Origin of the sequence: Stenotrophomonas sp. Bg11-02 (assembly GCF_002836635.1) — a bacterium.
GTDB classification, from domain to species: Bacteria; Pseudomonadota; Gammaproteobacteria; order Xanthomonadales; family Xanthomonadaceae; genus Stenotrophomonas; species Stenotrophomonas lacuserhaii.
In genome coordinates, this window is sequence record NZ_PJAY01000064.1 from 1 (window position 1) to 56234 (window position 56234).

General features: G+C 67.0%; 51 protein-coding genes (1 of these 51 running past the window's edge). 25 read left to right on the forward strand and 26 right to left on the reverse strand.

Annotation, left to right across the window (positions count from 1 at the left end; translation table 11 throughout):
- Positions 1 to 173 precede the first annotated feature (173 nt).
- Together CXG43_RS13815 and CXG43_RS13820 are read right to left on the reverse strand one after the other, a co-directional pair.
- A complete protein-coding gene (locus CXG43_RS13815) occupies positions 174 to 1949 on the reverse strand; it encodes an EAL domain-containing protein (RefSeq protein ID WP_101100442.1) in 1776 nt (591 codons plus the stop codon).
- Complete coding sequence (locus CXG43_RS13820; RefSeq protein WP_101100443.1) at positions 1949 to 4030, reverse strand: PAS domain S-box protein; 2082 nt, start codon at positions 4028 to 4030, stop codon at positions 1949 to 1951. The genes CXG43_RS13815 and CXG43_RS13820 overlap by 1 nt, the downstream gene beginning before the upstream one ends.
- Before the next feature lie 187 nt (positions 4031 to 4217).
- On the opposite strand from CXG43_RS13820, the gene CXG43_RS13825 reads away from it, so the two are divergent.
- Positions 4218 to 6989 (forward strand): EAL domain-containing protein, encoded by a 2772-nt coding sequence (locus CXG43_RS13825; RefSeq protein ID WP_101100444.1) that lies wholly within the window; start codon positions 4218 to 4220, stop codon positions 6987 to 6989.
- Positions 6990 to 7085: 96 nt separating this feature from the next.
- Here the strand turns inward: CXG43_RS13825 and CXG43_RS13830 are convergent, their stop codons facing one another.
- The 6 genes from CXG43_RS13830 to CXG43_RS13855 all read right to left on the reverse strand — a co-directional run bounded on the left by CXG43_RS13830 (position 7086) and on the right by CXG43_RS13855 (position 11518).
- Entirely contained in the window at positions 7086 to 7388 is a 303-nt protein-coding gene (locus tag CXG43_RS13830; protein WP_157825191.1) for a hypothetical protein, read from the reverse strand.
- Positions 7389 to 7397: 9 nt separating this feature from the next.
- Positions 7398 to 8588, reverse strand: coding sequence for a methyl-accepting chemotaxis protein (locus tag CXG43_RS13835; RefSeq protein ID WP_101100446.1), 1191 nt, complete (start codon positions 8586 to 8588; stop codon positions 7398 to 7400).
- A 246-nt stretch (positions 8589 to 8834) separates the two neighbouring features.
- Complete coding sequence (hflD, locus tag CXG43_RS13840) at positions 8835 to 9449, reverse strand: high frequency lysogenization protein HflD (RefSeq protein WP_101100447.1); 615 nt, start codon at positions 9447 to 9449, stop codon at positions 8835 to 8837.
- The gene (mnmA, locus tag CXG43_RS13845) at positions 9446 to 10585 is read right to left on the reverse strand and encodes a tRNA 2-thiouridine(34) synthase MnmA (protein ID WP_101100448.1); all 1140 of its coding nucleotides are present in this window, start codon (positions 10583 to 10585) and stop codon (positions 9446 to 9448) included. Before mnmA ends, hflD begins: the two co-directional genes overlap by 4 nt.
- A complete protein-coding gene (locus tag CXG43_RS13850; protein WP_101100449.1) occupies positions 10582 to 11043 on the reverse strand; it encodes an NUDIX hydrolase in 462 nt (153 codons plus the stop codon). The genes mnmA and CXG43_RS13850 overlap by 4 nt, the downstream gene beginning before the upstream one ends.
- A gap of 1 nt (position 11044) precedes the next feature.
- Positions 11045 to 11518: a hypothetical protein gene (locus CXG43_RS13855; protein ID WP_101100450.1), complete on the reverse strand. Its 474-nt coding sequence runs from the start codon at positions 11516 to 11518 to the stop codon at positions 11045 to 11047.
- A gap of 95 nt (positions 11519 to 11613) precedes the next feature.
- Here CXG43_RS13855 and clpS point away from each other — a divergent pair, with 95 nt between their 5' ends.
- Both clpS and clpA read left to right on the forward strand, forming a co-directional pair.
- Positions 11614 to 11940: an ATP-dependent Clp protease adapter ClpS gene (clpS, locus tag CXG43_RS13860; RefSeq protein WP_101100451.1), complete on the forward strand. Its 327-nt coding sequence runs from the start codon at positions 11614 to 11616 to the stop codon at positions 11938 to 11940.
- Positions 11941 to 12262: 322 nt separating this feature from the next.
- The gene (gene clpA, locus CXG43_RS13865) at positions 12263 to 14545 is read left to right on the forward strand and encodes an ATP-dependent Clp protease ATP-binding subunit ClpA (protein ID WP_101100452.1); all 2283 of its coding nucleotides are present in this window, start codon (positions 12263 to 12265) and stop codon (positions 14543 to 14545) included.
- Between the two features lie 143 nt (positions 14546 to 14688).
- On the opposite strand, the gene infA is transcribed toward clpA, so the two are convergent.
- Positions 14689 to 14907, reverse strand: coding sequence for a translation initiation factor IF-1 (infA, locus tag CXG43_RS13870; protein ID WP_005409596.1), 219 nt, complete (start codon positions 14905 to 14907; stop codon positions 14689 to 14691).
- A gap of 292 nt (positions 14908 to 15199) precedes the next feature.
- Between infA and CXG43_RS13875 the strand changes: the two genes are divergently transcribed.
- Complete coding sequence (locus CXG43_RS13875) at positions 15200 to 16183, forward strand: isocyanide synthase family protein (RefSeq protein WP_101100453.1); 984 nt, start codon at positions 15200 to 15202, stop codon at positions 16181 to 16183.
- An 8-nt stretch (positions 16184 to 16191) separates the two neighbouring features.
- Here CXG43_RS13875 and aat read toward each other — a convergent pair whose 3' ends face one another.
- On the reverse strand, positions 16192 to 16932 hold the full coding sequence (aat, locus tag CXG43_RS13880; RefSeq protein ID WP_101100454.1) for a leucyl/phenylalanyl-tRNA--protein transferase: 741 nt from the start codon (positions 16930 to 16932) through the stop codon (positions 16192 to 16194).
- A gap of 253 nt (positions 16933 to 17185) precedes the next feature.
- On the opposite strand from aat, the gene CXG43_RS13885 reads away from it, so the two are divergent.
- Positions 17186 to 18022 carry a TauD/TfdA family dioxygenase gene (locus CXG43_RS13885; RefSeq protein ID WP_198551387.1) on the forward strand — a complete coding sequence of 279 codons (837 nt, stop codon included), beginning with the start codon at positions 17186 to 17188 and terminating at the stop codon, positions 18020 to 18022.
- An 11-nt stretch (positions 18023 to 18033) separates the two neighbouring features.
- On the forward strand, positions 18034 to 19497 hold the full coding sequence (locus tag CXG43_RS13890) for an FAD-binding protein (RefSeq protein WP_101100516.1): 1464 nt from the start codon (positions 18034 to 18036) through the stop codon (positions 19495 to 19497).
- Here CXG43_RS13890 and CXG43_RS13895 read toward each other — a convergent pair.
- Complete coding sequence (locus tag CXG43_RS13895; protein WP_101100456.1) at positions 19452 to 20573, reverse strand: GNAT family N-acetyltransferase; 1122 nt, start codon at positions 20571 to 20573, stop codon at positions 19452 to 19454. The genes CXG43_RS13890 and CXG43_RS13895 overlap by 46 nt on opposite strands.
- A gap of 208 nt (positions 20574 to 20781) precedes the next feature.
- On the opposite strand from CXG43_RS13895, the gene CXG43_RS13900 reads away from it, so the two are divergent.
- Positions 20782 to 22320, forward strand: a complete 1539-nt coding sequence (locus CXG43_RS13900; protein ID WP_232767802.1) for an N-acetylmuramoyl-L-alanine amidase — start codon at positions 20782 to 20784, stop codon at positions 22318 to 22320.
- 54 nt (positions 22321 to 22374) lie between these two features.
- Here CXG43_RS13900 and trxB read toward each other — a convergent pair whose 3' ends face one another.
- Complete coding sequence (gene trxB, locus CXG43_RS13905) at positions 22375 to 23346, reverse strand: thioredoxin-disulfide reductase (RefSeq protein ID WP_042614111.1); 972 nt, start codon at positions 23344 to 23346, stop codon at positions 22375 to 22377.
- Positions 23347 to 23601: 255 nt separating this feature from the next.
- Between trxB and CXG43_RS13910 the strand changes: the two genes are divergently transcribed.
- The 10 genes from CXG43_RS13910 to fusA all read left to right on the forward strand — a co-directional run bounded on the left by CXG43_RS13910 (position 23602) and on the right by fusA (position 37010).
- On the forward strand, positions 23602 to 25956 hold the full coding sequence (locus tag CXG43_RS13910; protein WP_042614128.1) for a DNA translocase FtsK: 2355 nt from the start codon (positions 23602 to 23604) through the stop codon (positions 25954 to 25956).
- A gap of 187 nt (positions 25957 to 26143) precedes the next feature.
- Positions 26144 to 28081 carry a DUF3857 domain-containing protein gene (locus CXG43_RS13915; RefSeq protein ID WP_101100457.1) on the forward strand — a complete coding sequence of 646 codons (1938 nt, stop codon included), beginning with the start codon at positions 26144 to 26146 and terminating at the stop codon, positions 28079 to 28081.
- A gap of 87 nt (positions 28082 to 28168) precedes the next feature.
- On the forward strand, positions 28169 to 28807 hold the full coding sequence (gene lolA / locus CXG43_RS13920) for an outer membrane lipoprotein chaperone LolA (RefSeq protein WP_101100458.1): 639 nt from the start codon (positions 28169 to 28171) through the stop codon (positions 28805 to 28807).
- Between the two features lie 111 nt (positions 28808 to 28918).
- Positions 28919 to 30208, forward strand: coding sequence for a replication-associated recombination protein A (locus CXG43_RS13925; protein WP_232767804.1), 1290 nt, complete (start codon positions 28919 to 28921; stop codon positions 30206 to 30208).
- On the forward strand, positions 30208 to 30600 hold the full coding sequence (crcB, locus tag CXG43_RS13930) for a fluoride efflux transporter CrcB (protein WP_101100460.1): 393 nt from the start codon (positions 30208 to 30210) through the stop codon (positions 30598 to 30600). The genes CXG43_RS13925 and crcB overlap by 1 nt, the downstream gene beginning before the upstream one ends.
- A gap of 127 nt (positions 30601 to 30727) precedes the next feature.
- Positions 30728 to 31702, forward strand: a complete 975-nt coding sequence (locus CXG43_RS13935; protein WP_101100461.1) for an alpha/beta hydrolase-fold protein — start codon at positions 30728 to 30730, stop codon at positions 31700 to 31702.
- A gap of 22 nt (positions 31703 to 31724) precedes the next feature.
- Positions 31725 to 32783 (forward strand): ABC transporter substrate-binding protein, encoded by a 1059-nt coding sequence (locus tag CXG43_RS13940; RefSeq protein WP_101100462.1) that lies wholly within the window; start codon positions 31725 to 31727, stop codon positions 32781 to 32783.
- Positions 32780 to 33841, forward strand: a complete 1062-nt coding sequence (locus CXG43_RS13945) for an iron ABC transporter permease (protein ID WP_101100463.1) — start codon at positions 32780 to 32782, stop codon at positions 33839 to 33841. The genes CXG43_RS13940 and CXG43_RS13945 overlap by 4 nt, the downstream gene beginning before the upstream one ends.
- A complete protein-coding gene (locus tag CXG43_RS13950) occupies positions 33838 to 34602 on the forward strand; it encodes a heme ABC transporter ATP-binding protein (RefSeq protein ID WP_101100464.1) in 765 nt (254 codons plus the stop codon). Before CXG43_RS13945 ends, CXG43_RS13950 begins: the two co-directional genes overlap by 4 nt.
- A 380-nt stretch (positions 34603 to 34982) precedes the next feature.
- Positions 34983 to 37010 carry an elongation factor G gene (gene fusA, locus CXG43_RS13955; RefSeq protein WP_101100465.1) on the forward strand — a complete coding sequence of 676 codons (2028 nt, stop codon included), beginning with the start codon at positions 34983 to 34985 and terminating at the stop codon, positions 37008 to 37010.
- Positions 37011 to 37242: 232 nt separating this feature from the next.
- On the opposite strand, the gene CXG43_RS13960 is transcribed toward fusA, so the two are convergent.
- Positions 37243 to 39447, reverse strand: a complete 2205-nt coding sequence (locus tag CXG43_RS13960; protein ID WP_101100466.1) for a TonB-dependent siderophore receptor — start codon at positions 39445 to 39447, stop codon at positions 37243 to 37245.
- A 412-nt stretch (positions 39448 to 39859) separates the two neighbouring features.
- Between CXG43_RS13960 and CXG43_RS13965 the strand changes: the two genes are divergently transcribed.
- Both CXG43_RS13965 and CXG43_RS13970 read left to right on the forward strand, forming a co-directional pair.
- Positions 39860 to 40132 (forward strand): hypothetical protein, encoded by a 273-nt coding sequence (locus CXG43_RS13965; RefSeq protein ID WP_042612942.1) that lies wholly within the window; start codon positions 39860 to 39862, stop codon positions 40130 to 40132.
- Between the two features lie 113 nt (positions 40133 to 40245).
- Positions 40246 to 40989: a SapC family protein gene (locus CXG43_RS13970; protein ID WP_101100467.1), complete on the forward strand. Its 744-nt coding sequence runs from the start codon at positions 40246 to 40248 to the stop codon at positions 40987 to 40989.
- 53 nt (positions 40990 to 41042) lie between these two features.
- On the opposite strand, the gene CXG43_RS13975 is transcribed toward CXG43_RS13970, so the two are convergent.
- The 4 genes from CXG43_RS13975 to CXG43_RS13990 are packed head-to-tail and all read right to left on the reverse strand — an operon-like array spanning position 41043 to position 44826.
- Complete coding sequence (locus CXG43_RS13975) at positions 41043 to 41405, reverse strand: DUF2894 domain-containing protein (protein WP_101100468.1); 363 nt, start codon at positions 41403 to 41405, stop codon at positions 41043 to 41045.
- On the reverse strand, positions 41386 to 42033 hold the full coding sequence (locus CXG43_RS13980; protein WP_101100469.1) for an OmpA family protein: 648 nt from the start codon (positions 42031 to 42033) through the stop codon (positions 41386 to 41388). Before CXG43_RS13980 ends, CXG43_RS13975 begins: the two co-directional genes overlap by 20 nt.
- Positions 42030 to 44117, reverse strand: a complete 2088-nt coding sequence (locus tag CXG43_RS13985; protein WP_101100470.1) for a hypothetical protein — start codon at positions 44115 to 44117, stop codon at positions 42030 to 42032. The genes CXG43_RS13980 and CXG43_RS13985 overlap by 4 nt, the downstream gene beginning before the upstream one ends.
- On the reverse strand, positions 44107 to 44826 hold the full coding sequence (locus CXG43_RS13990; RefSeq protein ID WP_157825052.1) for a DUF3348 family protein: 720 nt from the start codon (positions 44824 to 44826) through the stop codon (positions 44107 to 44109). Before CXG43_RS13990 ends, CXG43_RS13985 begins: the two co-directional genes overlap by 11 nt.
- Positions 44827 to 44984: 158 nt before the next feature.
- Between CXG43_RS13990 and CXG43_RS13995 the strand changes: the two genes are divergently transcribed.
- Positions 44985 to 46514 carry an MFS transporter gene (locus CXG43_RS13995; protein WP_101100518.1) on the forward strand — a complete coding sequence of 510 codons (1530 nt, stop codon included), beginning with the start codon at positions 44985 to 44987 and terminating at the stop codon, positions 46512 to 46514.
- A 4-nt stretch (positions 46515 to 46518) separates the two neighbouring features.
- On the forward strand, positions 46519 to 47073 hold the full coding sequence (locus CXG43_RS14000; protein WP_101100472.1) for a TetR/AcrR family transcriptional regulator: 555 nt from the start codon (positions 46519 to 46521) through the stop codon (positions 47071 to 47073).
- Here the strand turns inward: CXG43_RS14000 and CXG43_RS14005 are convergent.
- The gene (locus CXG43_RS14005; RefSeq protein WP_101100473.1) at positions 47066 to 47677 is read right to left on the reverse strand and encodes a DUF2971 domain-containing protein; all 612 of its coding nucleotides are present in this window, start codon (positions 47675 to 47677) and stop codon (positions 47066 to 47068) included. The two genes, CXG43_RS14000 and CXG43_RS14005, sit on opposite strands and share 8 nt — an antisense overlap.
- A 67-nt stretch (positions 47678 to 47744) precedes the next feature.
- Positions 47745 to 48374: a BLUF domain-containing protein gene (locus tag CXG43_RS14010; RefSeq protein ID WP_232767806.1), complete on the reverse strand. Its 630-nt coding sequence runs from the start codon at positions 48372 to 48374 to the stop codon at positions 47745 to 47747.
- Here CXG43_RS14010 and CXG43_RS14015 point away from each other — a divergent pair.
- Positions 48373 to 49359 (forward strand): chemotaxis protein CheB, encoded by a 987-nt coding sequence (locus CXG43_RS14015; RefSeq protein WP_101100475.1) that lies wholly within the window; start codon positions 48373 to 48375, stop codon positions 49357 to 49359. The two genes, CXG43_RS14010 and CXG43_RS14015, sit on opposite strands and share 2 nt — an antisense overlap.
- A 61-nt stretch (positions 49360 to 49420) precedes the next feature.
- Here the strand turns inward: CXG43_RS14015 and CXG43_RS14020 are convergent, their stop codons facing one another.
- The 4 genes from CXG43_RS14020 to CXG43_RS14035 form a co-directional block, all read right to left on the reverse strand.
- Complete coding sequence (locus tag CXG43_RS14020) at positions 49421 to 49969, reverse strand: isochorismatase family cysteine hydrolase (protein WP_101100476.1); 549 nt, start codon at positions 49967 to 49969, stop codon at positions 49421 to 49423.
- A gap of 20 nt (positions 49970 to 49989) precedes the next feature.
- Positions 49990 to 50628 carry a DUF6766 family protein gene (locus CXG43_RS14025; RefSeq protein WP_101100477.1) on the reverse strand — a complete coding sequence of 213 codons (639 nt, stop codon included), beginning with the start codon at positions 50626 to 50628 and terminating at the stop codon, positions 49990 to 49992.
- A gap of 99 nt (positions 50629 to 50727) precedes the next feature.
- Positions 50728 to 50952, reverse strand: coding sequence for a hypothetical protein (locus tag CXG43_RS14030; protein WP_101100478.1), 225 nt, complete (start codon positions 50950 to 50952; stop codon positions 50728 to 50730).
- Between the two features lie 27 nt (positions 50953 to 50979).
- On the reverse strand, positions 50980 to 51474 hold the full coding sequence (locus CXG43_RS14035; RefSeq protein ID WP_101100479.1) for a ferritin-like domain-containing protein: 495 nt from the start codon (positions 51472 to 51474) through the stop codon (positions 50980 to 50982).
- 224 nt (positions 51475 to 51698) lie between these two features.
- Here CXG43_RS14035 and CXG43_RS14040 point away from each other — a divergent pair, with 224 nt between their 5' ends.
- Genes CXG43_RS14040 through CXG43_RS14050 form a run of 3 tightly spaced genes read left to right on the forward strand, consistent with a single transcriptional unit; the run spans position 51699 to position 55265 of the window.
- Positions 51699 to 51875, forward strand: a complete 177-nt coding sequence (locus CXG43_RS14040) for a DUF3606 domain-containing protein (RefSeq protein ID WP_101100519.1) — start codon at positions 51699 to 51701, stop codon at positions 51873 to 51875.
- A gap of 10 nt (positions 51876 to 51885) precedes the next feature.
- Complete coding sequence (gene ligD / locus CXG43_RS14045) at positions 51886 to 54402, forward strand: DNA ligase D (RefSeq protein ID WP_101100480.1); 2517 nt, start codon at positions 51886 to 51888, stop codon at positions 54400 to 54402.
- 41 nt (positions 54403 to 54443) lie between these two features.
- Positions 54444 to 55265: an OBAP family protein gene (locus CXG43_RS14050; RefSeq protein WP_101100481.1), complete on the forward strand. Its 822-nt coding sequence runs from the start codon at positions 54444 to 54446 to the stop codon at positions 55263 to 55265.
- A 33-nt stretch (positions 55266 to 55298) separates the two neighbouring features.
- Here the strand turns inward: CXG43_RS14050 and CXG43_RS14055 are convergent, their stop codons facing one another.
- The 3 genes in view from CXG43_RS14055 to CXG43_RS14065 are tightly spaced (at most 30 nt apart) and all read right to left on the reverse strand, a layout consistent with a single transcriptional unit that may run on beyond the window.
- Entirely contained in the window at positions 55299 to 55493 is a 195-nt protein-coding gene (locus CXG43_RS14055; RefSeq protein WP_101100482.1) for a hypothetical protein, read from the reverse strand.
- A gap of 30 nt (positions 55494 to 55523) precedes the next feature.
- Complete coding sequence (locus CXG43_RS14060) at positions 55524 to 56084, reverse strand: mechanosensitive ion channel domain-containing protein (protein ID WP_101100483.1); 561 nt, start codon at positions 56082 to 56084, stop codon at positions 55524 to 55526.
- Positions 56084 to 56234, reverse strand: the final stretch of a protein-coding gene (locus tag CXG43_RS14065; protein WP_101100484.1) for an SDR family oxidoreductase. 716 nt of this gene lie beyond the right edge of the window; 151 of the gene's 867 nt are visible here — the last part of the coding sequence; its start codon lies beyond the right edge, outside the window; it ends in the stop codon at positions 56084 to 56086. Before CXG43_RS14065 ends, CXG43_RS14060 begins: the two co-directional genes overlap by 1 nt.

Here is a 56234-nt window from a genome sequence, read left to right on the forward strand (position 1 = left end):
GCAAGGCCGGGCGGTGGGGCTGGGCGGGGGCGTTGAGCGCCATGGATGGCGCGAAACGAGGCCCGCAGGATGCGGCTTTTGCCGTCCCCCGCCCAGCCCCACCGCCCGGCCCCAGGCACGTAGCCAGCTGTACGCAGCCACCCGCGAGGGGGTCCAACCCGTTCGACCATCCCTCAGCGCGACACCGAGCGATCATCCAACGACTCGACCGGCTCCGCCGCAACAGACCCGCCATTGCTGCGCCGCTGCTCTTCGTATGTGCGGAACGCCTGGTGGATGTGCTTGCGCAGCTCGTCGTCATTCCATGGCTTGGTCAGGAAGCGGTAGATCGCCCCGCGGTTGATCGCATCAGTGACCGTGTTGAGGTCGGTATAGCCGGACAGCACCAGCCGGATCGTGTCCGGGTAGAGCATCTTCACCCTGCCCAGGAACTCGGTTCCGCTCATGTCGCTCATGCGCTGGTCGGACAGGATCACCTGCACATCGTTGATCGCCAGCAGGTCGAACGCATCGCGCACGTTGCCCGCCGCAAGGATCCGGTAGCCGTCGCGTCGGAACAGGCGCACCAGCGAGCGCAGCACGTTCTCTTCGTCGTCCAGCAGCAGCAGGGTGCGGTCCGGGCGCGTTTCAGCGAACGCCTCCGGACGCAGGTAGCGGCGCCGCAGGGTCATGCCGGCCGCATCGGCGGACATCGGTTCGCCGAACAGGTAACCCTGGAACACGTCGCAGTCATTGCGGCGCAGGAAGCCAAGCTGGGCCTGCGATTCCACGCCGTTGGCGATCACGGTCATGCCCAGCTGGTGGCCCATGGCGATGATGGCGCGGGCGATGGCCGCCTCACGATTGCCGGCCGGGGCGCTCTTGATGAAGCTGCGGTCGATCTTCAGCTTGTCCACGGGGTAGCGCACCAGCGCACTCAGGCTGGAGTCGCCGGTACCGAAATTGTCCAGACTCAGGCTGATGCCTTCGTTGCGCAGGTTGACCAGGGTTTCGTGGACGAAATTGACATTGTTGGTCAATGCGCTTTCGTTGATTTCCAGGGTCAGCATCGGCGCCGGAACGCCGGCGGCCTGGATCAGGCCCATCACCTCGGTGAAGAAGTTCGGGCGCAGCAGCTGCAGGGTGGAGACGTTGACCGCGATGGTGAAGTCATCGAAGCCCTGGTCACGCCACAGCCGCGCCTGCTTCAAGGCGCCTTCCAGCACCCACGTGCCGATCTGCACGATGATGCCCAGCCGTTCTGCCGTGCGCATGAAGCGTTCAGGCACCAGCATGCCCAGGGTCGGCGACTGCCAGCGCAGCAGTGCCTCCATGCCCACCACGTGGCCATCGCGCGAACTCACCAGCGGCTGGTAGCGCAGCTTGAGCTCGCCATTGGGAATGGCGTCGATGATCTGCCGGGCGATGATGCTCTCGCTGTGCGCGCTGGGCACGGTATCCACCGCGTGGATGCGCACCGCGTTGCCGCCTTCGCGCGCCGCCTGGTAGAGCGCGTCCTCGGCGTGGTCGAGCAGGCGCGAGGCGGTGCTGGCGTGTTCCGGGCACAGGCTGACACCCAGCTTGCCGGTCATGAAAAGGGTGTAGGGCAGTACCGAAAGCGGCAGCTCCAGCTGCTGCCGCAGCTCTTCGGCGAAGTCCTCCGGCAGGGCGACCTCGCCGGTACGCGGCACGGCCACCAGGAACTCATCGCTGCCATGGCGCCACAGCGTGCCGCGGCCCCGCAGCCAGGACTTCAGACGCTGGGCCACCAGCACCAATGCCTGGTCGCCCACTTCGGCGCTCATGTTCTCGTTGACCGATGCGAAGTGGTCGATGTCCACGTGCATCACCATCATCGGGGTACCGCCCGCGGCCGCTTCGGCGACCATCGCCTGCAGCTCGGGGTTGCCGGCGCCCAGTCGGTCCGGGGCGTCCTCGATACTGACCGGAGGCAGGGAGGTATTCCACATCAAAGGCGTGATTCCAGCGGTTCGTCCGGCATCATGCCGACACGGTAGGGGAGATGCAGTTCGATCAGGGTACCTTCACCCGGAGCCGATTCGATGCGCAGCTGTCCGCCCACGCTCTGCGCACGTTCGCGCATCACGATCAGGCCCAGGCCGCGCGGTCCATGCGGATCGAAGCCTTCGCCATCGTCGCGCACCTGCAGGTGCAGGCGGTCCTGGTCGATGTCGCGCAGGTGCAGCAGCACCTGGCTGGCCTTGGCGTGGCGCAGGGCATTGGTCAGGCTTTCCTGTGCGATCCGGAAGCAGGCCTGTTCGATGGCGTTGTCCGGGCGCTGGGGCAGGGTGTCGATGCGTGACAGCAGTTCGGCCTGCGAAGAGCGGAACAGTACGCCGGCCTGCCAACGCAGCGCGGCCTCCAGGCCCAGTGCATCCAGCTGTGGCGGACGCAGCAGCGTGGACAGGTCGCGCAGCTTGGCCACGGTGCCATCGGCCAGGCTGACGATCTGCTGCAGGTCCTCGCGGCGGCGGGCGCTGTCTTCTTCATCCAGCGCTGCCCAGGCCGAAAGCTTGATCGCAGTGATCGCCTGGCCGATGTCATCGTGCAGGTCGCGCGAAATGGCGCGGCGTTCGTCTTCCTGCAGGGAGAACAGCCGGCCAGCCATCGCCTGCAGTTCGCGATTGCTGTTCTCCAGTGCCGCGCGCGTGCGCTCGGCATCACTGAGGTCGCGCACGATCAGCAGGCGGCAGTCGCGCCCGCCGTAGCGCACTTCGCCCACCGCCAGCCCGGCCTGGAAACGGCTGCCATCGGCGCGCTGCATGCCGATGATCGCGATCTGGCCGGCGCTGGCTTCCGGCACCAGGTTGCGCAGCAGGGCGCGCACCGCCGGCAGGCCTGCTTCACCCACCAGCGCCCGCAGCGGCTCGCCCAGCAGGGTGTGGCCTTCATAGCCGAACAGCCGCACGGCGAACGCATTGGCGTACAGCACGTGTTCTTCGGACAGGATCACCACGCCATCGGGCAGCACCCGCACCAGTTCGCGGAACTGTTCCTCGCGCTCGCGCAGCAACCGGCGCGACTGTTCGCGTTCGGTAACGTCCTGCAGCGTGCCCATCACCCGGGGACGGCCCAGCTCGTCCACGCCACTTTCGGCACGCAGATGGGTCATCAACGGTCGTCCATCCATGCCCAGCAGGGGCAGCAGCACGTCCACGTGGACCGGCTCGCCGCTGCTCATCCCGGCCAGCAGCTGTTCGGTCATCGCCGTGGTCGCCGCATCGGCCGGCACCAGCAGTTCATCGAAGCGGTGCCAGGTGCGTGCCTGCGGCGGACGCCGGCCCAGCAACTGGTAAACCTGCCGCGAGAAGCTGGCCAGGCCAGTGGCGGGGTCGAGCTGCCAGGCGCCGATGCGGGCCAGTTCATGGGCCTCTTCCAGCCGTTCCAGCGCTTGATCGCGGCGCGCCAGTGCCTCGTCTTCGGCCGTGCGGTCAATCACGATAAGCAGCCGTGCGGGGCGTCCGTCGACGTCGATCGCATTGCTGCGCAGCTCCATCTGGCGCAGGCGCCCATCGCGCAGCTGCAGCGGCGCGCGCAGCAGGCAGGTCTGCTCCGGGTGCTCGCGCAGCTGTTCCAGCGTGGCCTCCAACGCGCCCTGTTTGCCCGCCGGCCAGAGCAGGCTGACCGACTCCTGCAGCAGTTCTTCCCGGCTCCAGCCGAACAGCGCGCAGGCGGCGGGGTTGGCATCGAGGATCCGCACCGATTGCAGGTCGTAGATGAGGATGGGGCCGGGGTTGCCGACGAAGGCCTGGCGATGACGCAGCTCGGAAGCAGCCAGGCGGGCATTGGCCTGCAGGACGTGGGCGCCGAGCGGGCGCAGCAGCAGGTACAGCATCGCGGCACTGGCGAAGACGAAGAAGACGCCCTTGACGGTCTGCAGCCAGGCCGCCGACCGCGCATCGCCGATCATCGCGCCCACGGCTACGTCGCTGCTGACGATCCAGGCAACGGCCAGCAGCAGGTAGACCAGCACCACCCGCCGCCGTTCCCGCCGCAGGGTGTTGGCCAGCTGGGTCGGGCAGACCGTCATCGGGTTTTGCCAACAGGGTGCAGGGGCATGGCGGGACGGGGCCGGGTCGCGGAAGGAGGGCAGCAACGAATCGCATCTTAACTCGCCGCGATGACGCCCATGCAGCCAGCCGGTACTCAATTATCCCGCCCGCTGGCCGCTAACGATTTCGTTCCCGGCTGTCGGGGGCGTCATTGGAGCAAGTTGCGTGGACCAAGGGATCATTGCCAGCCTGTTGCAGCACCCGCTCGCCTCCGCGCTGGTGATCCTTGACCGCAATGGTGCGCCGCTGGCCGCCAATCCCGCCGCGCGCGAGCACGGCCTGCCTGCGGCAGCTGCTGCCTACCAGTCCATGTTGGAAGACATCCGGCTGCTGGCCGCCGACGGGGGCATCGTGCCGTGCAGCCTGCCCGGCGGCCCGCGCGGTCGCCACGACGGTTGGATGCGCGCCGTGCATGACCAGGGCGGTCACCTGCTGGCCTTCACCCTGAGCATTCCAGACCCCGAGCGCAGCCCGGCCGGCGAGCGCTGGGAGCTTGCGCTGGAAAGTGCCGGGCATCGATTGTGGGACTGGGACCTGGCCAGCGACCGGGTGCTGCGATCGCCGCCGGTCGAGGGCAGGATCGAGGTCCAGGAACGCGCGGGCGCGCTGCTGGAGAAGATCCACCCCGACGATCGCGCCGGCGTGCATGCGCAGGTCCAGCGCCACCTGCGTGGCGAGGTCGACCAGTACAGTGCCCAATTCCGCTACCGCCAGCCGGACCAGAGCTGGCGCTGGGTACTGGACCGCGGACGGGTAGTGGCGCGGACCGCCGACGGCCAGCCGTTGCGCATGGTCGGCACCCATACCGATATCGAGCACCAGAAGCAGCTGGAAGCCCACCTGCACGACCAGCAGCTTCACCTGCGCCAGGCGCAGCAGATCGCCAGCATGGGCAGCTGGTCCCTGGAGCCCGGCTGCCGTCGTTTCTGGTGGTCGGCGGAGCTGCATGCGCTGCTGGGCACGGAAGACGATCCTTCCTTCAGCCCGCGCGCCTGGCTACGGCGGCTGCATCCGCGTTCGCGCGGTGCGCTGCGCATGGCATGGCGCCGGCTGTGGCGTGACGGGCGGCCGGAAAACCTGGACCTGGAGCTGCGCAGGCCGGGGCAGCAACCGGCTTTGCAGCTGCGCTTGTGGATGCAGCCCCTGCAGGCCGCCGATGGGCAGATCCAGCGCCTGCTCGGCCAGGTACAGAACATCAGCGAACAGCACCAGACCGATGCATTGATCCGCTGGCGCACCGAGTTGTTGAACCGTGTTTCCGCATTGGGACGCATCGGCGGCTGCGAGATCGAAGTGGACACCCGGCTGATGCAGTGGACCGAGGAGTGCTATCGCATCCATGGCCTGCGCAAGGAATCGATCAGCCTGGACCAGGCGCTGGCGCTGTACACCGATGACTCGCGCACCGCCTTCGAATCCGCGCTTGAGCGCATCGCCGCCGGCGGCCTGCCCGAACAACTGGACCTGTGCTTTTACCGGCAATCCGGCATGCGCGTATGGGTGCAGGTGTTGATCGAACTGGACCGCCGTGACGGCCTGCCGCCGCGGTTCGTGGTGCTGTTCCGTGACATCACCCGCGAACGCGAGGCCAATGAACGCATCGAACTGCTGGCCCACTACGACCTGCTGACCGGGCTGCCCAACCGCATGCTGCTGCGCGAGCAGACCACCGATGCGATCAAAGAGGCGCGAGATCGCGGTACACCGCTGGCGATGCTGTTCATCGACCTGGACGGCTTCAAGACCATCAACGACAGCTTCGGGCATGCCACCGGCGATACCCTGCTCAAGGCAGCGGCAAGCCGACTGCACCAGAACCTGCGCAACAGCGACCTGTTCGGGCGTTTCAACGGGGATGAGTTCATCGTCGTGCTGCGTGACCTGGCCGAGGCCGAAGACGCCGGCCATGTGGCGCGCAAGCTGATCGCCTCGTTGGCCGAACCGCTGCATCGCGGGCAGGACCTGCTGAAGGTCGGCGCCAGCGTCGGCATCGCGATGCTGGAAGACGGCCGCGAAGATTTCGATTCCCTGCTGCGTGCCGCCGATGCGGCGATGCACGCAGCAAAAGAGGCAGGCCGCAATACTTACCAGTACTACAGCCAGGATGCGCTCAGCCGGATCCAGCGCAGGCTGGACATCGAACACGCCCTGCACGGGGCCATCGAGCGTGAAGAGTTCAGCCTGGTCTACCAGCCGCTGATGCATGCCGAACCCGGGCAACCGCCCGCTATCGAGGCGCTGCTGCGCTGGCACCGGCCCGGCCTGGGCTACTGCAGCCCTGCCGAGTTCATCCCGATAGCGGAGAAGTGCGGCGAGATCGTGCGCATCGGCGACTGGGTACTCAACGAAGCGTGTCGGCAGGCCTCGGCCTGGGACCGTGCGGGCCTGCTGTTCGACCGGATCGCGGTGAACGTCTCGGCGGTGCAGCTGCGCGAGCGCGGATTCGCCGAGCGGGTGATCGCGGTCTGCCACGCGCATGGCCTGTCGCCGACCCGGATGGAGCTGGAGCTCACCGAGTCGGCGCTGATCCGTGACACCGAAGTGCTGCGGCACTGTTTCGACGTATTCGAGCGGCACAACGTGCCGCTGGCGGTGGACGACTTCGGCACCGGATTCTCCAACCTGCACTACCTCAACCGGTTCCCGGTCGGTCGGCTGAAGATCGACCGCAGCTTCGTACAGGGCATGCTGGAAGATGCCGGTACCGCCGAAGTCACCCAGGCGATCGTCCACCTGGGCCACGCGCTGGGTATGAAGGTCGTGGCCGAAGGGGTGGAGACGGAGCAGGAAGAAGACCTGCTGCGCCGCCAGGGCTGTGACGAGATCCAGGGCTACCTGTATTCGCGGCCGCTGGTGCCGCGCGAGCTGGCGCACTGGCTGCGCGATGCAGCCACCGGGGCGTCGATGCGGGACACCGCTGCGGTGCTGGCGGGCTGAACACCGTGGGCGTCGCGCTTGCGGCGCCCGGTACCCGGGCTGACGATCGTCACCCGTATGATCCTCCTGATCCCGCGTGGTCGCCTGCAGAGCGCGTCAGCGCACCGTTGCCGCCGATGCGTGGCCTGCGCTGGCAGGCGCCAGGTCCCTTGCGTCCAGCCCCAGGTCCCAGCACAGGCTGGCCTGCTCAAGGCTGTGTCGCATCACCGCCTGCCTTCCAGCCATCAGCTCCAGCTGCGCCAGCTCTGCCTGCGCCAGGGCCTCAAGCCGCTGCAGTTGCTGGCGCGGGGTCTGCGCTTGCTGCGCAGTGCCCTCGGCCCGTGCGCGCTCGGTCGGCGCCGGGCACGACAAAGCCCCGGCAGTGCCGGGGCTCTGGGGTTCACCTGGGGCGTCAAGCACCACGCGGGATCAGAACAGTTCCACCGTTCCGGCACCCATGCTCTGCTGGGTGACCGGCTTGTGCGGCGGCCGTTCCCATTCGCTGCGCAGGTCACGCAGGCGGTTGCCGGTGCGGGCCAGGGCAGTGACCATTTCTTCGTCGGCCGCGCCGCCATGGCGATGCAGCAGTTCCTGCAGTGCCAAGGCTTCGCGGTTGATCGAGGTCAGGCGGTCCAGGTGGACATGTACGCCGCCCAGCGCCTGGGTGGCGATGTCCTCGAACTGCAGGGCACGCACTGCTTCGGCCACGCTGCCGTCGATGGCGCGGGCGCACTCGGACACTTCGCGCATGCCATCGCCCAGCGAGGCATTGATCTGCGCCACGTTGTCGACCATCGAAGCGGCTTCCATGCGGGCTTCGCGGGAACGGTCCATGTCACGCGAGGCCATGTGGGTGACCGTTTCGCGGACCTTGGCGATGGCATCCTTGGAGCTGTGGGCCAGCTTGCGGATCTGCTCGTTGAACGTGGTTGAGCGCTCGGACAGGTTGCGCACCTCGTCGGCCACCACGGCGAAGCCGCGTCCGGCTTCGCCGGCACGGGCCGCTTCGATGGCCGCGTTCAGTGCCAGCAGGTTGGTCTGGTCGGCGATTGACTTGACGTCTTCCAGCAGCGCGAAGATGCCATCCAGGTGCTGCGCCATCTGGTCGATGTGCTGCACGGTGTTGCTGCTCTGGCCGCTGACCTGCTCCAGCGCTTCCACCAGCTGTTCCATCTGGTGGCTGGCGTGCTGGGCGAAGCGCGCCACGTCCAGTCCGGCCGAACCGTCTTCACCGGTGCGGTCGACGATGCGGGCCAATGCCTGGCTCTGCTGGCGGGACTTGCGGTTCATCGCTTCGAAGCTGCCGCCCAGCCCGGACACGGCCTGGCGGATCAGGTCGCGGGCGCGCTCGACTTCGCTGCGCGAGCCGTCGATTTCATTGCCGACGAAGTTGCGCAGTTCGGTCAGCAGCTGGTCCTGCTCGCGCAGGATGCGGGCCTGTTCCGGCGAACGCCCGACCGGAGCACGGGTGCTCCACCAGGCGTGGCCGAGCCAGCTCAGCGTCATCGTGGTAAGGATCGCCCAGCGCAGGGCCGCAGGCCACTCCAGAGCAAAGGCGAGGGGCAGAAGCAGGGTCAGCACCAACGGTGCGGCCAGACGGATGATGGTGCGAGAGTACATGGACGTTCCCGGGAGAGTCACAAATGCAGTATCGGCCGTACCCGGTTTCTCTTTAACGCCGATGTTGCATCCACCGCGACCGCCCCGGTAGTGACGGCCGCTGGCCGTCAGTATTGGGCCGCTGGTGGGTGATCTTCGCCCTGGTGGGTGACGACCGTTGGTCGTCAGTGGGTGACGACCGTTGGTCGTCACGCTGTTGCCGTCGCCGCTGCGCTCGCCGAGCATGGCTCGGCGCTACCGTGCGGCTCAGCGCAGCGCGCGGTCCACCGCTTCCACCATCGCCTTGCGAGCCAGCAGGAAATCCCAGTAGCTGCCACCCAGCTGGCGCCACAGCACCGCCGAGCGCACCGCCGCCAGCAGCAGCGCGCGGATTTCGGCCACCACCCCGGCCTGGCCCAGGTAATGCGGGTTGCCCTGCACCATGACCCGCGGCTTGAGGTGGCTGATGGTGTCGGCATAGACGCCGCCCAGCGTGGCCAGCACGTCCGGGTGCCCGCTGTCGCCCAGCTCACGGCCCTGGCGGCTGGCGCGCTCGATGCCGGCGGTGACCTTGGCGATGGTGTCCGGCTCGCGCACGAAGCGGCGCTCCAGCTGCAGTACCGCCAGTGCCAGCTTGGGCAGGATCGGGTCCTGCCCTTGGTTGCGGAAGTAGTTGTGCAGCAGGCGCAGGCCCGGCTTCAGCGATTCGCGGTCGCCATACACCTCCTGCGGTGATGCGGCGTCGATGCGGAACACGCTGTCCATGGCGGTGCGCACCGCACCCGCTTCGGAGTGGCCGGTATCGGCGATGCGGCGGACCTGTTGCAGGGCCTGGGCTATGCCGGCCAGGGCCAGTACGCGGTCGTCGACAGTGAAATTCATGCAGCAGGTACCTCGAAAGGAGAAGGAGTAGGGCGCAGCCGCTGTTCAAGCGGTGCGTCGGTGGCGGCGATCACCGCACCACCGAGGCAGACATCGCCCTGGTACAGCACCAGCGACTGGCCGGGGGTGACCGCCCGCTGGGGAGTGGGGAAGCGGACATGCAGGCTGCCATCATCGCGCACCTGGACCGTACAGGCCTCATCGGGCTGGCGGTAGCGGGTCTGCGCGGTGCACTCGAAGCGGGTGGCGGGCGGCGCGCCGGCGATCCAGTGCGCGCTTTCACTGACCAGCTCGGTGGACATCAACCAGCGGCTTTCGCGGTCCTGGTCCACGTACAGCGTGTTGGAGGCCACGTCCTTGCCCACCACGTACCACGGCGCCGCCGGGCGGCCGCGGACGCCGCCGATGTTCAGTCCTTCGCGCTGGCCCAAGGTGAAATAGAACACCCCGGGGTGTTCGGCGATCTCCGCCCCGTCCGGATCCACGATGCGGCCCTGGCGTGCGGGCAGGTACTGGCCGAGGAACTCGCGGAAATCACGTTCGCCGATGAAGCAGATGCCGGTGGAGTCCTTCTTGGCATGCGTCGGCAGGTTGGCGTCGCGCGCCATCCGGCGCAGGTCGCTCTTGTTCAGGTCGCCGATCGGGAACAAGGTAGCCGACAGCTGTGCCTGGCCCAGCTGGTGCAGGAAATAGCTCTGGTCCTTGCTGCGGTCGGCGCCGCGCAGCAGCAGCCACTGGTTGCCGTCGCGGGCGATCCGCGCGTAATGGCCGGTGGCGATGCGCTCGGCGCCCAGCTCGCGGGCGGCATCCAGGAAGTGCTTGAACTTCACTTCGCGGTTGCACAGCACGTCCGGGTTGGGGGTGCGCCCGGCCGCATACTCGGCCAGGAAGTGTTCGAACACGCCTTTCCAGTACTCGCTGGAAAAGTCGCGGAAGTGGAACGGGATGCCGAGCAGTCCGCACACCGCCACCGCATCGCGGCGATCATCCTCGGCGCGGCATTCGCCGCTGCCGTCATCGGCCCAGTTCTGCATGAACAGCCCGGCCACCGGCTCGCCCTGCTGCACCAGCCGCCAGGCGGCAACCGAAGAGTCCACTCCACCGGACACGCCGACCATGATCCGTGGCGCGCTCATGGAGCAACCTGCTTGACCAGGGAGAGGGGATGGCGCTGGCCGGCGAGGAAGTCGGCCACCACCTGCCAGACCAGCGGGCTGCGCAGCCGCTGGCGCGCGGCCAGCAGCTCGCCGGGCTGCAGCCACAGTGCGCGTTCGATGCCAGTATCCAGCGGGCGCAGCGGATCGTGCCGAAGCGGGCGCGCGGCATAGCTGAAGCGCAGGAACGGCGTACCATCCGGGGCGGTCCACTGGTAGGTGCCGATGAATGCGGTCAACTCGACCTCCCAGCCGGTTTCTTCGCGCGTCTCGCGCAGCGCGGCCTCGGCCAGCGACTCACCCGGCTCCAGGTGGCCGGCGGGCTGGTTGAGCACCAGCTCGCCATCGATGCGTTCTTCGACCAGCAACAGCCTGCCCTCGTCGACCACCACGGTGGCAACGGTGACGCGGGGTGCCCAGCGCGGCGCAGCGGCATTCACTTCAGTATTCGTCCTGCTTGGTCAGTTCCAGTTCCATCGCATCGGCGGTCCGGCTGGCGGCCTCGATGGCGTCGTCCAACGCTTCCGAAGAGGCATCGGCATCCACTTTCACCACGAACATGGCGACCTTGTCCTGCTTCACCCAGCCGCCCATTTTCGCATCCTGCGCATCTTCAAGCAGGCGGTTGGCCACCGCCACCGGGAACTGGTCGGCGCTGGCCTGGTAGCCGGGCGACCAGATCTCGCGCACATGCTGGCTGCCGAATTCTTCCACCACCGAGCGCACATAGACCAGCTGGGTGCGCTCGCCTTCCATGTCGAACACCATGCGATAGTCGCCGTCCTCGTCGATCTCGTAGGGATAGCCCAGTTTGTCGAGATGGCGTCCGATGGCCTTGTCCGGCTCGGCGGCGAAGGAGGGGGCCGCCGTTGCGGCGACAGCCAGCAGCAGGGCGAAGCGAAGCGTCCTTTCCATGAGAATCCTGTGAAGGTAGTACGGGGAGTCGCGCAGATTGTGAAGGCGCGTTGGCTTGCCGTCCATCCGGCCGAGCCAGCCACTATAATAAGCGGATGCCTCGCGACACTTCCCACGAATCCCATTCCGACCACGGCGTGCTGCTTGAGCCGGCACGCCCGGAGGTCGCCCCCCCGCCGTTCTACCAGGTCATGCTGTTGAACGATGACTACACCCCGATGGATTTCGTGGTCGATGTACTGCAGCAGTTCTTCAGCCTGGACCTGGACCGGGCGACGCAGGTGATGCTCCATGTGCACACCCGCGGCCGCGGCGTCTGCGGTGTGTTCACCCGCGAGGTTGCCGAAACCAAAGTGGCGCAGGTCAATGAATATGCCCGGATGAACCAGCATCCGTTGCTCTGCACGATGGAAAAGGCCTGATCAGACGGGCATGACCCCAGCGTGGTAGTCCGGTGCGTTCCATCTACGGCACGATCGGGCTCCCCGCCGGCGACGCAGCTGGCGGCAGGACTGCGCCTCTCCCCCTTGGTTTGCGGCGCGGCTGGCCGTGGATCGCCTCATCGTGGGTGGTTCTGGGCGGGCAGGCCCGCGCCCGGCGCAGAAGCGGTTTAGGTTATGGTGGAATCACCTTCGCCAGGCGTGCGACGGCATGCTAACGCCGTATGAACGGGCAGTTCCGCTAGGGTGATGGAAAACGTGTGGTCAGGCCGCATATTGTCTTCAACTGCCGCCGGAGTAGAGCATGTTCAGCAAAGACCTCGAACACACCATTGGCCAGTGCTACAAGCGGGCACGGGAAGCGCGGCATGAATTCATGACCGTCGAACACCTGTTGCTGGCGCTGCTGGACAATCCCTCGGCCCAGGCCGTCCTGAAGGCCTGCGGGGCCGAGCCCGAGCGCCTGCGCCAGGAGCTGGAGCAGGCCATCGAGGCGTCCGTCTCGCGGCTTGCCGAAGATGATGGGCGCGATACCCAGCCAACCCTGGGCTTCCAGCGCGTGTTGCAGCGCGCGGTCTACCACGTGCAGTCCTCGGGCAAGAAGGAGGTCACCGGCGCCAACGTGCTGGTGGCGATCTTCGGCGAGAAGGACTCGCACGCCGTGTACTACCTCAACCAGCAGGATGTCACCCGGCTGGATGTGGTCAATTACCTCTCCCATGGCATTGCCAAGCTCGGTGAGGAAGGCGAACCGTCCTCGCCGGCCGATCCAGAAGGCCGTGCCGAAGGCGGGGAAGGCGAGGGCAAGGGCGATGCGCTGGCCGAGTTCGCCAGCAATCTCAACGAACAGGCCCGCAACGGCCGGATCGATCCGCTGGTGGGCCGTGCCGACGAAATCGAGCGCACCATCCAGGTGCTGTGCCGCCGCCGCAAGAACAATCCGCTGTATGTCGGCGAAGCCGGCGTCGGCAAGACCGCCATTGCCGAGGGCCTGGCCCGCCGTATCGTCGAAGGATCCGTGCCGGAGGTGCTCGCCGATGCGGTCATCTACTCGCTGGACCTGGGCGCGCTGGTGGCCGGCACCAAGTATCGCGGCGATTTCGAAAAACGCCTCAAGGGCGTGCTGACCTCGCTGAAGAAGGTGCCCAACGCGGTGCTGTTCATCGATGAGATCCACACCATCATCGGTGCAGGATCGGCGTCCGGTGGCACCATGGATGCCTCCAACCTGATCAAGCCGGCGCTGGCCTCCGGTGACCTGCGCTGCATCGGCTCGACCACTTTCCAGGAATACCGCGGCATCTTCGAAAAGGACCGCGCGCTGGCGCGGCGCTTCCAGAAGATCGACATCGTCGAGCCGACCGTGGGCGAAACCTACGAGATCCTGCAGGGGCTCAAGCCGAAGTACGAAGCGCACCACGGCGTCACCTATGCCGACGATGCGCTGCAGGCGGCGGTGGACCTGTCGGTCAAGCACATCGGTGACCGTCTGTTGCCCGACAAGGCGATCGATGTCATCGACGAGGCCGGTGCGCGACAGCGCCTGATGCCGGAAGGACAGCGCAAGGAGCTGATCGACATCGAGGAGATCGAGGCGATCGTGGCCAAGATGGCACGCATCCCGGCCAAGCAGGTCAGCGCCACCGACAAGGACGTGCTCAAGCACCTGGAGCGCAACCTGAAGATGGTGATCTTCGGCCAGGATCCGGCCATCGAAACGCTGTCTTCGGCGATCAAGCTGGCCCGCTCCGGCCTGGCCAACCCGGAAAAGCCGATCGGCAACTTCCTGTTCGCCGGCCCTACCGGTGTCGGCAAGACCGAAGTCACCAAGCAACTGGCCCTGCAGCTGGGGATCGAGCTGGTCCGCTTCGACATGTCCGAGTACATGGAAGGGCATTCGATCAGTCGCCTGATCGGTGCGCCTCCGGGCTACGTCGGCTTCGACCAGGGTGGCCTGCTGACCGAAAAGATCGTCAAGACGCCGCACTGCGTGTTGCTGCTGGATGAAATCGAAAAAGCGCATCCGGATATCTTCAACATCCTGCTGCAGGTCATGGACCGTGGCGTGCTGACCGATACCAACGGCCGGGAAGCGAACTTCAAGAACGTGGTGCTGGTGATGACCACCAATGCCGGTGCGGCGCAGGCGTCACGGCGTTCGATCGGCTTCACCAAGCAGGATCACGCCACCGACGCGATGGAGACCATCCGTCGCAGCTTCACCCCGGAGTTCCGCAACCGGCTGGATGCGGTGGTGCAGTTCCAGGCGCTGGGCTTCGAGCACATCCTGCGCGTGGTGGACAAGTTCCTGATCGAACTGGAAATGCTGCTGCAGGAAAAGCACGTCAGCCTCTCGGCCACGCCGACCGCGCGCGACTGGCTGGCCCAGCACGGCTTCGATCCGCTGATGGGCGCACGCCCGATGGCCCGTGTCATCCAGGACAAGGTCAAGCGCCCGTTGGCCGACGAACTGCTGTTCGGCAAGCTGGTCAACGGCGGAAGGGCCAGCATCGACGTGCGCGACAACGAGCTGTTCGTGGAAACCTTCGCTGAACCGGAGCGTCTGTTGCCGGCTACGGTGGAATAAGCCACTACGTGCTGCAGCGCCGGGTCCTGCCCGGCGCTGCAGCGGCTGGCCGTCGAGCATGGCTCGGGGCTGCCGCATCCAGGCACGCCAAAAGGCCAGCTCGATGGCTGGCCTTTCTCGTCGACGCGGATGCGTCGGACCGCTTACTTCATGCGGTAGGTGATACGGCCCTTGGTCAGGTCGTACGGGGTCATTTCAACCTTGACCCGGTCACCGGTCAGAATGCGGATGTAGTTCTTGCGCATGCGGCCGGAGATATGGGCAATGATTTCATGACCATTTTCCAGGCGGACGCGGAACGTCGTGTTCGGCAGCGTCTCGCTGACGGTGCCTTCGAACTCGATGGAGTCGTCTTTCGACATGTAATCCTGTGCGGTTCAGAGAGCGGCCACGGGGGCCTAAGCCGCTGCATTTTACGCACATGCACCCCATTTTGCAAAGATTGCGTTAACCGTCATCCCGTTGCGGGATACGCCCTTCCCGGCACGGGCCCACCATTCTCCCCTGGGAGGGTCAGAATTTGCCGGGTTGAGCTATTTCGAGCCCTATATCCCGTTGCTATCGTGCCTCTCATCACAGGATACATCCGTCAATGCGCCCAGGTCGTCGAGGTCCCGACGGCCCGGCGCAAAGCATCTGTAGGGAGAGCGAGCAATGAGCCATCCTCAGCACGCAGCCGAGGCCGTTGTCCAAGCCATTGCCCGGACGCTGGCCTTTCACCAGCGGTGCGACCAGGCAGGCCCCCTCGCCAACGCGTTGTCGGATCCGGTCATGGCGCGGGTGCGCGGCTTCGTCCGGGCGGGGGAGCCGGTGCACATGGTCCTCCCCGCGTTTCCCGCCAAATCGCCCTCCCTTCGCAAAGTCCTGGGCCCGCTGCCGGACCTGGCCGAAGCGCTGTCGCTGGATGCGCTGGAACGGCTGTGCGCCTGCATTGCCGCCATCCACCCTGCCGGCGCCCGGCTGACGATCTGCTCGGATGGCCACGTATTCGGACCCACCATCGGCGTTTCCGACCCGGTCATCGATCACTACCAGGCGGCCATCCGCGCGATGATCGCCCGTCGCAGCCTGGCCCACCTGGACACATTCTGCCTGTGTGACTGCACCTCGCTGCTTCTCGGCAGCGCAGGCCACGACGATCGCCGTGCGGCATTGCTGGCGCAGCATGGCCAGTCGCTGGATGACATCCGGACCGGACTGCTGCGGTCCGAGGACGGGGTGCGGCAGCTGCGTGGCATCATCCGCTTCATGGCCGAAGATGATTGGCGCGCCGATGATGTGCGAAGCGCCACGCAGGTCCAGCGCGAGGCCAAAGCCCGGGCCTACCAGGTCGTGCAGCGCAGTCTGGCGTGGGGCAGTTTTCTGCAGGAGGTCTTTCCGCGGTCGGTCCGCTTGTCCATCCATCCACAGGCGCGCAGCAGCGACAAACTGGGCATCCACATGCTGCCCACCGCTGATGCCTGGCTGACGCCCTGGCATGCGGTGGCGGTCGATCTCGGGGATCGCGCCGTGTTGATGAAACGGCACCAGGCGGAGAGCCAAGGGGCCAGGCTGATCCATGTGGATGGACGTCCCAGCCACTACAGCGCGTGGACGGACGGACGTCCGAGCGCGCACCAAGAGCGCGCCGCAGCCTGAGTCCGTGTTCAGTGGGGGAGATAATGCCGCAGCGGGAGCCGGGCCCCTGCGGCCGACCAGTCGCCAGGCGCCATGGGCTGCTGGATGGCCTGCCGCACGTGCGCCAGGAAACGCTCGCGCGGCCATTGTGTCGCCCCCATCCGCGCCAGGTGAGGGTTGTGCACCTGCGCATCCAGTACCGGCACGCCCCCCGCGTGGAGCAGCGAGGCCAGCGCAGCCAAGGCCACTTTCGAACCCCCGCTGCGTGCGCTGAACATGCTTTCGCCGAAGAACATGCTGCCCAACGCCACGCCATAGATGCCGCCGACAAGCTCCGGCCCTTCCCACACTTCGACCGAGTGTGCGTGCCCCAGTCGATGCAGCTCGGTATAGGCGTGGATCATGTCGGTACCGATCCAGGTGCCGTCCTGACCCGGTCGCGGCACCGTGGCGCAGGCGCGGACGACGTGTTGGAAGGCGGTGTCGGCGGTGATCTCCCACTCCAGTGTCCGCAGTTGCCTGCGGAATCTGCGTGACAGATGCACGCCATCGGTGGCGAATACGGTGCGCGGATCGGGTGACCACCACAGGATCGGCTCACCCTGGCTGAACCACGGGAAGGCACCCTGCGCATAAGCGTTCAGCAATCGCTGCGGTCGCAGATCGCCACCGATGGCCAACAGGCCGTCCGGGTGGCGCAGCGCCGTTTCAGCGGGTGGAAAAGGCGCATCTTCGGCCTCGCCCAAGCGCCACGGAAACTGACGACTCATTCGCCGGGTGCTGCACGGTGGCAGCGGGTAACGCTGCGGCTGCGGGCTGTGACATGACGCAGAGGGCGGGTGTGGCCGTCTTTCAAGGGCGAAGCGATGGCGTGCATGCGCGCAGGATACTGCAGCTTGCGCATCAGCGTGGCGCAGGCGGCAGTTCTTGCGGTGGGCGTCGGAAAACCACTCGCTTTCAACAGATCCTGTGCCTAGCGTGGTCCAGGCCGGGCACGGGCCCGGGAACAGCAGGGCCGATGCCGTGACCACTCCCATCATCCAACTTCAGCCGTTCGGCGTCATGCTGCAGGCTGCATCACCGAATGACGCTGCCACCGACCTGTCCGTCGATGCACTGCGCGTCCTCGCCCGACACCATCACCTGGTGCTGCTGCGCGGATTCCGTGGCCCCGAAGACGCCGCAGACCTCGCCGCGTACGGGGAGCGCTGGGGCAGCATCGCCGAATGGCCGTTCGGAAAAGTATTGGAGCTTCTCGAACGGGAAGCGCCGCAGGATCATATCTTCGACAATTCGGCCGTGCCGCTGCACTGGGATGGCATGTACCGCCGGCAGGTGCCCGAGTTCCAGATCTTCCAGTGCCTGCGTGCACCCGGACCCGGCTGCGGGGGGCGGACGCTGTTTTCCCACACCGCGCGCGCATTGGATCAAGCACCGGCACCGGTCCGCCTGCTGTGGGAGCGCGCCACGGGACGTTACGATAGAAAAATGGAGTACTACCACAGCGTGGCCGAGGCGCCCGTCGTGACCCGGCACCCGGACCGTGACGCGGCGGTCATCCGCTACAGCGCGCCACAGGACCAGCAGGGCGAGGCCTTCATCAACCCTGCATCGGCCTCGTTCACGGGGATGGGCGAGGCGGATGCCGCGCTGTTGCATCGCAGCCTCGCCGATGCGCTGCACGCGCCCAGCTGCCTGTATGCCCATGCCTGGGAGGCCGGCGATCTGGTCATCGCCGACAACCACAGCCTGCTGCACGGGCGTGAGGCGTTCACCAGCGGTGCGCCGCGCCACCTTCGTCGGCTGCACATCCTGGGTGAGCCGCCACTGGACAATCCGCACCTGCTGGCCAGCGCATGAAGGCCGCGTGCGTGGACACCGACGTTGATGTGGTCGTCGCCGGCGCTGGACCTGCGGGGCTGATGTGCGCCCATCTCGGCAGGCAGCTTGGGCTGCGGGTGCTGATCGCCGACCGCAGCGCCGGCCCGCTGCAGGCCGGGCGCGCGGACGCGCTCAATGCGCGCACTTTGCAGCTGTTGCAGATCGTGGACCTGTTCGATGATCTCTATCCGCACGGCAAGCCGTGCAACACCAGCTCAGTATGGGCCGAGGGCACATTCGTCTCCCGGCAGTCTGACTGGTGGGATGCCTTGCAGGGGTGCTTCCACAGGCATTTCCTGATGATCGGCCAGTCTTTCGTGGAGCAGCTGCTGGATCAGCGCCTGCGTGCGTCGGGCATCCCCGTGCAGCGCGGCACCTCGGTGAGCGGCGTGCAACAGCAGGCAGGCGGATGCGTAACCCGACTCTCGGACGGGCGGTCCATCACCTCACGCTTCGTCATAGGTGCCGATGGCGCACATTCGTTTGTCCGTGAACACCTACAGATCCCATTCGAAGTGACCCGCCCGCGCATGACCTGGGCGGTCGTGGACGGGGTGATCGACACCGATTTCCCAAAGGCGCCGGAGATCATCGTCTTCCAGGCCGAATCCTCCGACGTGGCCTGGATCCCGCGTGAGGGCGAGCTGGATCGGTTCTATGTCCGCATGGATGCCCGTGAGTTCACGTTCGAACAGGTCATGGCGCGGATCAACCGTGCGACGCGGCCCTACAGCGTGCGCTTCAGTGACGTACGTTGGTTCTCCCAGTTTTCGGTCAAAGAGGCCGTGGCCGCCCGCTTTGCCGTGGACAACCGGGTCTTCCTGGTGGGCGATGCATGCCACATCCATTCCGTCCACGGCGGCCAGGGCCTCAACACGGCGCTGGCCGATGCCTTCAACCTGATGTGGAAGATCGGCATGGCGGTCAACCAGCCCGTGCCGGCTGGTCTTCTGGGCAGCTACGAATCCGAACGTAAACCGGTGGCGTTGGGCGTGGTGGAAACATCGCGCCTGCTGGGTCTTGCCACCCGCGACCCGTCCAGCCGGCAGCATGCGACGGACTACGTGGGTATCGTGGCGCAACGGTCCGGATACGTTACGGGGATGGGGGTGCGCTACGCGGGCGAAGGGCTGGCCGGCGAGCGCGTGCATGATGTCCTGATGGGGCAGCATGCAGGCCGTCCTTCACGGCTTTACCCGCTGCTGGACTATGGTTGTTTCACGCTGCTGGTGTGCGGTACCGGGGGGCCGTGCCCACGATGCCGGCTTTCGTGCAGGTCCTTCGGATCGAGGATCCGACCTGCCCGTATGCGGGCCTGCTGGTGCTGGTTCGTCCCGACAGTCATATCGCCACGAGTGCTGCGCTGGATGATCCCGCACCGGTGCTGGACTACCTTGCCGCGTTCGGATCAGTCACTGCGGAAGGGTGAGTGCAGTAGCAGTTCGTCACGATAGCGGGTGATGTCCGCACGCTCGTGCGCGCACCATTCGCGCAGGGCCTCGCTGAAATCAGCGTCGGCCATCCAGTGCCGGCTGCGCACCACCGTTGGCAGGAAGCCGCGCGCGAGCTTGTGCTCGCCCTGCGCGCCAGGCTCGAACCGTGAAAGGCCTTCGCTCAGGCAATACTCGATGCCCTGGTAATAGCAGGCTTCGAAGTGCAGGCCGGGCAGGGTGGCGCCGCCCCAGTAGCGGCCATACAGGGTCTGGCCACCGCGCAGGCACAGCGCGCCGGCGATCGGCTCGCCGTCCTGCTCGGCCAGGAACAGCACCAACCCCTTGCCGAGCGAACTGGCGATATGACGCAGGAACGGCTCGGTCAGGGCAGGGGCGTTGCCATACTCCAGGAAGGTCTGCAGGTAGAACCGATACATCGCCTCCAGGTCCGCACGGCTGGCCTGGTCGCCATGCACCACGCGGAAGCTGATCCCCTGCCGGGCGACCTTGTTGCGTTCCTGGCGGATGTTCTTGCGGTGCTTGTGGTTCATCGCACCGAGGAAGTCATCGAAGTTCCGCCACTGCCCCGGGTTCCGCCACTGGAACTGGATATCTTCGCGCAACAGCCAGGCATCGCTGAAGGTGCCGTCCTCGCCCTCGCGATGGAAGTTGATGTGCGCGGAGGAAACGCCGAGGCCGGGCAGTGCCTCTACCAGCGCGGCCAGCAGCGCTGCACGCGTGCCAGCGCCGCCGGCCAGCAGGCGCGGTCCGGTCACGGGCGAGTAGGGCACCGCACCCAGCCATTTAGGGTAATAGTCGCGACCGTGGCGGGCATAGGCATTGGCCCAGGCGTGGTCGAACACGAACTCGCCGTGGGAGTTTTCCTTCAGGTAGCCCGGGATCGCGCCCACCAGTCTTTCGCCTTCCCACACGGTGAGGTGCCGCGGACGCCAACCCCAGTCCTCGCGCAGGCAGCCGTACTGCTCCATGCCGGACAGGAAAGCGTGGCTGACGAACGGGTTGCTGCCGTCGTGGAGGGCGTCCCATTGGGACGCAGTGAGCGTCTGGAGGTCTTCAAGGAAGCGGATCTGCGGCATGGGGACAGGATAGAGCACCGGACTGGGCGTGTGATGCCTTGGCAGCGGCGGGCCACGCGCGTGTGGCTGGCCGTCAATACGCTCGCCTGCTCGATTCCTACCGGTCATTCGGAATTCTGAAGTTTCGCCATCGTTTGGCGTGCCGGAGACTGCAGATCAGGCGGGTGGCCTGGAGCAGAGGAATGGTCCATTGAAAAGACACGTTGTATTGACCGGCAAGCTGCTGTGCGCGCTGCTGACGACGGGGGCTTCAATGCCGCCGCAGTCGCCACCTGTCAGTAGCCACTCGATGGCTGCCAGCAGTGGGAAGCCTGTGTTCCCTGAGGATTTCGATGTGCTTCTGACCGAGGCAGCACGGAACGGCGTGGCCAGCTTTCGCATCGATGCGCGCTCATTTGCCGACGTGCTTGTCGAGGCCCACCATGACGCGGCGGGTGGGAAGGTGGTCATTGACGTCTTGCGAGGCTACAGGCCGGATCACCCTGGCGCTGAGATGGAGGATTTTGAGCAGTGGGTAGGCAACAGCGTCCGGGAGCTCACTGAAAGGTTCAGCCCCGCTCCGCAGATTGTGTTCCTTTACGGAGGTCAGTCCTTCGATGGATTGTTTCCGCTTCAATCTCGAGGATTGGCGGGGGCTTCCGACAGGACGGCAGTAATGATATCCGCAGGTCATGGAGTCTATTTCCATCACGGATACAGAGATTGGAGAGCACAGCGCGACCCGAGCAACGGAGTCGTAGAGGATGAGATCACGCCCCTGCTCGCCGCCGAGTTGTCTGAGCTGATGACATCGCGCTCAAAAGCGGCGGTGCTACGGGCGCGCGCGACGGACGAGGGGACGCACGAAGGCAGTTCGCAGGCATGGTGGAAACTGGGTGCCAGGTATAGCTTGCAACGGGACATCCCCGATGCCGCAGACATCTGGAACTCGCTTCCTGAAAGTACGCACGCACTGCGAGAGCGGGATGAGGATATACGCAGCCGGCCGCTTTACGCCAACAGGGAAAACGTCGGCACGCTGGTGCATCTTCACACCAATGCCTCTGATAGTTCTGCCGCCACGGGGGCTCGTGCCTTCATTGCACCCGGAAGGCAGGAGGATCGGTCATTGGCCTCTTCAATCCTCTGTTACATGAAGGAACTCATAACGAGTCAGTCGCTCTACACCGGCTATTTCGTGCCTGCCGAACCCGGTGAGGCAAACCACGGCGAAAATCGATTGGCTCAGATGCCTTCGGTCATCGTGGAAGCGGCGTTTCACACCAATCCGAATGACGCCCTGGCCCTGCAGGACCCCGTCTTCCGGGAAGCGTCGATGAAAGGTGTCGAGAAGGGCTACCGCCTCTGGCGCGAGGGCAAGGGCTGCAACCCGTTGAAGGTCGATCCCATTGCCACCATCCGCGTGGCGGCCGGCCAATCCCGGGTGGTTGATCTTGCCTTCGCCGGCTTTCCCCAGTACCCCGTCGTGATCGAGACGAAGAACCTCGGATGCCCTCCCGGCTGGAAGTGCACCGATGGTGCGGTGACGCTGCCTGACCCGGACACCAAGCCAGCCCAGATCACCCTGCGTTGCGAGAACGCCGGAAGCGCGCCGATCTTCTGGAACACCCGGATGGTTGACGACGACGGAGTGAAGTCACCGCCGATCCGGCACATCGTGCAGTGCGTGCGGGGCTCGGGAATGGACGTGTCACAGGCGGTGTACCAGGACGATGAGGGAGCAGCCACGGCCCGCAGGCTTCCCTGAACAGAAAAGGCCGGCGCAAAGGCCGGCCTTTCCAGTGTCACCCGGCGGCGTGCTTCAGCTCGCCTTGCCCTGTGCGTCCAGGTAGCGCTCGGCGTCCAGCGCGGCCATGCAGCCGAAGCCGGCCGAGGTGATCGCCTGGCGGTAGTGCTGGTCGGCCACGTCGCCAGCGGCGAACACGCCTTCCACCGAGGTCTGGGTGGCATTGCCGCCGAGGCCGGAACGGATTTCCAGGTAGCCGTGGTTCATCGCCAGCTGGCCGTCGAACAAGGTGGTGTTCGGGTGATGGCCGATCGCCACGAAGAAGCCATGGGCCTGGATGTCGCGCGTGCTGCCGTCCTGCACCGACTTCACCCGCACGCCGGTCACGCCGGCGTCGTTGCCCAGCACTTCGTCCACCTGGTGGTGCCAGACGGTTTCGATCTTGCCGGCGGCGACCTTGGCGAACAGCTTGTCCTGCATGATCTTTTCCGCCTTCAGCGTGTCACGGCGGTGGACCAGGTAGACCTTGCGGGCGATGTTGGACAGGTACAGCGCTTCTTCCACGGCAGTGTTGCCGCCGCCGACCACCACCACGTCCTGGTCACGGTAGAAGAAGCCGTCGCAGGTCGCGCAGGCGGACACGCCGCGGCCCTTGAAGGTCTCTTCGGACGGAATGCCCAGGTACTTGGCGGTCGCGCCGGTGGAGATGATCAGCGCATCACAGGTGTATTCGGCACTGTCGCCGATCAGCTTGAACGGGCGCTGGGACAGGTCGGCGGTGTGGATGTGGTCGAAGATCACCTCGGTTTCGAAGCGTTCGGCGTGGGCCTGCATGCGCGCCATCAGGTCCGGGCCCATCAGGCCATGGGCATCGCCCGGCCAGTTGTCGACCTCGGTGGTGGTCATCAGCTGGCCGCCCTGCTGCAGCCCGGTGATCACCACCGGCTTGAGGTTGGCGCGGGCAGCGTAGACGGCGGCAGTCCAACCGGCCGGGCCGGAACCGAGGATGACAAGCTTCTGATGGCGGGAGGGCAGCGTGGTGCTCATGTAGACTCGCGAAAGGTAAGGGGATCAAGGCGCGGCGACGGTTTGCGCGCGCTGGGGGCAGACCATAGAGTGATGGCAGGGGCAGGGGGTTTCAACCCGCACGCCTGGAACGCGGCGATGCGTCCGACGGGTCAGGCCGTCCTCGACGGGGCCTGCCGGGTGATGGCGGATCGCGCTCAGCCAGTAGTGACGGAAAACCGACGCGCTTCGTTTATTATCAACCACTAACAGCGTATTCCAAAGGTAGTGTCCAAGGTGGCGAAGCAGGTCCCCGAACGCAGCCGATCGAGCGAAGGCAAAGCCCGTCGCCGCGATCCGTCTCCGTCTGAAAACCCCACGCGGCAGCGCTTGTGGCGCGATCTGGGTCTGATCGCCGTGGCCCCGGCGCTGCTGTACCTGGTGGCCAGCCTGTTCACCTATTCGGCGACCGACCCGGGCTGGTCGCACACCGGCAGCATCGTGGCGCCGGTCAACAACATGGGCGGGCGTGCCGGGGCGTGGATCGCCGACGTGCTGCTGCAGCTGTTCGGCTACATGGCCTTCGTGCTGCCGGTGATCCTCGGCGCGCTGGCCTGGTTTGCGATGTTCGGGCTGAAGCGCGAAGCCAAGGGCGAGAATGACCTCGACCCGGCGCTGCGGCTGGTCGGCCTGGTCGGCTTCCTGATCGCCGGCACCGGTTTCCTGCACCTGCGCCTGTTCAGTGCCGACGTGGCCTCTGCCGGCGGCATCCTCGGCAAGCTGGTGGGCTCTTCGCTGAGCGTCGGTTTCGGGGCGTTGGGTGCGAATCTGTTCGTGCTGGTGCTGCTGCTGGCCTCGATCACCTTGGCCACCGGCCTGTCGTGGCTGATGGTCATGGAACGTATCGGCAAGGGCGTGATGGCGCTGGCGCCGCTGCTGGAAAAGAAGAAAGAGCAGGCCACCGAATGGAAGCAGACGCGCGTCATGCGCGAAGAGCGCCAGGAAGTGCGCAAGGTCGATGCCGAGGTGCGCGCCAAGCGCGAGCCGGTGAAGATCGAGCCGCGTCCGGAACCGGTGATCGAGAAGAGCGACCGGGCCAAGCGCGACAACCAGATCCCGATGTTCCAGGGCGTCAACGGCGATGGCTCGGACCTGCCCCCGCTGGCGCTGCTGGATGATCCCAAGCCGCAGCCCAAGGGCTACGACGAGGAGACGCTGGAAACCCTGTCGCGGCAGATCGAGTTCAAGCTCAAGGATTTCCGCATTGATGCGGTGGTGGTCGGCGCCTATCCGGGTCCGGTGATCACCCGCTTCGAAATCGAGCCCGCGCCGGGCATCAAGGTCAGCCAGATCAGCACGCTGGACAAGGACATCGCCCGCGGGCTGTCGGTCAAGTCGGTGCGCGTGGTCGATGTGATTCCGGGCAAGTCGGTGATCGGCCTGGAGATTCCGAACGTCACCCGCGAGATGATCTATCTCTCCGAGCTGCTGCGTTCGAAGGAATATGACAAGGCGACCAGCCCGCTGACCCTGGCCCTGGGCAAGGATATCGCCGGCCGCCCGACCGTGGCCGATCTGGCCCGCATGCCGCACCTGCTGGTGGCCGGTACCACCGGCTCGGGCAAGTCGGTGGCGGTCAATGCGATGGTGCTGAGCCTGCTGTACAAGGCCAGCCCGAAAGACCTGCGCATGCTGATGATCGACCCCAAGATGCTCGAACTGAGCGTCTACCAGGGCATCCCGCACCTGCTGGCGCCGGTGGTCACCGACATGAAGGAGGCCGCCAACGGCCTGCGCTGGTGCGTGGCCGAGATGGAGCGCCGCTACAAGCTGATGAGCGCGGTGGGCGTGCGCAACCTGGCCGGCTTCAACAAGAAGGTCAAGGACGCCCAGGACGCCGGGCAGCCGTTGATGGACCCGCTGTTCAAGCCGAACCCGGAGCTGGGCGAGGCCCCGCGCCCGCTGGAAACGCTGCCGTTCGTGGTCATCTTCATCGACGAATTCGCCGACATGATGATGATCGTCGGCAAGAAGGTCGAAGAGCTGATCGCCCGCCTGGCACAGAAGGCGCGTGCGGCCGGCATCCACCTGATCCTGGCCACCCAGCGCCCGTCGGTGGACGTGATCACCGGCCTGATCAAGGCCAACATTCCGACCCGCATCGCCTTCCAGGTCAGCTCGAAGATCGATTCGCGCACCATCCTGGACCAGTCCGGCGCCGAAACCCTGCTCGGCCATGGCGACATGCTGTACCTGCCGCCCGGCACGGCGATGCCGGACCGCGTACATGGCGCGTTCGTGTCCGACGAAGAAGTCCATCGCGTGGTGGAACACCTCAAGGCGATGGGGCCGGCCGACTACATCGAAGGCGTGCTGGACGAAGTGCAGACCATGGGCGACGGCGTGGTGGTCGGTGCCGGCGGCCTGCCGGAAACCGCATCGTCCGGTGATGAATCCGATCCGCTGTATGACGAAGCGCTGCGGGTGGTGACTGAAACCCGCCGCGCCTCCATTTCCGGCGTGCAGCGGCGACTGAAGATCGGCTACAACCGCGCCGCGCGCCTGATCGAGGCGATGGAAGCGGCCGGCGTGGTCAGCTCGCCCGAGCACAACGGCGACCGCACCGTGCTGGCCCCGCCGCCGCCCAAATAAACCGCCGCCCGTGCCTGCCTGGCGGGTGACGACCCCTTGAACTGGTGGGTGACGACCCCTTGAACTGGTGGGTGACGACCCCTTGAACTGGTGGGTGACGACCCCTTGAACTGGTGGGTGACGACCGTTGGTCGTCACGCTTTTGACCCCGCCCCACCGCCCCTGACCTGACCAACCGGAACCCCTCATGGCACCCCTCCGCAACGGATTGCTGGCCGCCCTGCTGCTGCCTTTCGGGTCCGCCTTGGCGGTGGGGGCACCCGCCATCCCCGCCGCCGCCCCGATGCAGGGCGCGGCCCCGGCCGAGGCCAGCAACAACTTCAGCTTCGCCCGCTACCGCGCCGATTACGTGGTCGACGCCGATGCCGGCAACACCCAGGCCGAGCACTACGACATCCTGCTCAAGACCCGCAGCGCGGTGGACCAGTTCAGCCAGGTGCGGCTGAGTTACAGCGAGAAAATGGAGACGCTGGAGGTGCTGGAGGCTTACACGCTGACCGCCGATGGCCAGCGCCGCGACGTTCCGGCTGATCGCATCTATACCCAGGAAAGCTACTCCAGCGCCTCGGCGGCGATGTACGCCGACCGCAAGGTGCGGGTGATCGTGTTCCCCAACCTGGCGCCGGGCACGCGCGTGGTCTATGCCACCCGCCGTACCCAGCGGCAGCCGTACTTCCCGGGCTATTTCGGTCTGTGGGAAACCTTCAGCGTGTTCAACCAGTACGACGATGCGCAGGTCACCCTGAGTGCGCCAGCCAGCCTGCCGATGAAGGTGCTGAGCAGGGGCGTGCAGGGCAGCGACGCACCCACGGTCCGCGCCGGCCGTGCGCAGTGGAGCTGGACCTATCGCCGCGGCACGCCGCTGCCGGCGCAGAACTGGACCGCCGCGCCGTGGGAGTTCAGCCCGACCATCATGGCCAGCACCTATGCGGACTGGCCGCAGATGGCGCGTGCGTACCAGCTCAAGGCAGGGCAGGCGGCGAAGGTCACCCCACAGTTGCAGGCGCTGGCCGAGGAAGTCACCCACGGCATCGCCGACCGCCGTGGACAGGTGGATGCGCTGTACCGCTGGGTGGCCCGCAACATCCGCTACGTAGCCGTGTATCTCGGCAACGGCGGGCTGGAGCCGAACCCCGCGCAGAGCGTGCTGGACAACCACTACGGCGATTGCAAGGACCACGTGGTGATCCTGGAAGCACTGCTGGCAGCCAAGGGCATCGACAGCACGGCGGTGCTGATCGGCGCAGGCGGCGGACCGACCCTGCCGGCGGTGCCGACGCTGGGGCGCTTCAACCACGCCATTACCTACGTGCCGGAATTCGACCTGTACCTGGATTCCACCAGCGCCTGGGCACGTCCCGGCCAGCTGCCCGACGGCGACCTCGGCGCGCCGGTGCTGCTGACCGGGCCGGCCAAGCTGGCGCGCACTCCGGCCAACGATGCGCTGCGCAATGGCATGGGCTTCGAGGCGGATTTCGTGTTCGACGGCGCCGGCAATCTGAAAGGCAGCACCCGGTTGCAGCCCGGTGACAGCGCGGAGATCGGCATGCGCGCGTCCTTCGCACGCTTGAACGCACAGAACCGTGCCCGTGCCGAAGCTTCGATGGTGGCGGCCTCCGGCTTCGACGGGCAGGGCCGCCTGGAACTGCAGGGTGACCCGCAGGACCTGCAGCAGCCATTCAACTACACCTTCGATTTCAGCGCTTCCGATTACGTGGACTTCAACCTGGTCGGCGGCATGCAGCTGCCCGATCCGCCGGGCGCGGAATCGTTCCGTGACGCCTATGCGGCCACCTCGGCGCCGGACAACGCCACCCCGTTCCAGTGCGACGCCAGCCTGCGCCAGGAAACCTACCGGGTGACCCTGCCGCAGGGCGTGCCGCTGATCGCGGTGCCACGCGACCAGCAGTTCAGCAACGCGGCGGGCCAGTATTCGGTGGGCTGGGAGCGCGACGGCCAGCAGATCATCGCCCGCCATCGGCTGCGCCAGAATGCAGTGCGCGGCAACGATGCGCTGTGCCAGCCCGCTGACTACGCCGCCTTCCGCGAGCTGTTCCAGCAGGTGCGGCGCGGCTTCCGCGGGCAGATCGTGTACGGTCGGGTGCCCGCAGCAGGCGGCCCCTGAGCCCTGCGCCCACTGCAGTGGATCACCCATTCAGGATGCTTTGGGCACACTTCATTCCATCCTTCCACGCTCTTTCTGGATACCCTCATGCACGCCAGCTTCCGCCGCACCCTCGCTACTTCCGTGCTCGCCGCCGCGTGCCTGGTTTCGACCAGTGCCTGGGCCGGCGCGCGTGATGAGCTGAAGACCTTCACCGCCGGCCTGAAGGGCCTGGACGGGCAGTTCAGCCAGCAGGTGTTCGATACCCGTGGCAAGGTCAAGGAAACCACCAGTGGCCGTGTCGCGCTGTCGGCGCCGCGCCTGTTCCGCTGGGAATACCAGCGCCCGCACGTGCAGCAGATCGTGGCCGATGGCACCAAGGTGTGGATGTACGAACCGGACCTGGAACAGGCCACCGTGCGTGCGCAGGGCAAGGAAGAGCAGAACAGCCCGCTGACCGCACTGATCAATCCGGCACTGCTGGAGCAGCAGTACGACCTGAGCGAAGAAGCCGCGCCGCGTGATGGCCTGCAGTGGCTTTCGCTGACCCCCAAGCGCGAGACCGAGGCCAGCTTCCAGTACGCCGCGCTGGGCTTCAATGCCAGCGGGCTGGCGAAGATGGAAATCACCGATGCGGTGGGCCAGCGCACGGTGATCGCCTTCACCGGATGGAAGCGCAACCCGTCCTTCGCCGCCGGCACGTTCCGCTTCACCCCGCCGGCCGGCACCGACGTCATCGGCGAATGAGGCTGCGGCCGCGCGGTACAATGCCGCGTGGCCAGACAACGTACTTCTTCATTCCCCGGCCCTGATCTGCTGAGCGTGGATCGGGATCACCTGCGACCGCTTGCCGAGCGCATGCGGCCGCGTACCCTCGACGAAATGGTCGGGCAGAAACGGCTGCTCGCCGCGGACAGCGCCTTGCGCCGCGCGGTCGAATCCGGGCGCGTGCATTCGATGATCCTGTGGGGCCCGCCGGGCTGTGGCAAGACCACCCTGGCGCTGCTGCTGGCCGAATATGCCGACGCCGAATTCCGCGCGATTTCCGCTGTGCTGTCCGGCCTGCCGGAGGTACGCCAGGTACTGGCCGAAGCGGCGCAGCGTTTTGCCGAAGGCCGGCGCACGGTGCTGTTCGTCGACGAGGTGCACCGCTTCAACAAGACCCAGCAGGATGCCTTCCTGCCGCATATCGAACGCGGCACCATCGTGTTCGTCGGTGCCACCACCGAAAACCCGTCCTTCGAACTGAACTCCGCCTTGTTGTCGCGCTGCCGCGTGCACGTGCTGGAGGGCGTATCGCCGCAGGACATCGTCGAGGCACTGCAGCGGGCGCTGGCCGACAGCGAGCGCGGGCTGGGCGGGGAGGGCGTGCAGGTGGAGGACGCGCTGCTGCTGCAGATCGCCACCGCCGCCGATGGCGATGTCCGTCGCGCGCTCACCCTGCTGGAAATCGCCGCCGAACTGGCCGTCGACGAAGGCGGACGGATCACCCCGCAGACGCTCACCCAGGTGCTGGCCGACCGCACCCGCCGCTTCGACAAGGGGGGCGAGCAGTTCTACGACCAGATCTCCGCGCTGCATAAATCCGTGCGCAGCTCCAACCCCGATGCGGCCCTGTACTGGCTGACGCGGATGCTCGATGGCGGCTGCGATCCGTCCTACCTGGCGCGCCGGCTGACCCGCATGGCGATCGAGGACATCGGCCTGGCCGATCCGCGCGCGCAGTCGATGGCGCTGGAAGCCTGGGACATCTACGAGCGGCTGGGCAGCCCGGAAGGCGAGCTGGCCTTCGCCCAGCTGGTGCTGTACCTGGCGAGCACGGCCAAGTCCAATGCCGGCTACGCTGCCTACAACAAGGCCAAGGCCGAAGTGCGCGCCTCCGGTACGCTGGAGGTGCCGCTGCACCTGCGCAATGCGCCGACCAAGCTGATGAAGAACCTTGGTTACGGCGCGGACTACCAGTACGACCATGACATGGAAGGCGGCATCGCGCTGGACCAGACCGGCTTCCCGGATGCGATGGGCGAACAGGTCTATTACCAGCCGGTGGCGCGCGGCCTGGAGATCAAGCTGAAGGAGAAACTGGATCGTCTGCGTGCCCAACGCGAGCAGGCGCGCGCGGCCAAGCAGAGCGGGGCGGGCGGCTGATGGGCGCAAATTGGTGGCAGCAGCTGGGGCTGGTCATGGCCGGCGGCGCACTGGGTTCGGCGCTGCGCTTCGTGATCGGTGATGCGGTGGTGCAGCGCTTCGGCCAAGGGTTTCCCTGGGGCACGCTCAGCGCCAACTTCATCGGCGCTTTTGCGGCCGGTTACCTGCTGGTGTGGCTGCAGCAGCGCGGCGGCAACGTGACCCTGCTACGTGCGTTCCTGGTGGTCGGGCTGCTGGGTGGGCTGACCACGTTTTCCTCTCTGATGCTGGAGACCCTGGTGTTCGCGCGCAGCGACCGCGGCGGCATGGTGCCGCTGTACCTGGGCGTCAGCCTGGCCGGTGGCATGCTGCTGGTATGGCTGGGTGCGCGGCTGGCCGAGGCGGCGCGCTGATACTTCGCGCGCTTGGCCCGGGATAGGGGGCGACCCATCTCATTGCGCGCATCATCGTGCGAAGCGAAAGCGAGAACCATTCGCGTTTGATAGACTGCGCGGCGACCCCGCTGTGAGCCGTGCCCCCATGCTTCACCGTTTCTTTGGCCTTGCCGCGCTGTTCGCGCTGGCCGGTGCCTCGTTCTGCAGCCATGCGCAGCAGCGCAATCCGGACCAGATGATGGGCCAGACTGTGCTGGACCAGCCCGCTGGCAGCTACCGTGTCGAACGTTTCGTGGTCGCCAGCGCGGACGGCCAGCGCCGTTGGCGGGTCAATCTGCTGGTTCCCGGCAAGACTTCCAGCGCGCCTTCGCCGGTGCTGTACGCGTTGGATGGCAACGCCGTGGCGATGGTGCTGGACAGGTCGATGTTGGACCAGCTGGCCGCCAGCAAGGCGCCGCCGGTGCTGGTGCTGATCGGCTATGACAACGAGCGTCGCATCGATTCGGCCCAGCGCACCCGCGACTACACCGCCTGGATCGACCGCGCCGATGATGAAGGCGGCACCCAGCAGGTCGTGGGGGGCGGCGCCTTTGCGTTCCTGGATCTCATCGAGCGCCAGATCAAACCGCACGTCGCGCGTCGCGCCAACGTGGACACCCAGCGCCAGGCGCTATGGGGACATTCGCTGGGCGGACTGTTCGTGCTCAGCAGCCTGTACACCCGCCCGGCCGCCTTCCAGCAGTACGTGGCGGCCAGTCCGTCGCTGTGGTGGAGCCAGGGCGCACCGCTGGGCGACCTGGAAAAACAGTTCATCGAAAATCGCGCTGGCCAGCCGGCCCAGCTGTGGGTGATGCTGGGTGGCGATGAGCGCAGCGGCAACCGCGGCGTACGTGACATGGCCAATCCGCGCGTGGTCGCGCACCTTCGCCGGATCGGCGGCGCCGCGCCGGATGCCGCGCATGCACTGAGCGAGCGCCTGAGTGGGTTGCCCGGCCTGCAGGTGCAGTACCGCGAGTTCCCCGGTCTTGGCCACGGGCCGATGTTGCCGGCATCGTTCAAAGCGACCTTGTCGGCGCTGTACGGCATCGCCGACCGCAGTGGCGAGGCCGCCACGCCGTGAATTCTGCAGGAGTAACTGCCCCATGAATCCTAACCTGATCCAGGCTGCCAGGACGCTGCCTCCGGCTTTAGCGCTGGCGCTGGCGCTTGCCGCGTGTTCCGGCGGGGGCGAGCCTGCCGCGCCGGCACAGGCCGCGGCGACGCCGCCCGCTTCGGGTGCTGCGGCGGAGCACGGCGCGCTACCGGCAGGCTGGCGCCGCGTCGGCGGCGAAACCGTTCCATCGGTAGCGGCGGGCGCGGCCACGTTGCCGGCCACCGTGCATTCCGATGATGGCGTGGACGTGCAGGTCGACGATGCCAGCCGGATCATCGCCGGTGGCGATGACATCATCGCGGTGATCGAAGCACTGGGGCAGGGCAGCCAGGTATTCGCCGCACCGACCAATGCCACCACCGACGCAGGACGCGCCGCGCCACACCGGTTCCTGTTCAACCGCACCACCGGCGTGGAAGGCGTGCTCAGCCTGGGCGGCTCGCTGTTCCTGGGCAACAGCCTGCGTCGCCACAGTGACCTGGCCGAAAAACTGCGCGCGGTCGGCCAGGATGCGGTGATCATCGATGATCTGCAGCCGGCACCGGACAAGGTGCGCAAGGTCGCCGCGGCGATCGGGCGTGCCGCCGCAGGCGTGGCGCTGGCCGATGCGGTGCAGACGCAGCTGGACGAGGCGGCCGGCATCGCGACGACGACGATGCGCAAACCGCGGGTGATCCATGTGTCGGCCACCGGTGCAGGCGGCAACCCGACCGTGGCCGGCGCCGACAGCGCCTCGGGCAAGCTGATCGCGCTGGCGGGCGGCCTCAACATCGGCACCGAAGCGGGCGTGGCCAATTTCTCCGCGCTCAGCAACGAAGGCGTGGTGGCAGCGGCCCCCGAAGTGATCCTGGTCACCGAGCATGACCTGCAGTTTTTCGGCGGTGCAGACGGGTTGTGGATGGCCTATCCGACGCTGAAGCAGACCCCCGCCGGCCAAGCCGGCCGGGTCTGGGTAATGCCAGACCTGCAACTGAAGTACACCAGCGTGGGGTCCGGTACCGGCGCGTTGGCGTTGGCGCGCGCGTTGGCGGCGCTGCCGCCGGCATGACGCCAGCGCGGTGCACGATGGCCGGTGACCGGCGCCGACGTCGCGGCCAGCTGATGCTGCTGCTGGTACTGGGCGCGTTGCTGCTGGCGGTGCTGGGGTCGTTCGCGGTGGGGCCGCTACGGCTGCCGCCGTGGGCCGTGCTGCAGGCCATCGGGGTCAAGCTGGGTCTGCTGGATGCCGCGCAGGCCAGCGCGCGCGACGTCGCAGTGGTGTGGCAGCTGCGCATCCCGCGCGTGGTGCTGGGTGCCATCGTGGGGGCGTCCTTGGCGATGGCCGGCGCCAGCCTGCAGGGATTGTTCGGCAATCCGCTGGCCGACCCCGGCATCGTCGGGGTCAGCCAGGGCGCCGCGCTGGGTGCGGTGGCGGCGATCGTGCTGGGTGCGGCGACGCTGAGCGGTTGGGTGATCCCGCTGGCGGCCTTTGCCGGCGGTGCGGCGGCGATCAGCCTCACCTACCTGCTGGCACGACCCGGGCGCGGCGATGGCAATGCCACCCTGTTGCTGGTCGGCATCGCGATGGCCGCCTTCTGTTCGGCGCTGATCGGCTTCTTCACCTATATCGCTACCGAAGCGCAACTGCAGTCGCTCGTGTTCTGGCAGCTGGGTTCGCTGGCCAGCGCCGATTGGCGCGACGTCGCGGCGGTCATGCCGCTGTTCGCCGTAGGCACGTTCTGCCTGCTGCGCTTGGCAACGCCGCTGGACATGCTGGCGCTGGGTGAGCGCCAGGCGCAGCACCTCGGGCTGGATGTCGCGCGTACGCGGCGGCGGCTGGTGGCGTTCAGCGCGTTGCTGGTGGGCGCGGCGGTGGCCTTCGCCGGGTCGATCGGGTTCGTCGGACTGGTGGTGCCGCACGTGGCGCGGCTGCTGGTCGGCCCGGGCCATCGCTGGCTGTTGCCGCTGTCCGGGCTGCTCGGTGCGCTGTTGATCGTGGTGGCGGACACCGCCGCGCGCACCCTGGATCCGCCGGCGGAAATTCCACTGGGGCTGTTTTCTGCGGCACTTGGCGCGCCGTTCTTCCTGTGGCTGGTGATGCAGCGCCGGGGCAGGGCGGGCGCATGAGCAGTGCACTGCTTTCATTGCGGCAGGTCGGCGTGGTGCGGCAGCAGCGGCCGATCCTGGCCGATGTCGAGCTGGTGTTCGAGCCCGGTACGTTGACCGCGCTGGTCGGCCCCAACGGAGCGGGTAAATCGACGCTGCTGGGCGTGGCCTGCGGCGACCTCCGGCCGGACAGCGGTGAGGTGCTGCTGGCCGGCAGACCGCTTTCGGCGCTGGGTGCCGGGGCACTGGCGCGCCAGCGCGCGGTGATGCCGCAGGAACATGCAGTGCGCTTTGCCTTCAGCGTGGAAGAAGTGGTGGCGATGGGACGCCTGCCGCATCCGCCAGCGCCTGCCGAGGATGCGCGCCACGTCGAAGCGGCGCTGGACGCGGCCGAACTGCAGGCACTGCGCCAGCGCGAAGTGCAGCAGCTGTCCGGCGGCGAATCGGCACGCACCACCTTCGCACGCGTGCTCGCGCAGGACACGCCGTTGTTGTTCCTGGACGAGCCCACCGCCGCGCTGGACCTTCGCCATCAGGAACGCACGCTGCGCAGCGTGCGTGCGCTGGCGGACCGGGGTGCCTGCGTGATCGTGGTGCTGCATGACCTCAACCTGGCCGCCGGCCATGCCGACCGCATCGTGTTGCTGGAACGCGGCCGGGTGGCCGCCGACGGCACCCCGCGCGAGGTGCTCACCGAAGACACGCTGCGCCGCGTGTACCAGCAGGACGTGCTGGTGCTGCAGCATCCGCGGCGGCCCGTACCGCTGGTGGTGGTGACCTAGGAAGCCTCCTCCCAGCGTTCTATTTTTGCTGCCAATAGACCCTTGCTTCCCCCGTAAACAGGCGCACACTAGCGCCTCCCATCCGTGGTGAGTCCGATGAACGCTTTTCCGCTGCTGACGTTTCAGATCCTGCTCCGCGCCTGCGCGGAACGGGTGCGTCTGCCCGGCGGAAGACAAGGCGGCTGACCGCATTGCGGTTGCCTTGGACCCCCAGCAGAGCGCCCAACCGGGCGCTTTTTTTTATTTCCGATCCACCGATCCACCTGAGAAGCGAAGGAGAACGTGCCATGCACCCGCTCGACGACACCCAGACCTGACCGCGCGCCCTGCCGCCAACCGGGACGCGCGGCCCTCCGTGGTTGGCATTGCAGGAGCAACTCATGAACACCCAGACCCTTTCGCTGCGTCGCAATCTCGGCATCATTGCCCATATCGACGCGGGCAAGACCACGTTGACCGAACGGCTGCTGTGGAAGACCGGCCAGATCCATCGTGTCGGCGAAGTCCACGACGGCGCGGCGACCACCGATTTTTCGGCGATCGAGCGCGAACGCGGCATTACCATCGGCGCGGCTGCCGTGCAGGCGCAGTGGGCGCCGCGCGACCTCCCCGCGCACCGCCTGACCCTGATCGACACCCCCGGCCACATCGATTTCGCGATCGAAGTGGAGCGCTCACTGCGCGTGCTGGATGGCGCGGTGGCGGTGTTCTCGGCCGTGGACGGTGTGCAGCCGCAGTCGGAAACCGTCTGGCACCAGGCGCGCCGGCATGGCGTGCCGCTGCTCGCCTTCGTCAACAAGATGGACCGCATCGGTGCGTCCTTCGACCGCGTGGTGGCGCAGCTTGCTGATCGCCTGCAGGCGCGCCCTCTCGCACTGGGCCTGGCGCTGGGCAGCGAAGCCGCGTTCGATGGCTGGGTCGATCTGGTGGACCGGAAGGTGCTGCACTGGGATGCCGCCGGTTCGCTGCAGCGACAGCCGTGGACCGATGCGCAAGCGCAGCAGTGGCAGCCCCAGCGTGATGCGCTGGTACAGGCCGCGGCCGAGCTGGACGATGTGCTTGCCGACGCCTGGCTGGACGGCTCGGCGGTGGACGCCGATGCGCTGCGTGCGGCGGTGCGACGCATCACCGTCAGCGGTGCCGGCGTGCCGGTGCTGGCCGGTGCGGCGTTCAAGGGCAAGGGCGTGGAATCGCTGCTGGATGCCATCGTCGATTACCTGCCCTCGCCGCTGGACAGGCCCTCGGTGAGCGCCATTTCCGGCGAGGAAACGGTGCAGTTGCTGCCCGACGTGCAAGGTCCGCTGGTCGCGCTGCTGTTCAAGGTCACCCACATGCAGCAGGGCGCGCTTGCGTTCGTCCGGGTGTATTCGGGCACGCTGCGGGTGGGCGATCGCATCGCCAGTTCGCGGCACGAGGCGCGTCGGGTGGGACGGCTGGTGCGGGTGCAGGCTGACCAGGTGCATGACATCGACCAGGCCGAGGCTGGCGACATCGTGGCGGTGATGGGCTGGAAGGATGCGATCAGCGGTGAAACGCTGTCCTCGCTGCAGCAGCCGTTGCGGCTGGAAGCCATCCACTCGCAGCCGGCGGTGTTGGCGTGGCGGCTGCAGGCCGGCCGCGCCAGTGACCTGATCCGGATCAGCCAGGGCCTGGCAAGCCTGGTCCAGGAGGACCCGTCGTTCCGCGTCGAGGCCGATGCGGAGACTGGTGAGACGCTGGTGTGGGGCATGGGTGAGCTGCACCTGGAAGTGATGGTCGAGCGCCTGCGCAGCGAGTGGAAGGTCGAGGTACAGGTCGGCCAGCCGCGCGTAGCCTACCTGGAGAAACCACGAAGCACGGCGCTTGGCGTGGTGGGCCGGGTGGTCAAGCAGAGTGGTGGCCAGGGCCAGTTCGCGCATGTGGTCCTGGAGGTGCGCCCGCGCGAGGATGATGCGGTGGAATTCAGCGACCGCATCGTCGGTGGCGTGGTGCCGCGCAACTTCATCCGCGCGGTGGAGCAGGGCGTGCGTGCTGCGCTGCAGGACGGTCCGCAGGGCCATCCGGTGGTGGGCCTGGACGTGGTGCTGGTGGATGGCCAGACGCATGCGAAGGATTCATCCGAGCAGGCGTTCCATCGCGCCGGGATGGAAGCGGTGAAGGCGGCGCTGGCCGAGGTGGGTACGCAGCTGCTGGAGCCGGTGATGTCGTTGCAGGTGTTGTCGCCCGCAGCCAATGTCGGTGATGTGGTGGGTGACCTGCAGCGGCGCCATGGACGGGTGCAGGCGATCGACGAGCGGGATGGCCGCTCGCAGGTGAGCGGGTTTGCACCACTGGCGCAGCTGCAGGGCTACAGCACGGCACTGCGTTCGATGAGCCAGGGCCGGGCAAGCAGCACGATGCAGTTGCACGGCTATGCGCCGGCGCAATGATCCTACGGGCAAGGGGCGGCTTCGGCCGCCCCTTTTTTTTGCGCGCTGCCCGAACAAACGCCGCCGAGCATGGCTCGGCGCTACCAGAGCACGCAGGCCGGTAGCGCCGACCCATGGTCGGCGAGCGCAGCGGGTAGCGCCGACCCATGGCCGGCGAGCGTAGCGGAAGGCAGGCGCGTGACGACCAACGGTCGTCACCCACCGGGTAGCAGAGGCAGGCGGCCAGCGGCCGTCAGTACCACCCCAGCCGCGCGGTGGCCATCACCGTGCGGCCGCTGCCGTAATAACACGACGACACCGTCGTACAGGTCGACACATAGCGCCGGTCCGCCAGGTTGCTCAGGTTCACTGCAAGCTGCAGGTCGCTGTTGCCAACCCGCCCGACGTCATAGCGGATCGCCGCATCAAACAACGTGTACCCCGGGATCCGGTACAGGTTCGCGCTGTCGCCGTAGCTGCGGCCGTTGTAGCGGGCACCTGCCGCCAGGCTCAGGCCCTCCAGGGCGCCTCCCGCGAAGGTGTAATCGGCCCAGAATGATGCGGTGTAGTCAGGCACCATGATCAGCTGCTTGCCCTGGTACTGATCGGAACGGGTCATCTCCGAATCCATCCAGGTTGCTGCGCCGATCAGGCTGAAACCCTCGAACGGAGTCACCCGTCCTTCCAGTTCCACGCCGCGCACGCGACCTTCGCCATCCTGGATGGAACAGCGCGCATTGGCAGTGGCCCCGCAGGTGTTGTGGGTCGGGTCGGGATCCTGGGTGAGCAGGTTCTGCTGGCGCAGCTCGAACGCCGACAGGGTCACCAGGCCATCGATGCGGGCCGGCTGGTACTTGAGGCCCGCCTCCCACTGGGTGCCGGTGACCGGATCGAACGCACTGCCATCGAAGTTGTTCAGCGGGCTGGTGGAGGAGGGCTGGAACGATTCGGCATAACTGATGTACGGGGTAAGCCCGTTGTCGAACACGTACAGCACGCCGGCGCGGCCGGTGAAAGCTTCGTTCTTGATCACGCTGCGCGGCTGGGTCACCGTCGCGCCGGTGACCGGGTTGCGGGTCGCACTCGAAGCATCATCCTTGGTCCAGTCGTAGCGGCCGCCCACGGTCAGGCGCCACTTCCCCAGCGCCAGTTGGTCCTGCAGGTAGATGCCGCTCTGCCGGTTGCTGCCTTCGGTCGGGCTCAGGCTGGTCACCTGCGGCACGTAGCCGGTGTAGACCGGGTTGAAGATGTCGATCGGGCGCGGACTGCTCATCGCGCCGCGCACGCCTTCCCAGTCGGCGCGTTGCCAGTCCCAGCCGAGCAGGGCGACATGGTCCACGCCGCCGGTGCGGAAGCGTGCCTGCAGGCGCGTATCGAAGGTATCGCCACCGGAATCGCCGGTGCCGTAGGTGGCGCGGCGTGCCTGCGTGCGGCCATCGGCGTTGAGTGCGCCATTGGTGACCACGCCGCGGTACAGCGAATCCACATGCGTGCGGCGCGCACTCTGGCTGAAGGTCAGGTGGTCATTGAACGCGTGCTCGAACATCCAGCCTGCGGTCCACAGCGTACGGTTGAACGTGTTCCAGGACGGCTCGCCGATGAAGGTGGTGTTCTTCATGTGGCCATGCGGCGTGGCGCGCAGCGTGCCGTCCATCGGCAGGAACTGGTAGGTCGATCCGCCGTCGTCCTTCTGGTACATCCCCAGCAGCGTGATGCGGGTGCGTTCGGCCATCTGCCAGGTGTAGCTGGGGGCGAGGAACCAGTGCTCCTGTCCGGTGTGCTTGATCTGGGTGTCGCCATCGCGGTACAGGCCGACAAGGCGCGCCAGGTGCGCGTGGTCGTCGCTGCCTGTGCCGACGTCGAACGCGGCGCTGTACTGGCCGTGCGCGTCCAGCCCGAGTCGCAGCTGCCGCAACTGGCCCGGCTGCGGGGTCTTGCTGACCTGGTTGACCATGCCGCCCGGTGCGACCTGGCCGTACATCACCGCCGAGGGGCCCTTGAGCACCTCCACGCGTTCCAGGTTCCAGCTGTCGAACATGCTGCGGTTCCACTGGCTGCCCTGCGGCGCGCGCATGCCGTCCAGGGTCACGTTGTTGGCCCAGCTGCCGGCATCGAAACCACGGATGCGGAAGTCATCCACGCGGTTGTCGATGCCTGAACTTTCCAGGCTTACGCCGGCCACGTAACGCATTGCATCGTTGAGTGACTGCACGCCGCGCGCATCCAGTTCGGCGCGTTCGATCACCGACACCGACTGCGGCGTTTCGGCGACCGAGGTGCTGGTCTTGGTCGCGCTGCTGACACTGTTGGCCGCGCGGTAGGCGTTGACGCGCACCGCGTCCAGGTCGGTGGCGGCCTGCTGCGCGTGTACTGCAGGAGCGCATGCGAGGAGCGCGCAGGCAACGGCCAGCGGGCGCAGACGGAAGGGGGAGGGCGGTGCAGCGATGGGTCGGGTCATGGGCGTGCGCGGGCGTGCCTGCGTGCGCCGGATCGATGATCCGGAGGTCGCGAGCGATGCAGTCGGAGAGGTGGGCCACAGTCTACTGTCGCGCCAGTCGCAACGCAATTGCGACCCATTCGCAATGCGCTTGGCGGTGGGCAAGCTGGAGCTGGGTTGGGCCGGGCGGTGGAGCTGGGCGGGGGACGGCAAGAGCCGCTCCTGCGGGCCTCGTTTCGCGCCATCCATGGCGCTCAACGCCCCCGCCCAGCCCCACCGCCCGACCCCCTGACAGGTCCCGCTGCCGCCACCCTTGTGATGAGAAAAGCGGTGGCGGCGGCGCCCCGGAAAAACAGCACTTTTCGTTCGAAAAGACTGGATTAAAGTGATGCCTCACGATAAAGTGCGCGGCCGTTTCACGCTCTATTTCCGCATGCGCGACGACAAAGACCCCGGCACGTTCGAACTGGCGCTCCCGCGCAAGCGGGGCAGGCCGCCGAAATTCGGGTACGCGATGAGCGATGCGCAGCGTGCTGCCCGTTATCGTGCGCGCCGTGCGGGCCAGGCCAACCACGCCGACGTGCGCAAATGCTCGGACATGGTGCTGCTGGACAAGATCCGTGGCGCGATCAGGGGCAAGGATCCGGAGCTGACCGGCTTCCTGGTGCACGTGCTGTGGCAGCGTTATCCGTTGCAGCTCAAGTAAGGCGGATACGGCGGGGTGGTGATTGCCACGTGGCTTGTTGATAATGCGGGCTTCATGTTCCACCCGCATTCGCGCCCGGGATGGCTGGCGCGTTAAGTAGAGATGGCTTTCTGATGACCACCGGCAACGACACCGCGCCTGCAGCAGGCTCCCCTTTGTTCTACAGCCGCCCGGTGCCGCTGCAGTCGGATATCCACGGCGACCTGCGCATCCTGCCGGGCAAGCTGGGTTTCGCTGCCAAGACCAATGCGATTCCGTTGATCGTCAACGAATTCTCGCTGGCACTGCACCACTTCCCGATCCTGTTCGCCGGCCCGGAAGCGGTGCCGATGGCCGCCCTCGGCGTGACCGAGGACAACCTGTTCGTCACTGACGGCCAGTGGGAGCCGGACACCTACGTACCGGCCTACGTGCGTCGTCATCCCTTCATCTTCATCGATACCGACGGCAGCCAGAACTACGTACTGGGCTTCGACGAGGGCACCGAGCGCATCGTCAAGGGCGGGACCGAGGGCGAGGCATTGTTCGTCGACGGCAAGCCGAGCGAGCTGCTGCAGCAGGCCATGGAATTCTGCGGCCGCTTCACCGCCGACCACAACCATACCCAGGCCTTCTCCAAGGCCCTGATCGAGCAGGACCTGCTGGTGATGCGCAATGCCAACGTGCGCCTGCCCAATGGCCGCGAACTGACCCTGCAGGGCTTCAACGTGGTGGACGTGGAGAAGTTCCAGAAGCTGTCCGATGAGGTGGTGCTCGCCTGGCACCGTAATGGCTGGCTGGGCCTGGTGCACCAGCACCTGATGTCGCTGTCGCGGTTCGGTGATCTGACCCGCAAGCAGGCCCAGCGCGACGCCTGATGGCCACGCGCGTGTAGCGACGTTGGCAGCGGCTCCTGCCGCTGCCTTCGGCACTATCGGGCCTTCGGTTTGCGTTTGCGCGTCGCTGCAGCCGTTGGCTGCGCCCGCTGCTCCAGCCACGCCAGCGTATCGGCGTAGGCAATGAAATGCCGCAGGTAGTCCGGTGACAGTGCCTGCATCGTGTCGAGCATGCGGTGCACCAGCACGGCGGAATTCAACGGCCCCCCTTCGGCCGGTGTCTGCTGCAGGGCGATACGCAGGCGGCTCTCGGCGTGCAGCTGCTGCCAGGCATCGCGCATCGGCTGCAGCGCCGGCAACTGCGGATAGTGCTGCAGCGAAGCGGAGCCGGCGTCGAGGTCGCGCACCAGTGCCGCCAGCCCCTCGCCAGCGGTGCGATCAGCGCGCTTGGCCCCCATCATTGGCCTCCTTCGCGCCCGGCCGCGGCATCGGCGCGATTTCCACGCGGCGGTTGCGCGCCCGTCCGGCTGCATCGGCGTTGGAGCTCACCGGCTGCTCGGCACCGAACGCGGCGGCAAACACCGAGGACGACGGCAGGCCCTCGGCGATCAAGGTGCGCGTCACGGTCAGCGATCGCTGGGCGGACAGTTCCCAGTTGTCGGCGAACTGCCGGTTGTGCGCGTGCACCGGCTGGTCATCGGTGAAACCGCTGACCATCAGGATGTCCTGGCGCTGCGCCAGCCAGCCCTTCAGGGGGCCGGCCAGGCTGCGCAGCACCTCGCGCCCCTCTGGCTGCAACTGGTCGGAATTCAGGGCGAACAGGACATTGCCGCTGATACCGATGCGCCCGTCGACCAGCGTCACGCGCCCGCCCGCCAGCGGCCCGGCCAAGGCCTGCTCCAGTGTCTGCTCGGCGGCCTGGCGCTGCCTGGTTTCCGCATCCAGTCGCCCGCTCAATTCCAGCTGCATGGCCACCACACCGACCAGGATCAGCACGAAAGCGCCCAGCAGCACCGACATCAGGTCACCGAACGCAGCCCAGATCGGCGTGCCGCTGTCGCCATCCAGTTCGTCGTGATCGCTCATGCGTTCCCTGCCGGCGTGCGGCCATTACCGAGCTGGCGCAGCTCTTCGGTGATCTGCTTCTGCGACAGCAGGCTCAGGTCGACCACTTCGCGCGCCTGCGCCACGTAGTAGGCCAGCTGCTCATCGCTGCGGGCCAGGGATGCGTCGAGGGCGCCGGCCAGCTGTTCCAGATGGGCCGACAGGCTGCTGCTGGTGGCGGTAAACGCGGTCACTGCGCCGTCCAGTCCGGCGGCCAGTTCGCGGCTGCCGGTGGCGGCGTCGGCAACGCTGCCCACCAGTGCCTGCAGGGTGTCCGCCTGCGCGTCAACCTGTTCGGCGAAGCGCTCGCCGGTGCGCTGCATCAGCCCGGCGGCGTTTTCGATCAGCTGGTCCACCGCGGTGCGCTGTGCACTGGACGTGGCCTGGATCGACTCCATCAAGCTGCCGACCGTACCCAGCAACTGGGCGCGCTCTTCAAGCAGCGATGTATCGCGCACCAGGCTGTCGGACAGCCGCTGGCGGAGCTCGGCGACCACTTCGGCGGCGGCGCGTGGTGCTTCGCTGGCGACATCCAGCAGGCGGGTGATTTCGGCGATGGTGGCGGCGGACTGTCGACGCGCCTCTTCGCCGATGCTGCTGGCGGTCTGCTGCAGCGTTTCGCTGATGTGCTGCTGCTGTGCGGTGGCCCGTTCGCTGTGCGCGACCCATTGCGCACCGGCCTGTTCGGCCAGCGCGGTGAAGGCCTGCGACCACTGCTGCAGGCGTGCCTGGTCGTCGTGTGCGCTGCGCTCCAGCAGGGCCTGGTGCGTGTTCTGCAGCTGGGTCACCAGCTCACGCGCATCGGCTTGTTGTGCCGCCAGCGCTGCGGCACGTGCAAGCGCATCGCGTTCGCTGGCCGCGCTGGCCGCGGCCTGTTGCTGCTCCGCCAGCGTGGTCCAGTGGGCGCCCAACTGCTCGACCTGCCCGCGCAGGCGGCCATCGAGTTCGCCCAGCAGCCGATCAGTGCCGTCCTGCTGGCTGGCGATGACGCTGGACAGCGCGCTGCCAAGTGCGGTGACAAGCGCGGCGTTGGCGGCCTGCTGGGCGTTGAGCGCTCCGTCGAACTGCGCGCGCAGGTCGCTGGATACCGTCTGCGTCGAAGCCTGCAGCGCGTCAAGCTGGCGCTGCACCGCTTCGGTGACACTGGCCTGGGTGCGCGCGGCGGTAGCTTCGATGTTTCCCAGTGCATCACGCAGCAGCGGTTGCAGCGTGGTGCCGATGGCTTCACTGCCGGTATGTACGCCACGCTGCAGGGACTGCTCCAGTTGCGCGGCCAGGCGCTCCTGCGCGGCGTCATGGCGGCTGATGAACGCCTCCTGTCGTGCCTCCAGCTGTGCATGGCTGGCCGCAGCTGCGTGCTGCACGCCCTCCACCATCTGCTGCAACTGCTGCACCAGGGCAGGCAGCAGGGCCGCCTGGTCCTGCATCAGGCGCAGGCCTTCCGAACGCTGCCAAGCCTGGCCATGCACCGACAGGTCCGTGCGGATGTGCTGGTCAAGCACCTGCACGGCGGACAGGCGCTCACGCCGCAGCAGGGCCGACAGCAGGCCGAGCATGGCCGATGCCGCGACACCGGCGATGGAGGTGCCGAACGCTACCGCCAGTCCTTCAACCGGCGATGCCAGTGAGCCGCGGATGGCCTGCAGGTCGGTCGCGCTCTGCAGGGCCATGCCGGTTCCGCGCAGCGTCGCCATCATGCCCAGCAGCGTGCCGAGCATGCCCAGCAGTACCAGCAGACCGACCAGGTAGGGGGTGAGCGCGGGGCCGGGCAGGGCGGTCCGGTTGCCTTCCACGCGCAGCCGCACCGGCCCGCGCAGGGGGGATGGCACGCGCTTGAGCCAGTCATCCAGGTTTTCCCGGTCACCCGCGTTGCGGGTGGCGCCAAGCAGTGCGTCGGTCGCGCGGCGGAACTGCAGCAGCTCCCACCCGCCGACGCAGTAGCACGCGGCGATGAGGAGGGCGACGGCGGCACCGAGCGTGTTGTGGCCGATGTAGCCGATCCCGATCCAGGCAGCAGCGGCGAGTCCGAGGAGGAAGACGATCAGGTGCAGGGCGTTACGCAGCATGGGGCGGTGCTCGGTGCGGATGGACGGCGGCGGACAGCCCGTCGATCGGGTGGAAACGGAGGTCGAGTTCGGCCAGCAGCAGGTCGCGCACGGTATCGCGCAGCGCGGGCGGCCAGGACGGCTCGGACAGGGAGTCGGGCATCACGGCAGGCGATGTGGCGTCCGGGTTCGTGGCGGCGTGTGCGGTCGCGACGGCGGGCAGGCAGGCGGCCAAGTGGGCGGGCAGGCGGTCAAGCAGCCGGTACTCTCGCGGGGCCAGCACCTGCTCCATCACGGCATCGATCTCGGCCAGGCGTGCGCCTTGCTCGCCGGTTCGCGCCAGCGCGTCGCGCAGGCGGCCGCGAAGGCGGCCGGTGCTGGTCAGTTGGGCGCGCTGGAGCGCGGCGTGCCGCCGCTCGAATTCGGCCGGCGCCATGGGCTGCAGCAGTGCGGCCACCAGCGCGTGGATGGTTTCGGCGTGGGCGTTGCGCGCACGCGCGCACTCTTCGGCGAGGCGGTCGGCATCGGTATCGGCGGTCTGTTCCGGGCGGTCGGAAAGGCTGCCATCCAGTGCCCGTGCAAGGGCGACGGCGCGGTTCCAGTCGACCCAGCTGCCCAGCGCCGCAGGCAGGGCAGGGCTCTCGGAGGCAGCGGACGGGGGATCAAGCCGCTGCAGCGCGTGGATCAGGGGCGGCCCGGCAACGGGCGGCCGGGGTGACGGTTTCGCCATTGTCAGGAGGCCAAAAGACGCGATTTTACACGCTTGCCGGCGCGGCTGCCTGCGCCGGACCGCCATCCGGCGCGTGAATGGCCGCTGCCCCAATCCACATAACTATACAGGACGTCCGGTATAGTTACGTCCATCCCACAACCGCTGTGCTGATCGCCATGTCGTTGCCTGCCACTGCTCCTCCTACGTCCGTATTGTCTCCCGCACGCCGCTGGAGCCTGCTGTTCACCGTGGCTGCCGGCCTGTTGCTGGTCACCTTGGACAATTCGGTGCTGTACACCGCGCTGCCCACCCTGGCCAGCGAGCTGCATGCCAGCGACAGCCAGCAGCTGTGGATCATCAATGCCTATCCGCTGGTGATGGCCGGCCTGTTGCTGGGCGCTGGCACCCTGGGCGATCGCATCGGTCATCGGCGGATGTTCCTGATCGGGCTGTCCGCTTTCGGCGCGGCGTCATTGGTGGCGGCGTTCTCGCAGTCCGCTGGCCAGTTGATCGGCGCGCGCGCCGCACTGGCAGTGGGTGCCGCCGCGATGATGCCGGCGACCCTCGCACTGATCGGGCTGACCTTCCATGAAGAGCGGGAGCGCAACATCGCCATCCCCATCTGGGGTTCAGTGGCGATCATCGGCGCCGCGCTCGGCCCGATCATCGGCGGGGTGCTGCTGGCGCGTTTCTGGTGGGGATCGGTCTTCCTGGTCAACGTGCCGGTGGTGGTGCTGGCCTTCATCGCTACGCTCGCACTGGCGCCGAAAGGCGTGCCTGACGGCAGCCGGCGCTGGGATTTCGCCTCTTCGCTGCTCGCGCTGGCGGCATTGTCCGGTCTGGTGCTGGGGATCAAATCGGTGATTGCCGCACCGCCTGCGTGGAGCACCGCCGCCATCGCCGCCGGCGTGGCGTCGATCGCCGCCGCCGCCTTCGTGCGCCGCCAGCGCGTGCTGCCGTATCCGCTGCTGGACGTTGCCATCTTCCGCAATCCGGCCTTCCTCTGCGGCACGCTCGCGGCGGTGTTCACCCTGTTCGCGCTCGCTGGACTGCAACTGGTGACCACCCAGCGCTTCCAGCTGGTCGCCGGCTTTACTCCGCTCCAGGCGGGCCTGCTGGTCTCGGTGGCGGCGCTGGGCAGCCTGCCGAGCGCGCTGTTCGGCGGAATGTTCCTGCATCGGGTCGGCCTGCGGCCATTGATCAGTGGCGGCCTGGCGTGCGGCGCGTTGGGCGTGGCGGTGGTCGCGTTGGGCTTTGCCCACCGACTGGGATGGGCGATCACCGGCATGGCAGTCACCGGGGTGGGGATGGGTGCGACGATTTCCGTGGCGTCCACGGCCATCATCGGCAATGCGCCGGCCGACCGCGCCGGCATGGCCTCCTCGGTGGAAGAGGTGGCCTACGAATTCGGCGGGCTGCTGGCTGTGGCGGTCCTGGGCAGCCTGGCGGCGGCGTTGTACACCGCCTTCCTGCCCGCCGACGCTGCGTTGCCCGCGGCGGCACGCGAGGGCATTGGCCAGGCGCTGCAGGCTGTCGGCACTCCTGCGCCGCAGTGGCTGGATGCGGTACATGCCGCGTATGACCGCGCATACCAGTGGGTGCTGGTGGTCATTTCGGTGGCGCTGGCCATCGGCGCGATGCTCACCGCGCTGCTGCTCCGCAGCGGGCCCGGTGGCCGCGAAGCCGCACCGGTTGCCGTACATTGAACGCATGAGAACGAGCAATAGAACCCGGATCCTCGATGCGGCCGTGCGGGTGATCAACCGCGATGGCGTACGTGCGGTGACGTTCGAATCGGTGTCCACCGAATCCGGACTGACCCGTGGCGGACTGCTGTATCACTTCCCTTCGCGTGAAGCGCTGCTACGCGCCATCGACGAGCATCTCGTGCAGGGCTGGGAGGCTTCGATGCAGCAGCTGCTCGCGGTGCCGGCCAGCGAATCGAGCGCGGTCGAACGGCACGCGGCCTACCTTCGGGTTTCGGCACAGAGCGCTACCCGCGCCGAGCTGATCTTCATGCTTGAATCGGTCGAGCCGGATACCGACGTGGCGCCCTGGAGCGAGGCCATGGCGCGCTGGGCGCCGGCGCCACCCCGGCCTGGCGAGACCGATCCGGCGGCCTGGGACAACTTCATCGCGCGGCTGGCTGCGGACGGGCTATGGGTGTACGAGGGCATGTACAACGGGAAGATCGCCGAGGACGTGCGCGCCGCAGTCGTGCAGCGCTTGCTGGCGATGCTGCAACCGGCCGGGCCGGTCAGGTGACGATGCGCTCCACCAGCCCCGCTTCCAGCGCCTGGCCCCGCACGATGCAGGTGCCGGCCGGGTCCAGCCGGGCCATGTGGACCCGCGTGTGGGGACGGGCCACCCGCGCGATGATCTGCATGATCTCGGTGGGCATGCGCATGCCCAGGATCACCTGCAGCACCGCTCCCGGTACCGGAATATGGCGTTCCTGGCTGAGCAGCCGCCACTCGTTCTCATAGGCCCAGTGGGACGTCTTGGTGGTGAGGGCGCGCAAGGCGGCACCACCGCCTGCCGCGACGTCGATCGCAGGCAGCCGGCGCGTGTAACGCACCGGGTACAGCGGCAGGCGTTGCGGATCGAGCTCCAGCGCGATGGCAACACCGGCGAACCGACCGGCATACAGCGACCACATCCGCACATCGTCGAAACGATCGGTGAGGCTGCAGATCCGGGTGGGCAGGTTACGGTCGAGCTCGCGGGCGGTGCCGAACTGCGGCCGCGCCGCACCCTGGCCGACCATGCGCGCGAACTGGCCTTCGAAGGGGTCGTTCAACGCTTCGTAATGCTCGCAGTAGAGCCGTTCGTTGACCACGATATCGAGCAGGTGGGCGAGCTGCTCCACAGGTTTGAATTTATAGAAAATCAAGTGTTCCCCCGATGCTGTCCTCGGCAGCCTGCAGCATCGGCCATCAGCCGATGTGCGGCGCTACCACCCGTACCAGCCGGTCCGTGCCGGTTCGCGCATCATCGCCGCGGCTTCGGCTGAAGCCCGTCCAGTCACCCCGGCAGACGAAACGCAGGTCCGCCTCGCCAGCGGGAACCATGCGCATGGACCAGTAGGGGAAGCGGCGGCCGCTGATCTGCCCTTGGTCCAGCTCCATCATTTCGCAATGGCTGCTGGCTTCGAGGATGCGTGAATACACTTTCCACAAGCTGTCCTCGGGGCCCTCGATGTACTGCATGAAACGGCTGCCGTCGAACAGCAATACCCCGGTGACATCGGCCTGCAGATTGAAACGTTCGGCATCGCGCGTAAGAGCCTCGATGCGCTCGATACTCAGGCCTGGTATTGCTTGACTTGCATACGCCAACGCACGGATTGGCAAAACGGCGACTCCTTTCTTCCCTTGGAGCTGAAATCTAGCGTGCAGCCCCGTAAGAAAGTGTCTTCTGCAAAGGGACATTCTGAATCGGTCACGGCCTGATCGCATACATTCTGTGATGCGGTGCACAGGCCGGTCGTCCTGGAGTTTCTGCACGCCACCATGAAGGGAGGGTTGACCATAATGGCTGCGACGAAAAACCTTGCGGGTAGGCATGTCGAACAGCAATCGGATTCACCGCGACATCATCGTCATCGGTGCCTCGGCGGGTGCGACGCCGGTGCTCACGCGCTTGGCCGCCCTGCTGCCGTCCGACTTTCCGCCCGTGCTGCTGGTGCGGCATATCGGCAGCCACCAGAGTGTGCTGCCCGAGCTGCTTTCCGGTGCCGGCAGAATGCGGGTGCGCCACGCCGTGGCTGGTGACGCCATCGAGCCGGGCACCCTGTTGATCGCACCGCCGGACCAGCACATGCTGGTGGCCGATGGCGTGATCCGGCTGACGCGGGGTGCCAAGGAGAATCTCGCGCGTCCGGCGATCGATCCCTTGTTCCGCTCGGCAGCGGCGTGTTTCGGACCGCGGGTGATCGGGGTCGTGTTGAGCGGCCGGCTCGACGATGGCACCGCCGGGCTGCAGGCGATCAAGGCGTGCGGCGGGCTGGCCATCGTCCAGGATCCGGCCGATGCACTCGAGCCGAGCATGCCACGCAGTGCGTTGCGACACGTCGCAGTCGATTGGACGACACCCGGCGAACAACTGGCCGCCACGCTGCAGCGTGCCATCGGCGAACCCATCCGCTCCGCGCCGGCAGTGCCTGCCGCGGTGCGCCACGAGAATGACCTCAGCATGGATACCGGCAATGACATGAGTGGGCTGGACGCCATCGGCCGCCCCTCCAAAGTGAGCTGCCCGGCCTGCGGCGGGGTGCTATGGCACATCGACGACAGCGCGCCGCCACGCTACCGTTGCCACACCGGACACGCCTACACCCTGGACGCGCTGGACCAGACCCAGGCACGCCACACCGACGACGAACTATGGCGGGCGCTGCGTGCCTTGCACGAGCGGCAACGGGTGATCGACATGCTGGTAGATCTGCACGGGGAGGCAAGCCGCGAGGGCGCGTTGCGCATCGCCGAACAATCGCGTGTGGCGACAGCGATCCTCCATCTGCGCGCCCTGATGGACGCAGGGGTACCCTGAGCGCGACGGCCGGATCAAGCGCGTATCCGTGTGCCGCGCAGTGGGCTGGTCCTTCAACGTCCTACTGCGCCAGGTAACGCTGCAGTGGGACGACGCGGGCGGCCTTGCCGTCCTCCAGCAGCCGCAGCGCGGTCGCCTTGGCTCGACCGATACCGGCGACCGCTTCACGCACGACCACGGTGTCGTATTCCCGTGCATTGCTGTCAAAGCAGGTGGCTGCGACGCAGGATTCGGCCGTCATGCCGCATACCACCAGCTCGTCCACGCCCAGCTTGGCCAGCAGCACTACCAGGGGAGTGGCAAGGAAGGCGGAGTGCTTGGGTTTGAGCACGAAATAATCCCCCGGCTCGGGCTGCAGCAGGCGCGCGATCGTGGACGACGCACCGGGCGTGCGCAGGCAGGCATCGACGAGCTCCTTGAAATCAAGCTGCCAGTTCGCGAAGTTGTCATTGGCGTGGATGACGGGGTGGCCGCGCAGGCGGAACTGTCGTGCCAGGCGCGCGATCTGGCGCGCGGCCCGCACCGCGCCCGGCTTCAGCCGATCAGCGTCGGGGAAGTCGAACAGGGTGAACATGTCGATGACCAGCAGGGCAGGCGAAGATGGACGCATCGGTTCGGTCCCTGCGCCGCTCAGTCGCCGGTCTGGCTGTGCGGAGCAGCCAGTGGCTTGGATTGGGGCGAGTCTTTCTGGCGCAGGAAGATCGTCAGGATCACCAGCGACAACACGGCAAGGAACTCACTCTGCCAGTTCTGGAAGGATTCGAACCAGAAACTGCTGCTCGCCAGATGCTCCCAGCACGTAGGCGGCGACAGGCCCCGCGCCAGCTGGTCGTCGACCTCGGCGCGCCAGCTGCCCGCCAGGTGCAGCAGGAAGCTCATCAGGAACAACAGCATGAACGCGATGGCCAGCGAGTGGCCATACAAGGTCTTCCACAGACCGCCCTTGCGCACCGCCCACGGCATGCGACCAGGCTCGATACGCTCGTGTTCTTCTGCATGGGAGAGCGGCCGCGATTCGGCCGATCCCTTCTGCCGCAGGCTCACCGTCAACAGGACGTACATGCCCATCTGCAGGAATTCGCTTTCCCAGTTCTCGAAGGTAGCGCTGATGAAATGACCGCTGTGGAGATAGTCCCAGAGCTCCAGCGTGGGGCGGTGGAGCTCGGCGAGCTCCTGGTTATGGTCCAGGAAGCCTGCCCACACCTGCCCTCCCAGGAAGCACAGCAGGAGCGCGAACAATACGATGGACAGGCCGTTTCGTTTCCACATGCCGATGCACCCGGTCTGCTTGATTTCACCATTGGCCACGTGCTCACTTCGACACGTGGCCACCGCGACAGGAGGGCGGCACCGCAGTGCCGCCCCGGGTCAGGGCTCTGGATCGGGGGTCTTGCCCCAGCTGCCGGCCTGGCCGAAGTTCGGCTGCGTACTGCCATCGCGCTCGGCCTTGCCGTCAGGCTCTCCTTCGCCGAGCTTGCCGCCTTTGCCATGGCCGCGCTGGTTGTATCCGGCATTCTCGGTGGCGCGCTGGTCATCGGCAGAGGGCTCTGCCTGCCGAGCGGGTTCGTGTGCCGGATCATGATCGGGTTGCATGGTGGTCTCCTGGCAGGCGGTCGGGTCTCAGGCGGCTGCGGCCTCGGCATTGCCGCCGGACTTGGCCAGCATCGTCAACTTTTCGTCGGTGGCCTTTTCCTCCTCCAGCGTCTCCAGCAGAAGCGGCAGGGCATCCTTGTAGCCGAGCTGCTTGGCCAGCGCTGCGATCGTGCCGTAGGAGGCGATCTCGTAGTGCTCGACCTTCTGCGCGCCGCCGATCAGGGCAGCGTCACGCACCGGGCCTTTCTCGATGCCGTCGATCACTTCCTTGCCTTCTTCCACCAGGCCCTCCATCGCGGCGCACTTGATGCGCTTCAGGCGGATGCCCAGCACCTCCACCACCTGGTCCAGGCGCTCGATCTGGCCCTGTGTTTCTTCCAGGTGGGTTTCGAACGCGGCGGCAAGATCGGGGTTGGTGGCGGCGCGTGCCAGGCGCGGCAGCGCTTTGGTCAACTGCTTTTCCGCGCTGTAGATATCCGACAGTTCGTGGATGAAAAGGTCTTCAGCGGTTTTGATAGCCATCGAAAGCTCCGTATTGGATTGGGTGAACAGAGATTCCGAGCCTAGGCACGCAGGTGTATGCGGCTCGTCATGCGAGCGCGAAGAGTAACGTGAGGGTTGCGTGCGTGCCGCGTTTTCTTCACTTCGGGCAACGGATTCTTGTTTCGGGGTTCACGCGGCGCTCTCGTCCCGGCGACTGCGGCGGAACGATGCTCGATGGACCGCAGCTTCCGACGGAGATCGACATGAGTGACGACAAGCAGCAGACCGGCAGCCCCGACCGCGACCGGGTCAACGTCAACGAGGACTACGAGGTCCAGTACTGGACCCGGACGCTGGGCGTCAGCCGCGAAGCGCTCGAGGCGACCGTCAAGGCGGTGGGTCCGACCGCCGAGGCCGTGCGCACGCACCTGCGCCGCTAGGCCGCTCGGGATGTCGCTGAGCGAGTACCAGCGCAAGCGGAGCTTCGGCCGGACCCGGGAGCCGGAGCCGGGCAAGAAAGTGCCGGCCGGCCAGCGGGCCATCTTCGTCGTCCAGCTGCATCATGCCAGCAGGCGCCACTACGACTTCCGGCTGCAGATCGGCGGCGTGTTGAAGAGCTGGGCGGTGCCGAAAGGACCCAGCTACGATCCGCACGTGAAGCGGATGGCGGTGGAAGTGGAGGATCACCCGGTTGACTACGCCGGGTTCGAAGGAGAGATACCCAAGGGCGAGTACGGAGGCGGGCACGTGGCGCAGTTCGACCACGGCGTGTGGTCCACCCGCGGCGACCCGGAGGCGCAGCTGGCGAAGGGCCACCTGCGATTCGAACTGTTCGGCACCAAGCTCAAGGGCGGTTGGCATCTGGTGCGCTCCGGCAAGCCGGCGCGGCAGCCACAGTGGCTGCTGTTCAAGGAGGACGATGCCTATGCGGGCGATGTCGAGGCGGACGACCTGCTGGCCGACGTCACGGCGGCACCTGCCGCCGACCTCAAGCGCGCCGGTAGTGGCAAGTCCGTCAAGCGTCGGCTGACGGCGGTACCGGTGAGCGCGCGGTCGCGCCGGGGTGGGTGGTCCGGAAAAGCGCTGCGACTGGCCGGGGCGCGCAAGGCCGAGGCGCCGGAAGGGCCGTTCCAGCCACAGTTGGCCAGGCTTGGCGATCATCCGCCAGCAGGAGACCAGTGGGTCCACGAAATCAAATGGGATGGCTACCGGATATTGGCGACCGTCGCCGATGGCGAGGTGGGGCTGTGGTCGCGCAACGCGTTGGACTGGACCGGGAAGCTGCCCGAGATCCGCGAGGCGGTGGCCGCGCTCGGGGTGACGTCGGCGGCGCTGGATGGTGAGCTGATCGCGGGCGGCGGCACCAAGGAGGACTTCAACCTGCTGCAGGCCACGCTGTCCGGCGAGCGCCAAGGTGCGCTGTCCTATGTGCTGTTCGACCTGCTGCATCTGGACGGGGTGGATGTCACCGATGCGCCGCTTCTGCAGCGCAAGGCGTTGCTGCAGGAACTGCTGGCCGATCCGCCGCCGCACCTGGCGTTGAGTTCGCACATCGCCGGCGACGGTGACGCGGCATACCGGCTGGCCGGTGAGCAGCACTTCGAAGGCATCATTTCCAAGCGCGCCGACCGCGGCTACCAGGCAGGGCGTAGCGAGGACTGGCGCAAGACCAAGCAGTTGGCCAGCGACGAGTTTGCCGTGGTGGGCTACACGGCGCCGAAAGGGAGCCGGACCGGATTCGGTTCGCTGCTGCTGGCGAGGCCTGACGCGCGCCATGGCTGGTTGTACGCCGGTCGGGTGGGCTCGGGCTTCACCGACAGCCAGATCAGCGAGCTCAGCGCGATGATGGGGCAGGGGGGCGGCAAGCAGCCAACCGCGTACGTACCGACCACCGAGACCGATCTGCGCGGGGCCACGTGGTTTCCGCCGCGCTTCGTGGTGGAGGTGTTCTATCGGGGGATCGGTGGCCAGCAGCTGCTGCGCCAGGCATCGCTGAAGGCGGTGCGGCCGGACAAGAACGTTTCAGACCTCGCCAGCAGCGACCATGGCCAAGGCAGTGCCGTGGCCACGGCGCCGCCTGCGGGGCGGGCGGCCAATGCGTCGCCGGCGCTGTCCAGCCCGACCAAGGTGATCTTTCCGGATATCCAGGCGACCAAGCAGGAGGTCTGGGACTACTACACCGCCGTGATGGACCACCTGCTGCCGGAAATCATCGGGCGTCCGTTGTCGATCATCCGCTGCCCCTCGGGGACCTCGAAGCCGTGTTTCTTCCAGAAGCACCACACCGCCGGCCTGGAGCGCGTGGGCTCGGTGCGGCTGAAGGAGGACACCGGCGTCAATGCGCACTACCTGGTGGTGGAAGATGCGGCCAGCGTGTTGGAGCTGGTGCAGTTCAACGCGCTGGAGTTCCATCCGTGGGGCAGCCATGCTGCCTCGCCCGATCAGGCCGATCGCGTGGTATTCGACCTCGACCCGGGCCCGGACGTGCCTTTTTCGGAGGTCAAGAAGGCCGCCACCGACATCCGCAGGCTGCTGCAGCAGCTGGAGCTGGAATCCTTCCTGCGGGTGTCCGGCGGCAAGGGGTTGCACGTGGTGGTGCCGTTGCACCCGGGCTGCGATTGGGACCTCACCAAGCGCTTTGCGCACGGGTTCGCCGACGCGCTTGCCCGATCCGAGCCCGATCGTTTCCTGGCCACCTCAAGCAAACGCCTGCGCAACAGGCGGATCTTCGTGGACTATCTCCGCAACGGACGCGGTGCGACGGCGGTCGCGTCCTATTCGCTGCGCGGCCGGCCGGGCGCGCCGGTGGCACTCCCCATCTCCTGGAACGAACTGCCCAGGCTGAAGCGCGCCGACAGTTTCACCCTCCGCGATGTACCCGCCCGGCTGAAACGACGCCGCAAGGATCCATGGGCCGGCATCGACACGCTCCAGCAGAACCTTTCACGGTGGGCGCAGGACGACTGACTGCAGCTGCCCGCCCTTCCATCAAGCACAAGGGGTATTCCATGCGCATTGTTTTCCTCAACGCTACTGCCGTGCTCGCGCTGGCTGCCTGCGGTGGGGGCACCACCTCCTCCAGCGTGCAGGCGCCCGGGGCCGAGGCGGCGCCGACCACCAAGGCACTGGACGCGGGTGCGGCGCTGCTGCAGGACCGCCCGCCGATCGACGCGATAAACGCCTACCTTGACGGTTTTCATGTCTACAATGGGCACCCGGCAGGGCAGATGGAAGCGCACCATTACTGCAGCATCCTCAACGAGGACGTCATCCAGTGCACCATCTACGATGGCAATGTCCGCGACGCCAAGTTGATGGGCGTGGAGTACATCATCAGCGGGGCGTTGTTCGGCAGCCTGCCCGAGCCGGAGAAGAAACTCTGGCACAGCCACGTGCACGAAGTGAAATCGGGCCAGCTGGTGGCGCCCGGCATCCCTGCCCCGGCCGAGCATGCGCTGATGGAGAAACTCGTCGGCACCTATGGCAAGACCTGGCACACCTGGCATACTGACCTGGACAAGGACCTGCCGCGGGGCATGCCCCAGCTGATGATGGGGTTTACCGCTGACGGCCAGATCGACCAGGCCATGCTGGCGGCGCGTGATCAGCGGATCGGCATCGACAGCGGAGAGCGCAGGACGGCGCGCGCCGATATTCCCTCGCCGCCGATCGATCGGGGTGCCGATGCCTGGCAGCGCGGCCAGGTCGTCCAGATCGAAGACCCTTCCGGCAACCGCCACGCACAGCACGGCGCGCCCTCCGGCCAACTGATGCCGCAGCCTGCGGGGGAGAATGCCACCTCTCGCGGCACGACGGAAAAGGGGCGCTGAGCCTGGCTGTGCAGCACGCGGGCTCCGCAGCGGTCACTGCGTCTGCAGCGATGCCTGCAGGGCTTTGGCCAGCGCGGCATCACCGTTGACCAGCTCCTCCCAGCGCAGCACGATGCCGTTGCGTTTCCCCTTGCGCACCAGTTTCAGGCCATCCGGGTCGATGGTGAGGGTGAACGCATCGGCACCGACCTGCAGTTCACGGCGCAGTGGCTTGTCGAGCGGGGTCATGGAGTTCCTCGATGTCCTGGCGGCGCGGACTCAATGCCAGAGCCGCATCATGCGCTGGAAGAACAGCGAATTGGGCACCTTCAACAGGCAGTCCTGCGATGCCGGGTTGCTGTCCTGCAGGGTGGTGTAGATGAGATTGATGTCGACCACGCGTCCACGTATCCCGGGTTTGTCCGGGCTGTCGATGACCTCGATCTGGTCATATAGCCGGAACGGCTTGGTCGCGAAGATCAGGAACGAACAGAAGATGTTGGACAGGACGCTCCACGCGGCAAAAAACGCGACCGCCCCCACGGCGGCGAAGCCGGTCAACGCACTCCACAACACGCGTGCGGAGACGCCCAGCCGCTCCAGCGCCAGCAGCAGGGCGGCCGCATAGACCAGCGTGGCAGCGATACGACGCGCGCCGACGGCATACGCCGGCGGGAACTCGTATCGGCTGGCCATCGTGCGCGCGGTCATCGCGACGAAGCGCACCAGCAGCCACGCACACGTCCCGATCAGCAGCAACTCGCTGACCGGGACGACCACGTCCAGCCATTCGTCCAGCCATGTTGGCAACGCGGAGCGAAGCGCGTGCCAACGCTCCATCACAGCGTCACGGCGCCGCCGGACACGGTGAGCAGCGCGCCGGAGGTGTAGCTGGCACCGTCGCAGGCCAGCATCACATAGGCCGAGGCCAGTTCAGCCGGCTGGCCCGGCCGGCCGAATGGCGTCTGCGAGCCGAAGCTCTCGACTTCC

Excerpts from the sequence above, each read along its gene's own strand:
- clpA (WP_101100452.1), top strand. The coding sequence starts at position 12,263 with ATGTTCAGCAAAGACCTCGAACACACCATTGGCCAGTGCTACAAGCGG.
- CXG43_RS13895 (WP_101100456.1), bottom strand. The coding sequence starts at position 20,573 with ATGCCGCAGATCCGCTTCCTTGAAGACCTCCAGACGCTCACTGCGTCC.
- CXG43_RS13975 (WP_101100468.1), bottom strand. The coding sequence starts at position 41,405 with ATGGGGGCCAAGCGCGCTGATCGCACCGCTGGCGAGGGGCTGGCGGCA.
- CXG43_RS14020 (WP_101100476.1), bottom strand. The coding sequence starts at position 49,969 with ATGCGTCCATCTTCGCCTGCCCTGCTGGTCATCGACATGTTCACCCTG.
- trxB (WP_042614111.1), bottom strand. The coding sequence starts at position 23,346 with ATGAGCACCACGCTGCCCTCCCGCCATCAGAAGCTTGTCATCCTCGGT.
- crcB (WP_101100460.1), top strand. The coding sequence starts at position 30,208 with ATGGGCGCAAATTGGTGGCAGCAGCTGGGGCTGGTCATGGCCGGCGGC.
- CXG43_RS14050 (WP_101100481.1), top strand. The coding sequence starts at position 54,444 with ATGCGCATTGTTTTCCTCAACGCTACTGCCGTGCTCGCGCTGGCTGCC.
- CXG43_RS13855 (WP_101100450.1), bottom strand. The coding sequence starts at position 11,518 with ATGGAAAGGACGCTTCGCTTCGCCCTGCTGCTGGCTGTCGCCGCAACG.
- CXG43_RS13835 (WP_101100446.1), bottom strand. The coding sequence starts at position 8,588 with ATGTACTCTCGCACCATCATCCGTCTGGCCGCACCGTTGGTGCTGACC.
- CXG43_RS13950 (WP_101100464.1), top strand. The coding sequence starts at position 33,838 with ATGAGCAGTGCACTGCTTTCATTGCGGCAGGTCGGCGTGGTGCGGCAG.
- fusA (WP_101100465.1), top strand. The coding sequence starts at position 34,983 with ATGAACACCCAGACCCTTTCGCTGCGTCGCAATCTCGGCATCATTGCC.
- CXG43_RS13980 (WP_101100469.1), bottom strand. The coding sequence starts at position 42,033 with ATGAGCGATCACGACGAACTGGATGGCGACAGCGGCACGCCGATCTGG.
- CXG43_RS13995 (WP_101100518.1), top strand. The coding sequence starts at position 44,985 with ATGTCGTTGCCTGCCACTGCTCCTCCTACGTCCGTATTGTCTCCCGCA.
- CXG43_RS14015 (WP_101100475.1), top strand. The coding sequence starts at position 48,373 with ATGTCGAACAGCAATCGGATTCACCGCGACATCATCGTCATCGGTGCC.
- CXG43_RS14000 (WP_101100472.1), top strand. The coding sequence starts at position 46,519 with ATGAGAACGAGCAATAGAACCCGGATCCTCGATGCGGCCGTGCGGGTG.
- CXG43_RS13820 (WP_101100443.1), bottom strand. The coding sequence starts at position 4,030 with ATGACGGTCTGCCCGACCCAGCTGGCCAACACCCTGCGGCGGGAACGG.
- ligD (WP_101100480.1), top strand. The coding sequence starts at position 51,886 with ATGTCGCTGAGCGAGTACCAGCGCAAGCGGAGCTTCGGCCGGACCCGG.
- lolA (WP_101100458.1), top strand. The coding sequence starts at position 28,169 with ATGCACGCCAGCTTCCGCCGCACCCTCGCTACTTCCGTGCTCGCCGCC.
- CXG43_RS13935 (WP_101100461.1), top strand. The coding sequence starts at position 30,728 with ATGCTTCACCGTTTCTTTGGCCTTGCCGCGCTGTTCGCGCTGGCCGGT.
- CXG43_RS13970 (WP_101100467.1), top strand. The coding sequence starts at position 40,246 with ATGACCACCGGCAACGACACCGCGCCTGCAGCAGGCTCCCCTTTGTTC.
- aat (WP_101100454.1), bottom strand. The coding sequence starts at position 16,932 with ATGAGTCGTCAGTTTCCGTGGCGCTTGGGCGAGGCCGAAGATGCGCCT.
- clpS (WP_101100451.1), top strand. The coding sequence starts at position 11,614 with ATGCCTCGCGACACTTCCCACGAATCCCATTCCGACCACGGCGTGCTG.
- CXG43_RS13925 (WP_232767804.1), top strand. The coding sequence starts at position 28,919 with ATGCGGCCGCGTACCCTCGACGAAATGGTCGGGCAGAAACGGCTGCTC.
- CXG43_RS14025 (WP_101100477.1), bottom strand. The coding sequence starts at position 50,628 with ATGTGGAAACGAAACGGCCTGTCCATCGTATTGTTCGCGCTCCTGCTG.
- CXG43_RS14035 (WP_101100479.1), bottom strand. The coding sequence starts at position 51,474 with ATGGCTATCAAAACCGCTGAAGACCTTTTCATCCACGAACTGTCGGAT.
- CXG43_RS14010 (WP_232767806.1), bottom strand. The coding sequence starts at position 48,374 with ATGCCTACCCGCAAGGTTTTTCGTCGCAGCCATTATGGTCAACCCTCC.
- CXG43_RS13815 (WP_101100442.1), bottom strand. The coding sequence starts at position 1,949 with ATGTGGAATACCTCCCTGCCTCCGGTCAGTATCGAGGACGCCCCGGAC.
- CXG43_RS13875 (WP_101100453.1), top strand. The coding sequence starts at position 15,200 with ATGAGCCATCCTCAGCACGCAGCCGAGGCCGTTGTCCAAGCCATTGCC.
- CXG43_RS13965 (WP_042612942.1), top strand. The coding sequence starts at position 39,860 with ATGCGCGACGACAAAGACCCCGGCACGTTCGAACTGGCGCTCCCGCGC.
- CXG43_RS14060 (WP_101100483.1), bottom strand. The coding sequence starts at position 56,084 with ATGGAGCGTTGGCACGCGCTTCGCTCCGCGTTGCCAACATGGCTGGAC.
- CXG43_RS13940 (WP_101100462.1), top strand. The coding sequence starts at position 31,725 with ATGAATCCTAACCTGATCCAGGCTGCCAGGACGCTGCCTCCGGCTTTA.
- infA (WP_005409596.1), bottom strand. The coding sequence starts at position 14,907 with ATGTCGAAAGACGACTCCATCGAGTTCGAAGGCACCGTCAGCGAGACG.
- CXG43_RS13915 (WP_101100457.1), top strand. The coding sequence starts at position 26,144 with ATGGCACCCCTCCGCAACGGATTGCTGGCCGCCCTGCTGCTGCCTTTC.
- mnmA (WP_101100448.1), bottom strand. The coding sequence starts at position 10,585 with ATGAGCGCGCCACGGATCATGGTCGGCGTGTCCGGTGGAGTGGACTCT.
- CXG43_RS13945 (WP_101100463.1), top strand. The coding sequence starts at position 32,780 with ATGACGCCAGCGCGGTGCACGATGGCCGGTGACCGGCGCCGACGTCGC.
- CXG43_RS13985 (WP_101100470.1), bottom strand. The coding sequence starts at position 44,117 with ATGCTGCGTAACGCCCTGCACCTGATCGTCTTCCTCCTCGGACTCGCC.
- CXG43_RS13990 (WP_157825052.1), bottom strand. The coding sequence starts at position 44,826 with ATGGCGAAACCGTCACCCCGGCCGCCCGTTGCCGGGCCGCCCCTGATC.
- hflD (WP_101100447.1), bottom strand. The coding sequence starts at position 9,449 with ATGAATTTCACTGTCGACGACCGCGTACTGGCCCTGGCCGGCATAGCC.
- CXG43_RS13960 (WP_101100466.1), bottom strand. The coding sequence starts at position 39,447 with ATGACCCGACCCATCGCTGCACCGCCCTCCCCCTTCCGTCTGCGCCCG.
- CXG43_RS14030 (WP_101100478.1), bottom strand. The coding sequence starts at position 50,952 with ATGCAACCCGATCATGATCCGGCACACGAACCCGCTCGGCAGGCAGAG.
- CXG43_RS14040 (WP_101100519.1), top strand. The coding sequence starts at position 51,699 with ATGAGTGACGACAAGCAGCAGACCGGCAGCCCCGACCGCGACCGGGTC.
- CXG43_RS14055 (WP_101100482.1), bottom strand. The coding sequence starts at position 55,493 with ATGACCCCGCTCGACAAGCCACTGCGCCGTGAACTGCAGGTCGGTGCC.